Annotated in this window: 50 protein-coding genes, 2 tRNA genes and 1 pseudogene (2 of these 53 cut by a window edge); 12 read left to right on the forward strand and 41 right to left on the reverse strand. The window is 71.6% G+C overall.

Going from position 1 to position 57232, the window contains the following annotated elements; all coding sequences use genetic code 11:
- Both AB0F04_RS04615 and AB0F04_RS04620 read left to right on the forward strand, forming a co-directional pair.
- Positions 1-279: the end of an ammonium transporter gene (locus AB0F04_RS04615; protein ID WP_362037735.1), read on the forward strand. 1032 nt of this gene lie to the left of the window's left edge; 279 of the gene's 1311 nt are visible here — the last part of the coding sequence; its start codon lies beyond the left edge, outside the window; its stop codon occupies positions 277-279.
- Positions 276-614 (forward strand): P-II family nitrogen regulator, encoded by a 339-nt coding sequence (locus tag AB0F04_RS04620; RefSeq protein ID WP_362037737.1) that lies wholly within the window; start codon positions 276-278, stop codon positions 612-614. Before AB0F04_RS04615 ends, AB0F04_RS04620 begins: the two co-directional genes overlap by 4 nt.
- A gap of 25 nt (positions 615-639) precedes the next feature.
- Here AB0F04_RS04620 and AB0F04_RS04625 read toward each other — a convergent pair whose 3' ends face one another.
- The 3 genes from AB0F04_RS04625 to AB0F04_RS04635 all read right to left on the reverse strand — a co-directional run bounded on the left by AB0F04_RS04625 (position 640) and on the right by AB0F04_RS04635 (position 2506).
- Positions 640-1116 carry a hypothetical protein gene (locus AB0F04_RS04625; RefSeq protein ID WP_362037738.1) on the reverse strand — a complete coding sequence of 159 codons (477 nt, stop codon included), beginning with the start codon at positions 1114-1116 and terminating at the stop codon, positions 640-642.
- A 183-nt stretch (positions 1117-1299) separates the two neighbouring features.
- Positions 1300-1653: a cytidine deaminase gene (locus AB0F04_RS04630; protein ID WP_362037740.1), complete on the reverse strand. Its 354-nt coding sequence runs from the start codon at positions 1651-1653 to the stop codon at positions 1300-1302.
- A 28-nt stretch (positions 1654-1681) separates the two neighbouring features.
- Positions 1682-2506, reverse strand: a complete 825-nt coding sequence (locus AB0F04_RS04635) for a helix-turn-helix transcriptional regulator (RefSeq protein WP_362038662.1) — start codon at positions 2504-2506, stop codon at positions 1682-1684.
- A 142-nt stretch (positions 2507-2648) separates the two neighbouring features.
- Here AB0F04_RS04635 and AB0F04_RS04640 point away from each other — a divergent pair, with 142 nt between their 5' ends.
- Positions 2649-4100, forward strand: a complete 1452-nt coding sequence (locus tag AB0F04_RS04640; protein ID WP_362037742.1) for an MFS transporter — start codon at positions 2649-2651, stop codon at positions 4098-4100.
- On the opposite strand, the gene AB0F04_RS04645 is transcribed toward AB0F04_RS04640, so the two are convergent.
- The 7 genes and pseudogenes from AB0F04_RS04645 to AB0F04_RS04675 form a co-directional block, all read right to left on the reverse strand.
- Positions 4062-4421 carry an MmcQ/YjbR family DNA-binding protein gene (locus AB0F04_RS04645; protein ID WP_362037744.1) on the reverse strand — a complete coding sequence of 120 codons (360 nt, stop codon included), beginning with the start codon at positions 4419-4421 and terminating at the stop codon, positions 4062-4064. The genes AB0F04_RS04640 and AB0F04_RS04645 overlap by 39 nt on opposite strands.
- Positions 4418-5725, reverse strand: a complete 1308-nt coding sequence (locus AB0F04_RS04650) for a hemolysin family protein (protein ID WP_362037746.1) — start codon at positions 5723-5725, stop codon at positions 4418-4420. The genes AB0F04_RS04645 and AB0F04_RS04650 overlap by 4 nt, the downstream gene beginning before the upstream one ends.
- Before the next feature lie 9 nt (positions 5726-5734).
- The gene (gene ybeY, locus AB0F04_RS04655; protein WP_033306334.1) at positions 5735-6232 is read right to left on the reverse strand and encodes an rRNA maturation RNase YbeY; all 498 of its coding nucleotides are present in this window, start codon (positions 6230-6232) and stop codon (positions 5735-5737) included.
- 14 nt (positions 6233-6246) lie between these two features.
- Positions 6247-6699 (reverse strand): PhoH family protein, encoded by a 453-nt coding sequence (locus AB0F04_RS04660; RefSeq protein ID WP_362038663.1) that lies wholly within the window; start codon positions 6697-6699, stop codon positions 6247-6249.
- A 153-nt stretch (positions 6700-6852) separates the two neighbouring features.
- Positions 6853-8394, reverse strand: a pseudogene (locus tag AB0F04_RS04665) (PhoH family protein); the annotation flags it as partial.
- Positions 8395-8582: 188 nt separating this feature from the next.
- Positions 8583-9719, reverse strand: a complete 1137-nt coding sequence (locus AB0F04_RS04670) for a PfkB family carbohydrate kinase (protein WP_362037748.1) — start codon at positions 9717-9719, stop codon at positions 8583-8585.
- Positions 9720-9858: 139 nt separating this feature from the next.
- On the reverse strand, positions 9859-11148 hold the full coding sequence (locus tag AB0F04_RS04675; protein ID WP_362037750.1) for a glucarate dehydratase family protein: 1290 nt from the start codon (positions 11146-11148) through the stop codon (positions 9859-9861).
- A gap of 399 nt (positions 11149-11547) precedes the next feature.
- Here AB0F04_RS04675 and AB0F04_RS04680 point away from each other — a divergent pair, with 399 nt between their 5' ends.
- Complete coding sequence (locus AB0F04_RS04680) at positions 11548-12861, forward strand: MFS transporter (protein WP_362037752.1); 1314 nt, start codon at positions 11548-11550, stop codon at positions 12859-12861.
- Between the two features lie 20 nt (positions 12862-12881).
- Here AB0F04_RS04680 and AB0F04_RS04685 read toward each other — a convergent pair whose 3' ends face one another.
- From AB0F04_RS04685 to hrcA, 10 genes are all read right to left on the reverse strand, one after another.
- The gene (locus AB0F04_RS04685) at positions 12882-13874 is read right to left on the reverse strand and encodes an adenosine deaminase (RefSeq protein ID WP_362037754.1); all 993 of its coding nucleotides are present in this window, start codon (positions 13872-13874) and stop codon (positions 12882-12884) included.
- A gap of 20 nt (positions 13875-13894) precedes the next feature.
- Positions 13895-14800, reverse strand: coding sequence for a ribonuclease Z (locus tag AB0F04_RS04690; RefSeq protein WP_362037755.1), 906 nt, complete (start codon positions 14798-14800; stop codon positions 13895-13897).
- Between the two features lie 6 nt (positions 14801-14806).
- A complete protein-coding gene (locus tag AB0F04_RS04695) occupies positions 14807-15160 on the reverse strand; it encodes a histidine triad nucleotide-binding protein (RefSeq protein ID WP_352095882.1) in 354 nt (117 codons plus the stop codon).
- A gap of 123 nt (positions 15161-15283) precedes the next feature.
- Positions 15284-18472: a S41 family peptidase gene (locus AB0F04_RS04700; RefSeq protein WP_362037757.1), complete on the reverse strand. Its 3189-nt coding sequence runs from the start codon at positions 18470-18472 to the stop codon at positions 15284-15286.
- 45 nt (positions 18473-18517) lie between these two features.
- A complete protein-coding gene (locus AB0F04_RS04705; protein WP_362037759.1) occupies positions 18518-19063 on the reverse strand; it encodes a hypothetical protein in 546 nt (181 codons plus the stop codon).
- 49 nt (positions 19064-19112) lie between these two features.
- Positions 19113-19505, reverse strand: coding sequence for a VOC family protein (locus AB0F04_RS04710; RefSeq protein WP_362037762.1), 393 nt, complete (start codon positions 19503-19505; stop codon positions 19113-19115).
- 16 nt (positions 19506-19521) lie between these two features.
- Positions 19522-20262 carry a 16S rRNA (uracil(1498)-N(3))-methyltransferase gene (locus AB0F04_RS04715; protein WP_362037764.1) on the reverse strand — a complete coding sequence of 247 codons (741 nt, stop codon included), beginning with the start codon at positions 20260-20262 and terminating at the stop codon, positions 19522-19524.
- Positions 20259-21332: a nitronate monooxygenase gene (locus AB0F04_RS04720; RefSeq protein WP_362037766.1), complete on the reverse strand. Its 1074-nt coding sequence runs from the start codon at positions 21330-21332 to the stop codon at positions 20259-20261. Before AB0F04_RS04720 ends, AB0F04_RS04715 begins: the two co-directional genes overlap by 4 nt.
- Before the next feature lie 191 nt (positions 21333-21523).
- Entirely contained in the window at positions 21524-22660 is a 1137-nt protein-coding gene (dnaJ, locus tag AB0F04_RS04725) for a molecular chaperone DnaJ (protein ID WP_033306348.1), read from the reverse strand.
- Positions 22660-23676 carry a heat-inducible transcriptional repressor HrcA gene (gene hrcA / locus AB0F04_RS04730; RefSeq protein ID WP_033306349.1) on the reverse strand — a complete coding sequence of 339 codons (1017 nt, stop codon included), beginning with the start codon at positions 23674-23676 and terminating at the stop codon, positions 22660-22662. The genes dnaJ and hrcA overlap by 1 nt, the downstream gene beginning before the upstream one ends.
- Before the next feature lie 171 nt (positions 23677-23847).
- Here hrcA and AB0F04_RS04735 point away from each other — a divergent pair, with 171 nt between their 5' ends.
- Both AB0F04_RS04735 and AB0F04_RS04740 read left to right on the forward strand, forming a co-directional pair.
- On the forward strand, positions 23848-24579 hold the full coding sequence (locus tag AB0F04_RS04735; RefSeq protein WP_362037768.1) for an MBL fold metallo-hydrolase: 732 nt from the start codon (positions 23848-23850) through the stop codon (positions 24577-24579).
- A gap of 31 nt (positions 24580-24610) precedes the next feature.
- Positions 24611-25411 carry a DUF3097 domain-containing protein gene (locus tag AB0F04_RS04740; RefSeq protein WP_362037770.1) on the forward strand — a complete coding sequence of 267 codons (801 nt, stop codon included), beginning with the start codon at positions 24611-24613 and terminating at the stop codon, positions 25409-25411.
- A gap of 140 nt (positions 25412-25551) precedes the next feature.
- Here the strand turns inward: AB0F04_RS04740 and hemW are convergent, their stop codons facing one another.
- Positions 25552-26784 carry a radical SAM family heme chaperone HemW gene (gene hemW, locus AB0F04_RS04745; RefSeq protein WP_362037772.1) on the reverse strand — a complete coding sequence of 411 codons (1233 nt, stop codon included), beginning with the start codon at positions 26782-26784 and terminating at the stop codon, positions 25552-25554.
- 27 nt (positions 26785-26811) lie between these two features.
- Positions 26812-29199, reverse strand: coding sequence for a SpoIIE family protein phosphatase (locus AB0F04_RS04750; protein WP_362037774.1), 2388 nt, complete (start codon positions 29197-29199; stop codon positions 26812-26814).
- Positions 29200-29301: 102 nt separating this feature from the next.
- Here AB0F04_RS04750 and AB0F04_RS04755 point away from each other — a divergent pair, with 102 nt between their 5' ends.
- Both AB0F04_RS04755 and AB0F04_RS04760 read left to right on the forward strand, forming a co-directional pair.
- Positions 29302-33381 (forward strand): HAMP domain-containing protein, encoded by a 4080-nt coding sequence (locus AB0F04_RS04755; protein ID WP_362037776.1) that lies wholly within the window; start codon positions 29302-29304, stop codon positions 33379-33381.
- On the forward strand, positions 33378-33848 hold the full coding sequence (locus AB0F04_RS04760) for a response regulator (RefSeq protein WP_362037778.1): 471 nt from the start codon (positions 33378-33380) through the stop codon (positions 33846-33848). Before AB0F04_RS04755 ends, AB0F04_RS04760 begins: the two co-directional genes overlap by 4 nt.
- 90 nt (positions 33849-33938) lie before the next feature.
- Here AB0F04_RS04760 and AB0F04_RS04765 read toward each other — a convergent pair whose 3' ends face one another.
- Together AB0F04_RS04765 and lepA are read right to left on the reverse strand one after the other, a co-directional pair.
- A complete protein-coding gene (locus AB0F04_RS04765) occupies positions 33939-35810 on the reverse strand; it encodes an AMP-dependent synthetase/ligase (protein WP_362037780.1) in 1872 nt (623 codons plus the stop codon).
- Positions 35811-36057: 247 nt separating this feature from the next.
- On the reverse strand, positions 36058-37926 hold the full coding sequence (lepA, locus tag AB0F04_RS04770) for a translation elongation factor 4 (protein ID WP_362037782.1): 1869 nt from the start codon (positions 37924-37926) through the stop codon (positions 36058-36060).
- A gap of 239 nt (positions 37927-38165) precedes the next feature.
- On the opposite strand from lepA, the gene rpsT reads away from it, so the two are divergent.
- Positions 38166-38432 carry a 30S ribosomal protein S20 gene (rpsT, locus tag AB0F04_RS04775; protein ID WP_053669127.1) on the forward strand — a complete coding sequence of 89 codons (267 nt, stop codon included), beginning with the start codon at positions 38166-38168 and terminating at the stop codon, positions 38430-38432.
- 173 nt (positions 38433-38605) lie between these two features.
- Here rpsT and AB0F04_RS04780 read toward each other — a convergent pair whose 3' ends face one another.
- Entirely contained in the window at positions 38606-39001 is a 396-nt protein-coding gene (locus tag AB0F04_RS04780) for a nuclear transport factor 2 family protein (RefSeq protein WP_362037783.1), read from the reverse strand.
- Positions 39002-39101: 100 nt separating this feature from the next.
- On the opposite strand from AB0F04_RS04780, the gene AB0F04_RS04785 reads away from it, so the two are divergent.
- Positions 39102-39527: a VOC family protein gene (locus AB0F04_RS04785; protein WP_362037785.1), complete on the forward strand. Its 426-nt coding sequence runs from the start codon at positions 39102-39104 to the stop codon at positions 39525-39527.
- A 22-nt stretch (positions 39528-39549) separates the two neighbouring features.
- Here the strand turns inward: AB0F04_RS04785 and holA are convergent, their stop codons facing one another.
- The 9 genes from holA to leuS all read right to left on the reverse strand — a co-directional run bounded on the left by holA (position 39550) and on the right by leuS (position 51360).
- Positions 39550-40539, reverse strand: coding sequence for a DNA polymerase III subunit delta (gene holA, locus AB0F04_RS04790; RefSeq protein WP_362037786.1), 990 nt, complete (start codon positions 40537-40539; stop codon positions 39550-39552).
- Positions 40540-40610: 71 nt separating this feature from the next.
- A complete protein-coding gene (locus AB0F04_RS04795) occupies positions 40611-40856 on the reverse strand; it encodes a hypothetical protein (RefSeq protein ID WP_248500542.1) in 246 nt (81 codons plus the stop codon).
- A 38-nt stretch (positions 40857-40894) separates the two neighbouring features.
- The gene (locus AB0F04_RS04800; protein WP_362037788.1) at positions 40895-41776 is read right to left on the reverse strand and encodes a YceI family protein; all 882 of its coding nucleotides are present in this window, start codon (positions 41774-41776) and stop codon (positions 40895-40897) included.
- 174 nt (positions 41777-41950) lie between these two features.
- Complete coding sequence (locus tag AB0F04_RS04805; protein ID WP_362037790.1) at positions 41951-42781, reverse strand: arylamine N-acetyltransferase; 831 nt, start codon at positions 42779-42781, stop codon at positions 41951-41953.
- A 4-nt stretch (positions 42782-42785) separates the two neighbouring features.
- Positions 42786-45392 (reverse strand): ComEC/Rec2 family competence protein, encoded by a 2607-nt coding sequence (locus AB0F04_RS04810; RefSeq protein WP_362037791.1) that lies wholly within the window; start codon positions 45390-45392, stop codon positions 42786-42788.
- Positions 45389-46534 (reverse strand): ComEA family DNA-binding protein, encoded by a 1146-nt coding sequence (locus AB0F04_RS04815; protein WP_362037793.1) that lies wholly within the window; start codon positions 46532-46534, stop codon positions 45389-45391. Before AB0F04_RS04815 ends, AB0F04_RS04810 begins: the two co-directional genes overlap by 4 nt.
- Before the next feature lie 119 nt (positions 46535-46653).
- Entirely contained in the window at positions 46654-47499 is an 846-nt protein-coding gene (locus AB0F04_RS04820; protein ID WP_362037795.1) for a DegV family protein, read from the reverse strand.
- Positions 47500-47571: 72 nt separating this feature from the next.
- Entirely contained in the window at positions 47572-48342 is a 771-nt protein-coding gene (locus AB0F04_RS04825) for a hypothetical protein (protein ID WP_362037797.1), read from the reverse strand.
- A 138-nt stretch (positions 48343-48480) separates the two neighbouring features.
- Positions 48481-51360: a leucine--tRNA ligase gene (leuS, locus tag AB0F04_RS04830; protein WP_362037798.1), complete on the reverse strand. Its 2880-nt coding sequence runs from the start codon at positions 51358-51360 to the stop codon at positions 48481-48483.
- Positions 51361-51829: 469 nt separating this feature from the next.
- Between leuS and AB0F04_RS04835 the strand changes: the two genes are divergently transcribed.
- A complete protein-coding gene (locus AB0F04_RS04835; protein WP_362037800.1) occupies positions 51830-53092 on the forward strand; it encodes a ferric reductase-like transmembrane domain-containing protein in 1263 nt (420 codons plus the stop codon).
- Positions 53089-54699: an NADH-ubiquinone oxidoreductase-F iron-sulfur binding region domain-containing protein gene (locus AB0F04_RS04840; RefSeq protein ID WP_362037802.1), complete on the forward strand. Its 1611-nt coding sequence runs from the start codon at positions 53089-53091 to the stop codon at positions 54697-54699. The genes AB0F04_RS04835 and AB0F04_RS04840 overlap by 4 nt, the downstream gene beginning before the upstream one ends.
- Before the next feature lie 120 nt (positions 54700-54819).
- Here AB0F04_RS04840 and AB0F04_RS04845 read toward each other — a convergent pair.
- The 7 genes from AB0F04_RS04845 to AB0F04_RS04875 all read right to left on the reverse strand — a co-directional run.
- Positions 54820-54892 (reverse strand) — tRNA-Ala (locus tag AB0F04_RS04845).
- A 122-nt stretch (positions 54893-55014) separates the two neighbouring features.
- A complete protein-coding gene (locus AB0F04_RS04850; protein WP_019523121.1) occupies positions 55015-55248 on the reverse strand; it encodes a hypothetical protein in 234 nt (77 codons plus the stop codon).
- A 3-nt stretch (positions 55249-55251) separates the two neighbouring features.
- Entirely contained in the window at positions 55252-55425 is a 174-nt protein-coding gene (locus tag AB0F04_RS04855) for a hypothetical protein (protein ID WP_104780615.1), read from the reverse strand.
- 200 nt (positions 55426-55625) lie between these two features.
- Positions 55626-55698: transfer RNA gene (locus AB0F04_RS04860), tRNA-Ala, on the reverse strand.
- Between the two features lie 73 nt (positions 55699-55771).
- Positions 55772-56440 carry a histidine phosphatase family protein gene (locus AB0F04_RS04865; protein WP_362037805.1) on the reverse strand — a complete coding sequence of 223 codons (669 nt, stop codon included), beginning with the start codon at positions 56438-56440 and terminating at the stop codon, positions 55772-55774.
- On the reverse strand, positions 56437-56883 hold the full coding sequence (gene rsfS, locus AB0F04_RS04870) for a ribosome silencing factor (protein WP_053669099.1): 447 nt from the start codon (positions 56881-56883) through the stop codon (positions 56437-56439). The genes AB0F04_RS04865 and rsfS overlap by 4 nt, the downstream gene beginning before the upstream one ends.
- A 104-nt stretch (positions 56884-56987) precedes the next feature.
- Positions 56988-57232 carry the 3' end of a LytR C-terminal domain-containing protein gene (locus AB0F04_RS04875; RefSeq protein ID WP_362037807.1) on the reverse strand. It continues 1480 nt past the right edge of the window, so only the last 245 of its 1725 coding nucleotides appear in the window; its start codon lies off the right edge, out of view; its stop codon occupies positions 56988-56990.

A 57232-nucleotide genomic window follows, 5' to 3' on the forward strand; every position in this document is an offset into this window, starting at 1 on the left:
GGCGCCGAGGGACTGCTGTACGGCGGCGGGCTCGGTCAGCTCGGCAAGCAGCTCGTGGCCGTGGTCGTGGTGGCGCTGTACGCGTTCGGCGTGACGTACGGCATCGGGCGGCTGATCGACGTCACGATGGGCTTCCGTGCGAGCGAGGAGCAGGAGCAGACCGGCCTGGACCTTACGGTGCACGCCGAGACGGCCTACGATCACGGGGTCCTGGGCCACGGCGCCCCGGTCTCCTCCTCCGTCGTCTCCCCCGCCCAGAAGGTCACCCCCCAGGCATGAAGCTCATCACCGCGATCGTCAAGCCGTACCGTCTCGACGAGGTCAAGAACGCCCTGCAGGAACTCGGCGTGCACGGTCTGACCGTGAGCGAGGCCAGCGGCTACGGCCGGCAGCGCGGCCACACCGAGGTGTACCGCGGTGCCGAGTACCAGGTCGACCTGGTGCCCAAGGTCCGGATCGAGGTCGTCGTCGGGGACGCGGACGCCGAGGCGGTCATCGACGCGGTCGTGAAGGCCGCGCACACCGGCAAGATCGGCGACGGCAAGGTGTGGGCGCTGCCCGTCGACACCGTCGTGCGGGTGCGGACGGGCGAGCGCGGCCCCGACGCGCTCTGACACCGGGGCCGCGCCGCCCTCGTTCTCAGTCGAACACGAACGGGCCCGGTGACTGCGGCCCGGCCGCCGTGCAGGTGATGGTGATACCGAAGACGGTCATCTTCAGTGAGCCGCCGAAGGCCTCCAGACTGTCGCCTGAGGCCACGGTTCCGCTGAGGGGACCGACCTCGACCGGGGCCCCGGCCGCGATCGCCGGGTTCTCCGTGCCGGTGAAGTCGACGCTCCCGCCGCCGCTCTTCACCAGGGTGAGGGTGGACGAGATCGAGTCCTCTCCCAGCGCGATGGGCGCCGTGATCGCGGAGGACTTGACCGTCAGGGTGGCGGCGGTGCCGTCCTGCGTGGCCGTGAGCGTGGCCTCGCCACTGCCGAAGGCACCGCAGTCCGCGCTGATCGTCGCCGTCTGGGGGGTGACGGCGAGGGCCGTGGGGGCGACGGCGAGCCCGGTGACCGCGAGGGCCCCGGCCGCCAGTGCCGCACCTGCTCCGATTCGCTTGCATCTCATGGGATTCCGGCTCCCTTTCCATGTGGGGGGACCGCTCGGCAGGTGAGTGCGGGCACGCTGCGCGAGAGCCGAACCTGACGGTCCGTCGGAACTTACGGTTCCATTGATGCGCGTGGGGCAGGGCGCGGCAAGGTTGAAAACTGGCCTAATTACCGGCGGTTACAGCGAACTTCGGCCAACACGTCAGCCAGCGGTCACGGTGGCCCTGACCGTCCCGTCGGGCCCGGCCACCAGCACCGGCGTCCTGTCACTGCCCAGATCCCGTACCGCCGCCCGGTCCTCCGCGGTCGCGGTCTCCGCCTCGGTCACCACGGCCGCCGCCTCCAGGGACGTCGCGCCCGAGGCCACCGCCATCGCCACCGCCGTCTGCAGGGCACTGAGCTTCAGGGAGTCGAGGGCCACGGTGCCCGCGACATAGGTCCGTCCGGTCTCGTCCCGCACGGCCGCCCCCTCGGGCACACCGTTGCGGGCCCGCGCGGAACGGGCCAGGGTGACGATCTTGCGGTCCTCGGGGTCGAGCGCGCTGGTGTCGGTCATGCCCTGAGCATACGAACAAGGCCCGCCGCTAGCCCGCCACGGGGTACATCGTCCCGCGCCGTCCCTCGGGCGAGGCCAGCCACTCCAGCTTGGCCGCGGTGTCCGCCTCGTCCAGCGGCGTGTGCAGCACGACCGCCAGGTCGGGCCGCGCCGGCAGCTTCATCACGCTGGACTCGAAGCACAGCAGCCCCACCACCGGGTGGTCCATCTCCTTGCGGATCTGCCCGGCCTCCTCGATGTCCCGCCGCTCCCACAGCTCGGCGAAATCCGCGCTCGCGGCCTTCAGTTCGGCCACCACCGCCTGGAACCCCTCGTCGTCCGGGCTGGCCAGGCAGGCGGCCCGGAACTGCGCGACGACCGTGCGCGCGTTCCGCTCCCAACTCAGCGCACGGGAGCGGTACATCGGGTCGGTGAAGAAGTCGACGATGCAGTTCTGCGTGATGCCGGGCCGCATCCCGAGGACGGCCGCGGCCGCGTCGTTGTACAGCACGCAGTTGTAGTACGAGTCCATGATGTGCGCCGGGTACGGCATCCACGCGTCGATCAGCCGCCGCAGCCCTGCGCACATGTCCCGCTGCTTGTCCGGCTCGACCTCGGGCACGGGCGGGTTCATGCCGGCGAGGACGTAGAGGTGGCGGCGCTCGGCGTTGTTCAGCCGCAGCACCCGGGCGACGGAGTCGAGGACCTGGGGGGAGACCGAGATGTCCCGGCCCTGTTCCAGCCACTGGTACCAGGAGGCGCCGACGCCGGCGAGCACCGCGACCTCCTCGCGGCGCAGCCCCGGGGTACGGCGGCGGGCGCCACCGTCCGGGAGTCCGGCTTCGGCCGGGCTGACCCGGGCCCTCCGGCTCATCAGGAACTCGCGCAGCTCACTTCGCCGCCGGGCCTTGAGCGCGTCCACGGGCACGGACCGGTCCCCCTCGTGTCTGGTGGTGTGACCACCAGGACAACCTGCCGCTACCCAGGGCTATTCCGCCGGCCGCAGGCTCTTGCCCATGGCGATCGACACCACATCCGCATCCTCACCGCTCGGCAGTCCACGGCTGTCGACGCGCGACAGACTCGTCCTGTTCGTCCTGTGCGCCGCCCAGTTCATGGTGGCCCTCGACTTCTCCGTGCTGAACGTGGCACTGCCGGTCCTCGGCGCCGACCTCGGCATGAGCCAGTCGGCGTTGCAGTGGGCGGTCACCGCCTTCGCGCTGCCGTCCGGCGGCTTCCTGCTCCTCTTCGGCCGCGTCGGTGACCTGTACGGCCGCCGACGGCTGTTCCTGACCGGACTCGCCCTGTTCGGGGCGGCCTCGCTGCTGGCCACCTTCGCCTGGGACCCGGCGTCGTTCCTGACCGGGCGGGCCCTGCAGGGGGTCGGCGCGGCGGCCATCGTGCCGACGGGGATGTCCCTGCTCACCACGACGTTCGCGGAGGGGCCGGCCCGCGACCGCGCCCTCGGCATCTCGGGCACGCTGCTCTCGCTCGGCTTCACCGTCGGCATGGTGGCCGGCGGTGTCCTGACCGACGTCCTGGGCTGGCGCTCCACCATGGGCGTGCTCGCCCTCTTCGCGCTGATCGTCCTGCCCTTGGCCCCCGGTCTGCTGCCGGAGTCCCGCACCCCTGAGCGCCGTCGCCTGGACGTGCCCGGTGCGGTCACCGTCACCGGTGGTCTGCTCGCCGTGATCTACGCCCTGTCGACGGCCGCCGACCGCGGTTTCGGCCATGCCGACGTCATCGCGACCCTGGCCGCGGGTTCGGCACTGCTCATCGCGTTCGTGCTCGTCGAGTCCCGTACCGAGGCACCTCTGGTCTCCCTGCCGATGCTGCGTCGGCGCACCGTGGCGTGGGGCAACCTGGGCGGCCTGGTCACCTTCTCGATGATGTCGACGGTGGTGTTCGTGCTGACCCTGTACCTGCAGGAGACCCTGCGCCTGTCCGCGTTCGAGACCGGGCTGGTCTTCGGTGTGCAGGGCGTGCTGTCGGCGGTCGCCGGGACCTTGGCCGCCAGGGTCATCGGGCGTTTCGGCGCCCGCCGTACGCTCGTCGGCTCGCTCGCCGGGCAGGGTGTGCTGACCGCCGCGATGCTGGGGCTGGGCACCCACGTCTGGTCGGTGTGGCTCGCCACGGCCGCCGTGTCGCTGGCGAGCATGTGCCACCTCGGCGCGATCGTCTCCTACGGTTTGACGGTCACGTCCGGTGTGCCCGACGCGGAGCAGGGCCTGGCGACCGGTCTGGTCACCTCCACCCAGCAGGTCGGCATCACCATCGGCATTCCGTTGCTGGGCGTCCTCGCCACGACCTCGCCGGACCTGCTGACGGGCCTCCACACGGTCCTCGCGGTGGACACGGCGATCGTGCTGGCGGCGGCCGTCCTCGTCGCCCTCGGCCTGCGGGGCCGAAGGGCGGCTGCGGAGACCGCCTCAGGAGCGGTCGAGCCGGAGGCGCTCGGCGCGCGGTAGTCCGGCCACGACAAGGTCGTACGAGTCCTCGATGAGCTCCCGGACCAGCTGGTCCGGGAGTCCGCCGTCCACCGTGACGGTGTTCCAGTGGCGCTTGTTCATGTGCCAGCCGGGGACGATGAGGCCCTCGTACTCGCCGCGGAGGCGGACCGCTTCCTCCGGGTCGCACTTGAGATTGGCCTTCAGGGGCCGCGCGTCCAGGTACGACAGGGCGAAGAGCTTCCCCCGCACCTTGAAGACCGAGATCTCCGGGCTGAACGGGAAGTCCTCCACCGCCGCGTTGAAGGAGAGACAGAAGGCGCGCAGCTCCTGCGGGGTCATTCCGGCTTCTCCTCCTCCGCGGGCGGTTCCGCCGGGCCCAGCGGCTCCGCCAGCACCGTCACGATCTTGTTCCGGCGCCCGGCCGCGGCCTCCGCGGTCAGGCGCAGCTCCCGGCCGTCGGGCAGGTCGACGACGGACGAGGCACCCGCGATGGGCACCCGGCCCAGTGCCTTGGCCAGCAGCCCGCCGACCGTCTCGACGTCCTCGTCGTCGAACTCCTCCAGGCCGTACAGCTCGCCCAGGTCGCTGATGTCGAGGCGGGCCGTGACGCGGAAGCGGTCGTCGCCGAGCTCCTCGACGGGCGGCAGTTCACGGTCGTACTCGTCGGTGATCTCGCCGACGATCTCCTCGAGGATGTCCTCGATCGTGACGATGCCGGCCGTGCCGCCGTACTCGTCGATGACGACCGCGACGTGGTTGCGTTCCTTCTGCATCTCGCGCAGCAGGTCGCCGGCGTTCTTGGTGTCGGGCACGAAGAACGCCGGGCGCATCGCCGTGGACACCTGCTCGGACTCGGCGTCGCGGCTGATGTGCGTCTTGCGGACCAGGTCCTTGAGGTACACGATGCCGACGATGTCGTCCTCGCTCTCCCCGGTGACCGGGATGCGCGAGAAGCCGGAGCGCAGGGCGAGGGTGAGGGCCTGGCGGATGGTCTTGAAGCGCTCGATCACCACCAGGTCCGTGCGCGGGACCATGACCTCGCGGACGAGGGTGTCGCCCAGCTCGAAGACGGAGTGCACCATGCGGCGCTCCTCGTCCTCGATGAGGGACTCCTTCTCGGCGAGGTCGACCAGGGCGCGCAGCTCCGCCTCGGAGGCGAAGGGGCCGCGGCGGAAGCCCTTGCCGGGGGTGAGCGCGTTGCCGATGAGGATCAGCAGCGACGGGACCGGGCCCATGATCCTGGCCAAAGGCACCAGGACGTACGCGGAGACCGTCGCGGTGTTCAGCGGGTGCTGGCGGCCGATGGTGCGCGGGGAGACCCCGACGGCGACGTACGACACGAGGACCATGACCGCGATGGCGACCAGCAGCGCCTCGGTCGTGCCGTCGAACTCCTTCAGGCAGCCGTAGGTGATCAGCGCGGCGGCGGCCATCTCGCAGGCGACGCGGACCAGCAGGGCCACGTTGAGGTAGCGGGTCGGGTCGGCGGCGACCTGGGAGAGCTTGGCGCTGCCGCGGCGGCCGGAGCGCACGGCCTCCTCGGCGCGGAAGCTGGAGACGCGCGCGAGGCCCGCCTCCGCACAGGCGGCGAGCCAGGCCACGACGACCAGGGCGATGGCGCCCAGGGCGAGTTGAGGACTCATCGGCGGGCGTTACGAGACCGTCGGCGCCGGGGACGGGCCGGTCAGGCCCCGCTCCGCGCGCCAGCCGTCCACGATGGCCGCCTGGAGGCCGAACATCTCGGCCTTCTCGTCCGGCTCCTCGTGGTCGTAGCCCAGCAGGTGCAGCACGCCGTGCACGGTGAGCAGTTGGAGCTCCTCGTCCATGGAGTGCTGCGTCTCCGCTTCCTTGCCCTGCTTCAGCGCGACCTCGGGACACAGCACGATGTCGCCGAGGAGCCCCTGCGGGGGCTCGTCGTCGTCCTTGGAGGGCGGGCGCAGCTCGTCCATGGGAAAGGACATGACATCCGTCGGACCGGGCAGGTCCATCCACTGGATGTGGAGCTGCTCCATGGCGTCGGCGTCCACGACGATCACCGAGAGCTCGGAGAGCGGGTGGATGCGCATCCGAGCGAGCGCGTAGCGGGCGATGTCGAGGATCGCCTGCTCGTCGACCTCGGTGCCGGACTCGTTGTTGACGTCGATCGACATGGTGCTGTGTGTGTCTACTTCCCCTTGTGCCCGGACTTGCCGCGGCTCTTGTGCGTGCCGTTCTGGGTGCCGTGCGTGGTGTCGTACTTCTCGTACGCGTCGACGATACGGCCCACCAGCTTGTGCCGGACCACGTCCTGCGACGACAGCCGGGAGAAGTGGACGTCGTCCACACCGTCCAGGATGTCCTGCACCTGCCGCAGTCCGCTCTTCGTGCCGTCCGGCAGGTCGACCTGCGTCACGTCACCCGTGATCACGATCTTCGAGTCGAAGCCGAGGCGGGTGAGGAACATCTTCATCTGCTCGGGGCTCGTGTTCTGGGCCTCGTCCAGGATGATGAAGGCGTCGTTGAGCGTGTTGTGCGTCAGCAGGTGGTCCTGCGTGACGTACAGCGAGTCCTCGGCCGCCACCTGGATGCAGACAGTCTCCTCACTGCCCGCGGGCTCGATGCTGTCGATGAAACGCATCGGACGTCCGCCGCCTCCGGCAGCGAGGTACTTGTCGCGCTTGCGGGGGAGGCGGAAGGGTTCGATGCCTTCGGGGAGGCGGATGTCGAGGACATGAGCGTCGTACCGGTATCCGACCTCCCGCCCCTTCGCGAGGCCGGGCCTGCGTCCCTCGGCGGCCCTGCGGCGGGTGTACGCCACACCGCCCAGCGACTGCACCAGGGCGACGACGTCGTCGCGGAGCAGGGTCGACGTCGTCGTGTACTGGATCCGGCAGGTGCGGTCCTTCTGCGTCACCGGGCCGCCGTCGGAGTCCAGCAGGCCTTGGAGGACCGCCAGCCGTACCTCAGCCGAGTTGTACAGGTAGTCGTCCGGGACGAACTTGGAGTGCGAGCGAGTACGCAGCAGGTCCAGTTCACGCAGGACACGCGTGACGGGGTTCTCCAGGGTGATCACGTCGCCCGGGGACTTGATCCGGTTGAGGACGTAGTCCGGTCCGCTCTTGTGCCGCACGGCGACTCCGGGCAGCGAGGCCTCCAGAGCCTCGGCCAGTTCCGGATCCTCGGTCGCGAAGGAGGGGGTAGTGGAACCGGTGAGGCAGCCGTCACCGAGCAGCAGTCCCAGCGCGTACGGGTCCATGGGAACGTCTCGCTCCGGCAGCTGGACCGGCGCCGTGAGCAGCGGCAGCTCGTACCGGCGGGCGTGCGCTGCCCGCAAGTTGCCAATCATCTCCTGGGTCTCCAGGACCCGCCACGGCTTGTTGCGACGCTTGTCCGAGGCTGTCCGAACCGTCCACAGGTGCTCGCCGCAGCACAGCGTCCAGGAGCCGTCCTGGGCTGTGACACGGTAGATGTCCCGCTCGCCCTGTGGGTAGACGCCCAGGACCGGGGTCGGCTCACCGTTCGAGCCGATGACCAGGTCACCGACTTGGAGGTCGCCGATGGGGCGCCAGCCGTCCGGAGTCAGGACCTTCGTGAAGAGCGGCTGGCTTCGCCCCCTCATGTAAGCCAGCGGCGCCACCTCAATAGTCCCCGCGGCCATCAGTCGAGGAATCGAGTCCGGGTCGAGCATGTCGTGCAGCGCGTCGTAGAGCGGGCGCAGGTACGGGTCGATCTTCTCGTAGAGCGTGCCCGGGAGGAAGCCGAGCCGCTCGCCGGCCTCGACCGCCGGGCGCGTCAGGATGATGCGGTTGACCTGCTTGGACTGCAGGGCCTGCACGGCCTTGGCCATGGCCAGGTACGTCTTGCCGGTGCCCGCCGGGCCGATGCCGAAGACGATCGTGTGCTTGTCGATGGCGTCGACGTAGCGCTTCTGGTTGAGCGTCTTGGGGCGGATCGTGCGGCCACGCGAGGACAGGATGTTCTGCGTGAGCACCTCGGCAGGGGTCTCCTTGCCGTCGCTCTCGCCGTTGTCGCTCGCCTTGAGCATGGCGATCGAGCGTTCCACTGCGTCCTCCGTCATCGGCTGCCCGGTGCGGAGCACCAGCATCATCTCGTCGAACACGCGCGAAATGAGGGCGACGTCCTTCGGGTCGCCGACCGCGCTGATCTCGTTGCCCCGGACGTGGATGTCGGCCGCCGGGAAGGCCTTCTCGATCACGCGCAGGAGGGAGTCGCCGGACCCCAGAACGGTCACCATGGGGTGCTGGGCGGGGACGGCGAGCTGTGCTCTCGCCTGCTCCTGCGCGGGGGTGTGAGCTGTCGGTGATTGAGTCATGGGCCGGCGCTTAAGGCCTGCGGTTCCTCCTCGTCACGGCCGCGCAGCTGAGGGCGGCCTCGCGATTCCCAGGGTACGACGGGGGAGTGACAACGCCGTAGGGGTTTTGGGGGCGAGGCCGGAAAGGAAGCCGACGGCGGCTCTCGGCCGACCGCTTCACAGCCGACGGCGGCTCTCTGCCGGGAGGGTCAGGCCGAGCGCCGGAAACCGATCGTGGGGACGGCACGCCGCAACGGCCAGGGCCGCACCAGTTCCTCCGACACCAGCCCCGCCAGGAACCCGTACCTCTCCAGCGCCGCGGGTGACTGCTCCTCGACCGACTGCACCCTCCGCCACCACGCCGCGATCTCCGACCATCCCGGCGCCGACAGCGACCCTCCGAACTCCTGCACCGACAGTGCCGCCGTCAGCCCGGCGAAGGCCAGCCGGTCGGCGAGCGGCCAGTCGGCCAGGGTGCCGGCCACGAACCCGGCGACGAAGACGTCTCCGGCACCGGTGGGATCGAGCGCCTCGACCGCGATGGCCGGCACCTCCGCCGTCTCCCCCGTGCGCCGGTCCACCGCGTACGCCCCGTCGGCGCCGAGGGTGACCACGACGAGCGGCACGTACTCGGTCAGGGCGTGGGCGGCGTCCCGGGGGCAGTCCGCACCCGTGTACCGCATCGCCTCCTCCGCGTTCGGCAGGAACGCCTCGCAGTGCCGCAGGTCCGGCAGGCCCGCCAGGTCCCACGCCCCGGTGTCGTCCCAGCCGACGTCGCCGAACACCCGGGTGCCGTTGCTCGCGGCCTGAGCGATCCAGGGCGCGCTCACGCCGGGTGCGAGGGAGGCGACGGCGGCACGCGCGCGGGGCGGGCACGTGGGGGCGGTCTCCTCGGGGGGTGGCTCGTGGCCGTGCGAGACCATCGTGCGCTCCCCCTCGTAGGCCATGGAGACGGTCACCGGGGAGTGCCAGCCGGGGACCCTGCGCGACGGGGAGAGGTCGATGCCCTCGCCGTGCTCCAGGGCGTCCCAGCAGTAGTCGCCGTAGTGGTCGTCGCCGAAGGCCGCCGCGAGGGACGTGCGCAGACCGAGGCGGGCCAGGGCCGTCGCCATGTTGGCGACGCCGCCGGGGCTCGATCCCATCCCGCGCGCCCAGGACTCCGTCCCGCGCACGGGGGCGGAGTCGAGGCCGGTGAAGATGATGTCCAGGAAGACGGTGCCGGTGAGGTAGACGTCCCAGGACGGATCGTCCGGTGTGCGCAGGGGGGCGAGGGGGTCGACCTGGCTCTGGCGGTGCGGTGCCTTTCCGGCCGGGCCTTTTCCGGCCGGGGCGGTGGACGCGGTCACGATGCGCTCCCTGACGTGGTGCGGATCAGGCCAGTCTGCACCACATCACCGACGGCGTGACGCCGATCACGCCGGACCCACCCGTCCCGCAGGCTCGCGCCGGGCGCTCCCGCGCCCCCGCGACGGCACCAGAGGGGCCCTACCAGCGGGGCATCGCGGGGGTCACCCAGTCCGGGTCGGCGATCCGCATCGCCGCCGCGTCGTCGCGGTCCCGCAGGGCGCCGTCGTCGTCCAGCCACCGCTGGTGCAGTGCGGTCAGCCGCTCCCGGTCGAGCTCCACGCCGAGGCCGGGGGCGTCGGACACGGCGACCCTGCCTCCCTCGAAGGCGAGCCGCTCGGTGAGGACGTCCTCGGACTGCCAGGGGTAGTGGGAGTCGCAGGCGTGGTGCAGGTTCGGGACGGTGGCCGCCACATGGGTCATCGCGGCGAGCGAGATGCCGAGGTGGGTGTTGGAGTGCATCGACACGCCGACCCCGAAGGTGCGGCAGACGGCGGCGAGCTGCTGGGTGTTGCGCAGGCCGCCCCAGTAGTGGTGGTCGGAGAGGACCACCTGGACGGCACCCCGGGTGAAGGCCTCCTCGATCTCGGCGAACGTCGTCACGCACATGTTGGTGGCGAGCGGCACCCCGGTGCGCTCGGCGACCTCGGCCATGGCAGGGGTGCCGAGCGCCGGGTCCTCCAGGTACTCCAGGACGTCCCCGAGCTCCCGGGCCACCTTCACGGACGTCTCGACGGACCAGGCGCCGTTCGGGTCGAGCCGCAGCGGACGCCCGGGGAAGGCATCGGCGAGGGCCCTGATCGCTGCGATCTCCGCGTCGGGCGGGAAGACACCGCCCTTGAGCTTGAAGGAGGTGAAGCCGTAGCGCTCCGTGAAGCGCCGGGCCTGCTCGACCACGCCCGCCGGGTCGAGGGCGGCACCCCAGTCGTCCTTCTCGGCCGGCACGCCCTCGGGGTGACCGCCCCACTTGTAGAACAGGTAGGCGCTGTACTCGACGGAGTCGCGCACCTTGCCGCCGAGCAGCGCGTGCACGGGCAGTCCGAGCGCCTTGCCGAGGGCGTCCAGACAGGCGACCTCGAAGCCGGAGACGACGGACAGCCGCAGCTTGTCGGCGGTCTGGACCCCGCGCAGCCCGCCGACGTCGACGGCGTTGTCGACGCGGGAGGCGTCCACCGTGACTTGGTCCACGACTGTGAACAGACCGTTCAGGTCGCTGACCTGGCGTCCCTTCAGCCGCTCGGCGAAGGGCCGGGCCGGCTCCAGGTACGTGGCGTCGCCATAGGTCTCCCCCACGCCGGTGATCCCGTCGGCGGTGACGACCTCGACGATCAGCCGGGGCGTGTACGGCTGGTGCACGCCCTGGGTGTTCAGCAGGGGCGGGTCGGCGACCAGGATCGGCGTGAGCCGTACGTCGGTGATGGTGAGGTCCACGGAGGCGTCTCCTCATGTAGATGTCATCCACGTATGAGAATGCGAGTCGCGCAGGAGGACGTCAACCGCCCGGGCGGCCCGTGGGAGCCCCTGGCGCAGGAAAGGCCGAGAAGACCGTTCCGGCGGGTCCCGGAGCGATGCACCGGCGTCAGCCGAAGCCGTGCACCGGCGCCTGCCGAAGCGCCCACGAGCGTCACTGAAGCACGCTCGACGCCTGACAAAAGGCGCTCGTTTACCCGGGCTTCACCACCCCAAACGCATCGTGCTCCAGATCACACACCCCGGGCTCCCGTGGGTGACTATGTGCTTGATACAAATTGCTCGCGCGTTCCTGTCCGTCGACGGTCGTCGCCCAATCCCCCCTTTTTCCCGCTCCTTTCGCATGCCCTGGGAACGCCCGTGTTCGCCCCCCGCACCACTCCGTGGCCCCTCGTCGCCCTTTTCACGGCCGGGTACCTCGCTCCGTATCTGCTCCCCACCACCGTCGGCAGGCTCGACTCGTCCCTTCCGCTCTCCGCCACCCAGGCCGGTGCCGTCGGCAGCGCCCTGCTGCTGAGTTCGGCCGCCGCCGGATTCGTCCTGGCCTCCCGGGTCGAGCGGGTCGGAGCCCGCACCCTCGCCCGGCTCGGCCTCGCCCTGGCCCTGTTCGGCTACGGCACCGCCGCCCTGACCACCGCGGTCCCCGCCGTCGTCATCGGCGCGATCGTCGGCGGGTTCGGCTCCGGCACGGCCACCACCGTCGCGGCCACCCTCATCGCCGGTGAGCGCGATCCGCACCGGGCCTCCACGGCCGGGCTGCTCAGCGTCTCCGCCCTCGCGGGCGCCGTGTATCTGACGGTGCCGCACCTCGGACCGGGCCACGGTCTGCCGCTGGCCGCGATCGCCCTCACCGCCCTGGCGGTCTGGCCGCTCACCGGCCGGCTGCCCGTCGGCACGCCCGTCGCGCCCACCCGGCACGACAACGCGCGGCTGCCGCACGCCCGTTCCGGGCTGCTGCTGGCCGCCGCGATGGTGTGCTGGTCGTTGGCCCAGAACTCGTTGTGGGGAGTCAGCGGCCGGATCGGCCTCGAGCAGGTGCACCTCGGCGAGGCCACCGTCGGCGTCGTCTTCGCGCTCGGTCTCGGCGCCGGCCTGGCCGGGGTCCTCGCAGCCGGCGCACTCGGCGCCCGTCTCGGCCGCGCGATACCCATCGGCGGCGGCACCGTCCTCATCGCCGCCTGCATCGCGCTCAGCGCCTCCGCGACCGACCTGGGGAGCTTCGCGGCCGGCGAGATCGCCTGGAACACGCTCTACCCGGTGGTGCTGTCGTACCTGATCGGGCTCGCCGCCTCGCTCGATCCGCGCGGCCGCTGGGCTGTGCTGGTCGGCTCGGCGTCCTCGCTGGGCACCGCCGCCGGGCCGCTGACCGGCAGTGTGCTGTCGGCGCAGGCCGGGTTCCCGGTCATGGGCGCGGTCCTGGGCGCGGGACTGCTGGTGATCGCCCTGCCGATGACCGCCGTCGCCCTGCACACCGGCGGACGTCCGCTGCTGCCCGGCGCGATCCGCCGCCGCGGCGGGCACCCGGCCGCCCTGGTCGCCGCCGCCCCGGGTGCGCCCACCGGCGCTGTTCCGGAGATCGGCGCCCCGGAGCAGCCGGTGGTGGAGATCGAGGTGGAGACCCCGGCCGTCCCCGCCCAGCGTGCCTACGACAAGGCGGGTTCGGAGGTCTTCTGAGACCCGCCCGGAGCCAGGGCCTAACCGAAGGTGTAGGCCTCCACCTCGGCGAGATACCGCGCCCGCAGCTCCTCGTCGTCCTCCAGGAAGGAGGCGAGGAAGGAGTTGCGGGCCAGCTCGCGCAGCCGCTCCTCGGTGAGGCCGAGGGTGGCGCGCACGGCGTCGAAGTTGTCACCGGCGTAGCCGCCGAAGTAGGCCGGGTCGTCGGAGTTGACCGTGCACATGAGGCCGGCGTCGAGCATGGCGGGCAGCGGGTGGTCGGCGAGGGTGTCGACCGTCCGCAGCCGGACGTTCGACAGCGGGCACAGCGTCAGCGGCACCCGGTCGCGCACCAGCCGCTCCACCAGCGCCGGGTCCTCCACACAGCGCAGCCCGTGGTCGACACGCTCCACGCCGAGGATGTCCAGCGCCTCGGTGATGTACTCCGGCGGGCCCTCCTCACCGGCGTGCGCGACCCGCCGCAGTCCGAGCGCGGCGGCGGCCTCGTAGACCTCGCGGAACTTCACCGGCGGGTGCCCGACCTCGGCGGAGTCGAGGCCGACGCCGGTGATCCGGTCCAGGTAGGGCTTGGCGGCGTCCAGCGTGGCCAGGGCCGAATCGGCGGACTCGTCGCGCAGGAAGCACAGGATCAGCCGGGTCGAGACGCCGTGGCGGGCCTCGCTGTTCCCGAGCGCCCGCCACAGCCCCTCGACGACCGTGCCGATGTCCAGCCCGCGGCTGGTGTGGGCCTGCGGGTCGAAGAAGATCTCCGCGTGCCGCACGCCCTGCGCGGCGGCCCGGGCGAGATAGGCGTTCGCCAGGTCCTCGAAGTCCCGCTCGGTGCGCAGGACGGCCATGAGCTCGTAGTACAGGTTCAGGAAGGACTGCAGGTCCTCGAACCGGTAGGCCTCGCGCAGCTCGTCCGTGTCGGCGTAGGGCAGCGTGACGCCGTTGCGCGCGGCGAGCTCGAAGGCGAGTTCCGGTTCCAGGGTGCCTTCGATGTGAAGGTGCAGTTCGGCTTTGGGGAGGGACATCAACTCATCGTACGGCGGTTTCACCGACGCTTCGGAACCGGCACTCTGAGTAGGTCGTGGGCCACGGTCAGCTCACCGTCGTACCCGGCGGCCCGGGCCTGCCGCTCGAACTCGTCGGGATCCGTATAGCGCTGGCTGAAGTGGGTCAGCACGAGGTGCCGCACTCCGCCCTCCCGGGCCACCCGCGCCGCCTGACCCGCTGTCAGGTGACCGTGCTCGACGGCGAGTTCCTCGTCCTCGTCGAGGAACGTCGACTCGATGACGAGCATGTCGCAGCCTTCGGCCAGCGCGTGCACGCCGTCGCACAGCCGGGTGTCCATGACGAACGCGAACCGCTGCCCGCGCCGCACCTCGCTGACGTCCTCCAGCGAGACCCCGCCGAGCGCTCCCTCGCGCTGGATCCGGCCCACGTCCGGGCCCTTGACGCCGTGCGCGGCGAGCCGCTCGGGCAGCATGCGGCGGCCGTCGGGCTCGACGATCCGGTAGCCGTAGGACTCCACCGGGTGCGACAGCTTCCGTGCCTGAAGCGTGTAGCCGCCCGTGCGGGCGAGGGTGCCGTCCGCGGCGACCGGGGCCTCGGTGATGCCGACGGTCTCGCGGTAGGCGGTGGCGTACCGGAGCCGGTCGAAGAAGCGCTGCCCGGAGCGGGGGTAGTGGGCGGTGATCTCGTGCGGGACCTTGTCGAGGTTGATGCGCTGGATCACACCGGCGAGGCCGAGGGAGTGGTCGCCGTGGAAGTGCGTGACGCAGATCCGGTTCAGGTCGTGCGCGGCGACTCCGGCACGCAGCATCTGACGCTGTGTGCCCTCGCCGGGGTCGAACAGGATGCCCTCGCCGTCCCAGCGCAGCAGATAGCCGTTGTGGTTGCGGTGCCGGGTCGGGACCTGGCTGGCGGTGCCGAGGACCACGAGTTCACGTACGGACAAGGCGGACTACCCGGGGGGCCATTCGAGGCCGCGGCCGCCGAGTACGTGGCCGTGCACGTGCCAGACCGTCTGGCCGGCGCCACTGCCCGTGTTGAAGACGAGGCGGTAGCTGTCGAGCTTCTCCTCGTCGGCGACGGCCTGGGCCTCGCGGAGCACGTCGGCGGTGAGGGCCGGGTCGGCGGCGGCGAGGGCGGCGGCGTTCTCGTGGTGCGCCTTGGGGATGATCAGAACGTGGGTGGGGGCCTGGGGGTTGATGTCACGGAACGCGATGGTCGTCTCCGTCTGGCGGACGATCGTCGCGGGGATGGTGCCTGCGACGATCTTGCAGAACAGGCAGTCTTCCTGCGGTTCCCCGGCCATTCGGTTACCTCCGAAGTTCTGGCGTGGCGGTGCTGACGGCATCGTATCGTCGTCGGGTGCGGGTGGTTCGTGGCTGGTCGCGCCCACGCGGCGGAGCCGCACATCGACACAGCCCCGCGCCCCTTAAGTTGGCAGACCTGGGGGCGTTTTGGCAGGTGCTGTCTGCAGGCTCTCCAGTGCCAGTCGGATGGCCTCGTCCAGTTGGGTGTCTCGGTCCGCCGCGTAGTCCTGGGGGCGCTGCACGACCTCCACATCCGGGTCGACCCCGTGGTTCTCCACCCCCCACTCGTACCCCTCCAGCCAGAACGCGTACTTGGGCTGGGTGACCAGGGTGCCGTCGACCAGGCGGTAGCGGCTGTCGATGCCGATGACGCCGCCCCAGGTGCGGGTGCCGACGACCGGGCCCAGGCCCAGGGCCTTGATCGCCGCGTTGACGATGTCGCCGTCGGAGCCGGAGAACTCGTTGGCGACGGCCACGACCGGGCCGCGCGGGGCGTCCTCGGGGTAGCTGTAGGGGCGCATGCCCCGCGGGACGGCCCAGCCGACGATGCGGCGGGCCAGCTTCTCGACGACCAGCTGGGAGGTGTGGCCGCCGCGGTTCTCCCGGACGTCGACGACCAGGCCTTCACGGGCGACCTCGACGCGCAGGTCGCGGTGGATCTGGGCCCAGCCGGGGGCCTGCATGTCGGGGACGTGCAGATAGCCGAGGCGGCCGCCGGACTTCTCGTGGACGTAGGCGCGGCGGTCGGCGACCCAGGCGTGGTAGCGCAGGGGTTCCTCGTCGGCGACCGGGACGACGACGGCGTGCCGGGGGTCGCCGCCGCCCGACGGGGAGATGGTCAGCTCCACCGGCTTGTTCGCCGTGCCGATCAGCAGCGGGCCGGGGCCGAGAACGGGGTCGACCGGCTGTCCCGCGACCGCCACGACGGCGTCCCCGGGGCGTACGGCGACGCCCGGCGCGGCCAGCGGGCTGCGGGCGTCCGGGTCGGAGGTCTCGGAGGGCAGGATGCGGTCGACCCGCCAACTGCCGTCCGCGTGGCGGGAGATGTCGGCACCGAGCAGGCCGAGGCGGGGTCCGCTGTGTCCGCCGCGCGGGGTGACATAGGCGTGCGAGGTGCCGAGCTCGCCCTGGACCTCCCACAGCAGGTCGACCAGGTCGTCGTGGGTGGCGAGCCGCTCCACGACCGGGCGGTAGCGGTCGAGGACGCCGTCCCAGTCGACGCCGCTCATGTCCGGCCGCCAGAAGTGGTCCCGCATGATGCGGCCGTTCTCGTCGAACATCTGGCGCCACTCGGCCGCCGGGTCGACGAACTGGCGCACCCGGCCCAGGTCGACGGTGATGTTGGAGTCGCTGTCGTCGTCGCCGGAGGCGCGCCGGTCGCTGGGGACGACCTTCAGCCGTCCGTCCGTCCACAGCAGCACCCGCTTGCCGTCGCCGCTGACCGCGAAGTGGTCGGCGTCCACGGCGAGATGTTCCAGGCGCTGCTGGGCGAGGTCGTAGCGCTCCAGCTCGGACTTGGGGTCGGGGTCGTCCGGGGTGGCCCGGGACGCGCCGAGCACCCCGGCGACCGGATGGCGCAGCCACAGGACGCCGTCCTTGGCGGCCCGCAGATCGGTGTAGCGGGCCGCCTCGACCGGGAAGGGCACGATGCGGTCGGCGAGGCCGTCGAGGTCGATGCGGGTCGTGGGGGTGCCCTCGCTGTCGGGAGTCTCCTCCCGGTCGGGCGTCTCGAAGGACCGGCCGTGCCGCTGCGGTCCGAACGGGGAGGGCGTGGTGGCCGCGAGGGTGATCAGGTGCGGCCGGGCACCCACCACGAAGGCCAGGTCGAAGACGTGCTCGTCGTAGACCGGGTCGAAGGAGCGGGTCGACAGGAACGCGAGGTGCTTGCCGTCCATCGTGAACGCGGGCGCGTAGTCCTGGAAGCGCAGCGGGGTGGCCTCGGTGACCGACAGATCGGTGGTGTTGGCGAGTTTCAGCTGGCACAGCGGCCGGGGGCCGGGGTGGGACCAGGCGAGCCACGACGAGTCGGGCGAGAAGACCAGACCCGACACGTCACCGTCCTCGCTGCGGTCGACCTCCCGCACCTCGCCCGTCTCCCGCTCCACCAGCAGCAGGCGCCCGTCGTGGCAGGACACGGCGGCACGGCTGCCGTCGGGCGCCATGGCGAGGTCCAGCACCCGGCCCAGCTGCCCGGCGGCGATCCGGCGGGGTGTCGCGCCCGGGGCGAGTCCGGTGGCGGGCGCGAACTCCAGGGCGTCGTCGCCCTCCGCGTCCGTCACCCACACCACCCACTGCTCGCCGTCCGCGCGGAACGAGCGCGGCAGCCGGGCCCGTACACCCGGGGTCGCGGCCAGCGCGCGGGCCGGGCCGGAGCGGTGGGTGACCCAGTGCACGGAGCCGCGTACGGCGACGGCGCTGCCGCGTGCGGTGTGGTCCGGGGACGCCGAGCCGAACCACCGGGAGGCGTTCACCGGGAACGGCTGGAGATCGGCGCGCTGTCCGCCCAGCCGCACGTCCAGCCGCCGCGGCTCGGTGCCCTCCAGGTCGTCCAGCACCCACAGTTCACCGGCGCTGGAGTAGACGACCCGGGTGCCGTCGCTCGCCGCGTGCCGGGCGTAGAAGCCGTCGAGCGGTGTGTGCCGGCGCAGGTCGGAGCCGTCGGCGAGGGAGGAGTAGAGCGCTCCGGTGCCCTCGTGGTCGGAGAGGAAGGCGATCCGGTCCCCCACCCACAGCGGGTACTCGATGTTGCCGTCGAGGTCCTCGTGCAGCCGCACGAACTCCCCGTCGTCCTCGGGGTCGATCCACAGCTTGCCCGCCGTGCCGCCGCGGTACCGCTTCCACCAGGCCGCCTCACGCCCCATGGGCGCGGACAGCAGCACCGTGTGCGGGCCGTGCGCGACGTCGCCGACGGGCCCGTACGGCAGGGTGGTCGCCGGGCCGCCGTCCAGCGGGACGGCACGCGCCCAGGTGCGGCGCAGGCTCGCCTCCCCATGGGCGCTGATCGCCAGGACCTCGCCGTCCGGGGTCCAGCCGCGCACCTGCGTCTTGAGACTGCCCCAGTACGTCAGCCGCTTGGCCGGACCGCCGTCGACCGGGGCGATGAAGACCTCGGGGGCGCCGTCACGGGTGGAGGTCCAGGCGACGGTGGTGCCGTCGGGTGAGATCCGGGGCTGGGTCACCGGCACGTTGTCGGCGCTGACCCGCCAGGCCCGGCCGCCGTCGAACGGAGCGAGCCACACGTCGTCCTCGGCGGTGAAGGCGACCAGGTCGCCGTGCACATGGGGGAACCGGAGGTAAGCAGGCGATGTCACCCGATCACCCTATGCAGGGACGACGCCGCGCGGACAGGGTTCGGATCACTTGCCCTCGACAGGGCGGCAGTCCGGGTACCGCTCGCACCAGATGGTCTGGGTGACGGTCACGGTGACCGTCGGCCCGGGCTGTCCGTCCGGGGGGCCGCCGACGGGCGGCGGGCTGCTGGAGTCGCAGTCGCCGAGGCCGTCGACCTCGAACCACACCTTGCCGTCCACCTTGGCGGTGATGTTCCCGCGTACGCAGGCGCCGTTCACCGCGTGGGTGACCTTGCCGTCGACGGTGATGTCCTTGCCGTCGTCGGTCTCGCCCTCGCAGTCGACGGTCGCGACGGTCCGCTCACGCGCCGAGGGTGACGACGTCCCGCCGTTCTCCCCGTAGGAGGCGGTGCACGTGAGCCACCGCACGTCCGCCTTCTGCCGCTCGAGCTCTTTGGTCACCGTCTGGTCGGTGGTGTACGCGACGGACGCGGCGCTGACGCTGCCGGGCTCGCAGGCGACGGCGCCGCCCACGGCCACGACGGCGAACACCGCCGCCACCGCGACGCGCCGGCCGCGCGGCCCCGTCCGCATCCTCCTCAAAGCCCCCATGGAGGGGAGCCTGCCACTGTCGGGGGCCGCGCGGTAGGGCGCAAAGGCGTCAGCCGCGCAGCAGCAGCCACTCCTGAAGCTCCACCAAGTTGCCCTCGGGGTCCTTGAGATGAGCCACCCGCATGCGGTCCGTCATGGGCGCCGGGCCGTGCAGCACCGTGGCGCCGCGCATCGTGATCTCCTCGCAGTACGCGTCCAGTCCGTCCACCCGCAGCACGACCAGGGAGCGGTGGCCCTCGGCCGCGTCCCCCAGCTCGTCGAGCACCTCGGCCATCATCGACCGGTCCTGCAGGGCGATCCCCGCGGAACCGACCGCGGGGCTGAACTTCTCGTACGGCCCGTCCACCGCCCCCGACTGCGGTTTCAGGCCGAGGACCTCGCCGTAGAAGCGGTGACAGGCGGAGAAGTCGGTCACGAGCAGACGGACCTGTGCGAGTTCCACGGTGCCTCCACGGGGGTCAGGACCAGCGTCCGGTGCGTGTCAGGAGTACGGCCGCGGCGGCCGTCCCGGCGGTCGATGTGCGCAGCACACTGCGCCCGAGGCGGTACGCCCGCGCCCCCGCCTCCTCGAACAGCGCCAGTTCCTCCGGCGCCACGCCCCCCTCGGGCCCCACGACCAGGACGATCTCGCCGGTGGCCGGCAGATCGGCCGTGGCCAGCGGTGTGTCCCCGCTCTCGTGCAGCACGGCGGCGAAGTCCGCTCCGGCCAGCAGGGAGGCGACCTGCTTGGTCGTCGCCGCCTCCGCGACCTCGGGGAAGCGCACCCGGCGGGACTGCTTGCCGGCCTCCCGGGCCGTGGCCCGCCACTTGCCCAGGGCCTTCTGCCCGCGTTCGCCCTTCCACTGCGTGATGCAGCGCGACGCCGCCCAGGGCACGATCGCGTCGACGCCGGTCTCGGTCATCGTCTCGACGGCGAGCTCCCCCCGGTCGCCCTTGGGCAACGCCTGGACGACGGTGACCCGGGGCTGCTCCGCGGGCTCCTCGTGCACCGAGTCCAGCTGGAGGATCAGCCGGTCCTTGCCCTCGCTGCCGAGCACGACGCAGTCCGCCCAGCGGCCGGCCCCGTCCGTGAGGACGACGTCCTCACCGGCGCGCAGCCGTTTCACGGAGACGGCGTGCCGTCCCTCCGGCCCGTCGAGGACGTACCGGCCGCCACCGCCCACTTCGACGTGCTCGACGACGAACACCGGCGCGGTCACAGCACGCCCCCACCGGTCAACGAGGCGCGGGCGACGGCCAGTTCACCGGCCAGTACCTCCACCAGCTGGCCGGCGGGCAGCTCCCGCGCCATCCGGTGCCCCTGCCCGGCCCACAGCGCCATGCCCTGTGCGTCCCCGGCCTTGGCGGCGGCCTTGCGCAGCGGCGAGGTGAGGTGGTGGATCTCGGGGTAGGCGGCGGGCGCGTACGGGCCGTGCTCGCGCAGGAACCGGTTGACGAGGCCGCGTGCCGGACGGCCGGAGAAGGCCCGGGTCAACTCCGTGCGTACGAAGAGGGGGTTGGTCAGCGCCTGCTTGTGCAGGGCGTTCGCCCCCGACTCGTGCGTGGCCAGGAAGGCGGTGCCCAGCTGGGCGGCGCTCGCGCCCGCGGCGAGGACACCGGCGATCTGGCCGCCGCGCATGATGCCGCCGGCGGCGATGATCGGGATGCTCACGGCCTCGCGGACCTGGGCGATCAGTGACAGCAGGCCGATGCCGGAACGGTCGGTCTCAGGCAGGTCCCGGTGGGTGCCCTGGTGGCCGCCGGCCTCGACGCCCTGGGCTATGACCCCGTCCGCGCCCGCCCGTTCGACGGCCCGGGCCTCGTCGGGGGTGGTCGCGGCGGCCAGGACGAAGGTGCCGACGCGGTGCAGGGCGTCGACGATCTCGCGGTCCGGGACGCCGAAGTGGAAGGACACCACCGGCACGGGGTTGTCGCGCAGCACCACGAGCTTGGCCTCGAAGCCGTCGTCGCGTCCGCTGTCCGGGTCGCCGAGCTCGGCCTCGTACCAGGTGGCCTCGCCGGCCAGCTGGTGGGCGTAGACGTCGACGGCGGCGGGGTCGGCGTACTCCGGCTGCGGCATGAAGACGTTGACGCCGAAGGGCCTGCCGGTGAGGCTCCGGAGCTGCTTGATCTCCTGGTACATCCCGTCGGCGGTCTTGTACCCGGCGGCGAGGAATCCGAGCCCGCCCGCCTCGCACACGGCGGCGGCGAGCTGCGGCACGGAGACGCCGCCCGCCATGGGGGCCTGCACGATCGGGTGGGGGAAGAGATCGGTCAGTGCGGAGGACATGACCGCATGTTGTCACGTCCCCCGCACCACTCCGAAACCGGCCTGCCGAGTGGCATAGACCAGAAGCACACCCGGCGTCACCGCCCGTTGAACGCGTCCTTCAACCGCGAGAACAACCCCTGCTGCCCCGGCTGACTGTGCCCACCCGGGGGACGACCCCCGGACCCCCGGCAGCGGCCGGACCGCTCGCGTCAGCGCCCGTTGAACGCGTCCTTCAACCGCGAGAACAACCCCTGCTGCCCGGGCTGGAACTGCCCCGTGGGGCGTTCCTCGCCGCGGAGTTTGGAGAGCTCGCGCAGGAGGCGTTCCTGTTCGGGGTCGAGCTTGGTCGGGGTCTGGACCTCGACGTGGACGATGAGGTCGCCGCGTCCGCCGCCGCGCAGGTGCGTGACACCCCGGCCGTGCAGCGGGATCGACTGGCCGGACTGGGTGCCCGGGCGGATGTCGACCTCCTCCATGCCGTCGAGCGTCTCCAGCGGCACCTTCGTGCCGAGGGCCGCCGCCGTCATGGGGATCGTCACCGTGCAGTGCAGGTCGTCGCCGCGCCGCTGGAACGTGCTGTGCGGCAGCTCGTGGATCTCGACGTAGAGGTCACCGGCCGGACCGCCGCCGGGGCCGACCTCGCCCTCGCCGGCGAGCTGGATCCGCGTGCCGTTGTCGACACCGGCCGGGATCTTGACCGTGAGCGTACGGCGGGACCGGACGCGGCCGTCACCGGCGCACTCCGGGCACGGGGTCGGCACGACCGTGCCGAAGCCCTGGCACTGCGGGCACGGGCGGGACGTCATGACCTGGCCCAGGAAGGACCGGGTCACCTGCGAGACCTCGCCGCGGCCGCGGCACATGTCACACGTCTGGGCGGAGGTGCCCGGGGCCGCGCCCTCACCGCTGCACGTGTTGCAGACGACGGCCGTGTCGACCTGGATGTCCTTCGTCGTACCGAAGGCCGCCTCGTCCAGCTCGACCTCGATACGGATCATCGCGTCCTGGCCGCGGCGGGTGCGCGAGCGCGGTCCGCGCTGCGACGCCGTGCCGAAGAACGCGTCCATGATGTCCGAGAAGTTCCCGAAGCCGCCGGCTCCGAAGCCGCCCGCACCACCGCCGCCGGCCTGCGAGAGCGGGTCGCCGCCGAGGTCGTAGACCTGCTTCTTCTGCGGGTCCGACAGCACCTCGTAAGCGGCGTTGATCTCCTTGAACCGCTCCTGGGTCTTCGGATCGGGGTTGACGTCCGGGTGCAGCTCGCGGGCGAGCCGCCGGAAGGCCTTCTTGATCTCTTCCTGCGACGCGTCGCGGCGCACGCCGAGTACGGCGTAGTAGTCCGTGGCCACTACGACTCCGCCAGGATCTGTCCGACGTACCGTGCCACTGCGCGTACCGCTCCCATCGTTCCCGGGTAGTCCATGCGGGTCGGTCCGACCACGCCGAGCTTGGCGACTGCCTCGCCGCCCGAACCGTAGCCGACCGACACGACGGACGTGGAGTTGAGTCCTTCGTGGGCGTTCTCGTGACCGATCCGTACGGTCACGCCCGGATCCTTGGCCTCGCCGAGCAGCTTGAGGAGCACGACCTGCTCCTCCAGCGCCTCCAGCACCGGCCGGATCGTGAGAGGGAAGTCATGCCCGAAGCGGGTCAGATTGGCGGTGCCGCCGATCATCAGCCGCTCCTCGTTCTCCTCGACGAGCGTCTCCAGAAGTGTGGAGAGCACCGTAGAGACCGTACCCCGGTCCTCGTGCTCGAACGCCTCGGGGAGATCCTCCACCAGACTCGGCACATCCGCGAAACGCCGGTTCGCCACACGGCTGTTGAGCCGCGCGCGCAGATCCGCGAGCGAGGCGTCGCCGAAGGGCGCCGGGCAGTCGACCACCCGCTGCTCGACCCGCCCGGTGTCCGTGATCAGCACGAGCATCACGCGCGCGGGCGCCAGGGAGAGCAACTCCACGTGCCGCACGGTCGAACGGGTCAGCGAGGGGTACTGCACGACGGCGACCTGACGCGTGAGCTGCGCGAGCAGCCGTACCGTACGCGCCACGACGTCGTCGAGGTCGACGGCACCCTCGAGGAAGTTCTGGATCGCACGCCGCTCGGGCGCGGTCATCGGCTTGACGCCGGCGAGCTTGTCGACGAACAGCCGGTAGCCCTTGTCGGTGGGGATGCGCCCGGCACTGGTGTGCGGCTGGGCGATGTACCCCTCGTCCTCGAGGGCCGCCATGTCGTTGCGGACGGTCGCCGGGGAGACGCCGAGGCTGTGCCGCTCGGTGAGGGCCTTGGAGCCCACCGGCTCCTCGGTGCCGACGTAGTCCTGGACGATGGCGCGCAGCACCTGAAGCCTGCGTTCACTGAGCATCGCGCACACCTCCAGAAGTCTCCGCCTGCTTGCCCTGCCGGTCCGGCCTGGCACTCTGCGCGTGCGAGTGCCAGCATTCCCCGGCCCAGTGTACGGCGGTGGGGTACACCCCCGGCAAGGCTGGTCGTGCGGCGCCGTGCTCCGAGCGGGGCGCACCGCTAGCGTCGCCGTATGACGGTGACTTGGGAAGACCTCGGATGGGAACGGGTGGCCGCCGGTGTGGGGCGGTGCCGGCTGCCGGTGTGGGACTGCACGATCGGGCTGGTCGCCGGCGAGGGGGCGGTCCTCATGATCGACGCGGGGTCGAGCCTCGCCGAGGGAGCGAAACTGGGCGCGCAGGCGCGGGCGCTCACCGGTCACCGTGTGACACATCTCGCGCTGACCCACCCGCACTTCGACCATGTCTTCGGCGCCGCGGCGCTCCCGGACACCGAGGTGTTCGGCGCGGTGGGCGTGGACGCGCTGCTGACACGGGTGCGGGACCGGGAGGAACTGCGCGAGGACGGGGTGCGCCAGGGCCTGGCGGCGACCACGGCCCAGGAGGCGGCGGAGCGGCTGGTCGCGCCCGGCCACCTGGTCTCCGGCGAGTGGACGCTCGATCTGGGCGGCGACCGGCAGGTGCTGCTGGCGAACGTCGGCCCGGGGCACACCGCGCACGACCTGGCGGTGCTGGTGCCCGGTGATCCTGAGGTGGTGTTCTGCGGGGACCTGGTCGAGGAGTCCGGCGAGCCGCAGGCGGGCCCGGACGCGGTGCCGGCGCAGTGGCCTGCCGCCCTCGACCGGCTGCTGGACCTGGGCGGCGAGGACGCGGTGTACGTGCCCGGTCACGGAGCGGTGGTGGACGCGGCGTTCGTGCGGGCGCAACGGGACGCGCTGGCGGCGCGTTTCGGCGTGTCGCGGTGATCGCCGTCGGCCTTCTCCTATCGTCATTCGAATGCGCCAGTACTCCGCCGATCTGACCCCGCCGTGGAAGAAGCCGAAGCCGGTGCCCGAGGTGGCGGCGGAGCCGGGCCTGGTGGTGGAGGAGCCGGGGACCGGTTTCTGCGGCGCGGTGATCCGCTGCGAGGCGGGCACGGTGACGCTGGAGGACCGCTTCGGCAAGCACCGGGTGTTCCCGATGGAGCCGCGCGGCTTCCTGCTGGAGGGCAGGGTGGTGACCCTCGTCCGCCCCGCGCCCGGCGGCCCGGCGCGTCCCGCCCGCACGGCCTCGGGGTCGGTCGCCGTGCCCGGCGCACGCGCCCGCGTGGCCCGCGCCGGCCGCATCTACGTCGAGGGCCGCCACGACGCCGAACTGGTCGAGAAGGTGTGGGGCGACGACCTGCGCATCGAGGGCGTGGTCGTGGAGTACCTGGAGGGCGTCGACGACCTGCCGTCGATCGTCTCCGGGTTCGCCCCCGGGCCGGACGCGCGGCTGGGCGTCCTGGTGGACCACCTGGTTCCGGGCAGCAAGGAGTGGCGCATCGCACAGGCGGTGACGAGCGAGCACGCGCTGGTCGTGGGCCACCCCTACATCGACATCTGGGAGGCGGTGAAGCCGTCGTCGCTGGGCATCACCGCCTGGCCCCGGGTCCCGCGCGGCCAGGACTGGAAGACGGGTGTGTGCCGGGCCCTGGGCTGGCCGGAGAACACGGGCGCGGCTTGGCAGCGGATCCTGTCGGGCGTCCACTCGTACAAGGACCTGGAGCCGGAACTGCTGGGCAGAGTGGAAGAACTGATCGACTTCGTCACTGCGTAGCGGCTAGTGGCCCAACCGCCTGACAGCGGGCCTGCACGCCGCCCTGGCTGCGGTCCTGCGCACCGCCCAGCTGCGGGCATGCGCACCGCCCCAGCTGCGGGCATGCGTGCCGCCAGGGGCGATGGGCCGACCCGAGCACCTCAGTCCACGAGGTCCCGGACAACCCCGTCCGCCAGCAACCGCCCGCGCAAGGTCAGCACAGCCCGACCCTCCGCATACGGCTCTTCCTGGAGCAGCCCTTCGGACAAGGCCCGCCGGGACGCCGCAAGCCCCTCCTGCCGCAGCAGCGACAACGGCACCCCCTCCCGCAGCCGCAGCTCCAGCAGAATCCGCTCGACCCGCCGGTCCTCCCCCGACAGCACCTCACGCCCGGCCCCCGGCGACCTCCCCGAAGCCAGCGCGGCCGCGTACGCCCCCGGGTGCTTCACGTTCCACCACCTCACCCCGCCCACATGGCTGTGCGCACCGGGCCCGGCCCCCCACCAGTCGGCTCCCCGCCAGTACAGCTCGTTGTGCAGACACCGCCCGGCCTCCGAGGTCGCCCAGTTCGACACCTCGTACCACTCGAAGCCCGCGCCGGAGAGCACCTCGTCCGCGATCAGGTACCGGTCGGCGTGGACGTCGTCGTCGGTCATCGGCACCTCGCCCCGGCGGATCCGGCGGGCCAGCTGCGTGCCCTCCTCGACGATCAGGGCGTACGCGCTGACATGGTCCGGCCCGGCGCCCAGCACCGCGTCCAGCGAGGCCCGCCAGTCGTCGTCGGACTCCCCGGGGGTGCCGTAGATCAGGTCGAGGTTGACGTGCTCGAACCCGGCCGCCCGCGCCTCCGCCACACAGGCCTCGGGCCGCCCCGGGGTGTGCGTGCGGTCCAGCACCTTCAGCACGTGCTGCCGCGCACTCTGCATCCCGAAGGAGATCCGGTTGAAGCCCCCCTCGCGCAGGGCGGCCAGGTACGCGGGATCGACCGACTCCGGGTTCGCCTCGGTCGTGACCTCGGCGTCCTCCGCCAGCCCGAACTCGTCCCGCACGGCCTTCAGCATCCGTACGAGGTCACCGGCGTCCAGCAGCGTGGGGGTGCCGCCGCCCACGAACACCGTCCGCACCGGCCGCGGATCGTCCCCCAGCACCTTGCGCGCCAGCCGGATCTCGTCGGCCAGCGTCTCGTCGTAGTTGTCGCGGGACGCCAGCACGCCGCCGGTGCCGCGCAGCTCGGTCGCGGTGTACGTGTTGAAGTCGCAGTAGCCGCAGCGGGTCGCGCAGTACGGGACGTGCAGGTAGAACCCGAGCGGACGATCGGCGGCCCCGGCGAGGGCGGACGCGGGCAGCGTGCCGTCGTCGGGGACGGGCTCGCCGTCGGGGAGTGCGGAAGGCATGCCTTCCATTGTCCAGCACCCGGGCGGTCAGTCCGCCTGGAGCACCAGCAGCGCCAGATCGTCCGCCGGGGGCCGGGCCCCGAACTCGTGCACCAGCCGTTTGATCCGCTCGGCTATCAGCTCCGCGTCCAGGCCCGCGCACCCGGCCAGCGCCGCCGCGAGCCCGTCCCCGTCGTCGAACTGGCGGGAGCCCGAGCGGCGCTCGGTCACCCCGTCGGTGACGCACAGCAGCGTGTCGCCGGACCGCAGCTCGAAGGTGTCGCTGGTGTAGGTGGCGTCCTCGACGACGCCGAGGAGGGTCTGGGGCTGCGCGACCGTGTGCACCTCACCGCCCGCCCCCAGCAGCAGGGGCAGCGGGTGCCCGGCGGAGGCGATGGTGCAGCGGACACCACCGTCGAAGGGGACGAGCTCGCCGTAGAGCAGGGACAGGAAGCGGGTCTGGGGACCGTCGCCGGGCGGGGTCGGCCGCGCGCCCGCGGCGACCAGCGCCCGGGCGGCCGCGTCGGCGGCCTCCGTGGCGTCGTCGAGCAGGAGCTGGTTGAGGCGGTCCAGGACGTCGGCGACCCGGTAGCCCTCGCGGGCCAGCAGCCGCAGCCAGGGCCGGGCCAGCCCGATCACGACGGCCGCTTCGGGGCCCTTGCCCTGGACGTCGCCGACGGCGAAGCACCAGCGGCCGTCGCCGGCCGGGAACAGGTCGTAGAAGTCGCCGCTGGGACCGCCCTTGTCGCACGGTTCGTAGACGAGGGCGCTGCGCACGCCGGGGATCTCGGCGACGGCGCCGGGCAGCAGCCCGCGCTGGAGCACGGCGCTGATGGTGGCCTGCCGGGCGTACTGGCGGGCGGCGCCGATGGCGAGGGCCACCCGGCGGCTGAGGTCCTCGACGAGGCCGGTGATCTCGTCGGGGAAGCCGGCCGGTCCGGAGCGTCCGATGACCAGGGTGCCCAGCGGGCGTCCCCCGGCGACCAGACGGTACGCGAGGGCCGAACCGGGCTCGCCGTCCCCGAGCGCCTCGCCGGGCCAGGGGCAGTCGACGGGCCCGGACCCGCCCTGGTCCCGGCCGCGCTCGAACGGGGACGCGCCCATCGGGTCGAACGGCTGCGGAGGGTCCTTCTCCAGGACGCGGCGCAGCTCCTCGATGCGGTTCTCGCTGCCGTGCCAGACCCGGGCGAGGCGCGGTCCGCCCAGGCCGGCTCCGCCGCTCCAGCCGCCGGCGGTGGCCTCGTCCTCCAGCCACACCGCGCACCAGTCGGCCAGCCGGGGCACGATCAGCTGTCCGGCGAGGGCCGCGACGAGGTCCTCGTCGAGCTGTCCGGCGAGAAGGTCGGAGGCCTCGGCGAGGAAGGACAGGGCGCCGCGGCCGAGCCAGGCGCCGTCGGGGCCGTGCAGTCCGTCGCGGTTCTCGTGCCGGTCCCGCCAGTCCCGCAGGTCGTTCCAGTCGCGCAGGTCGCGGGACTCCCGTGAGCCGGGCCGGGGCTGCGCCTCGTCGTCGGGGTCCGGGCCCTGCCCGTCCCGGCGCGCGTCCCACCACTCTTCGCCGTCGCCCCGTGAGTCCCATGTGTATCGGGCGCCCCTCGGGCGCCCCCACGGCTCTCGGCCCGCACGCGGGTGGTTCCACAGGTCTCCGCCGCCCCTGAGCCGCGGGGCCTCCTCCGCCTCCTCGTCCGGGCGTGGTGCGGGTGCCAGGATCTCCGCCACGCCCAGGCCGCGCGCGGGCGCCTGCTCCCCGGCGTACGCCCCGGTCTGCTCGCCCGCGGCGCAGCCACCGGCGGGCAGCCGGGCCCACACGGTCTTGCGGCCCGTGCGGTACGTGACGCCCCACGCCTCGCAGAGCGCGCCGACGAGCCGCAGACCGCGCCCGTACTCGGGGGTGTCGTGCGGGGTCTCCGGCTCGCCGCCGCGCGGGGCACGGGAGGGGTGGTGGTCGGAGACCTCGACGACCACCACGGTCGTGTCCGGGGCACCGCCCACGGCGCCTTCCAGCCGGAACTCCGTCTCGACGCCGGTGCCGGCGTGCACGACGGCGTTGGTGACGAGTTCGCTGACGACGAGGGTGGCGTCGTCGGCGAGACGGTCGGTGAGGTGCTCGGCGCCGGGCACTCCGAGCCCGGTCCACTCGGCGAGAGCCTCGCGCACGAGGGCGCGGGCGGCGCCCGGGGCGAGCGACGTGCCGGGCAGGGTCGCGTGCGCCCGCGCGCGCTCCGGTACGGGCGCCTCGGCGGCGGACGCGGGCGCCGTGCAGGCGGGCGCGCGTGTACCGGAGGCGAGCGTCCCGGCGGACGGTGTCCTCACCTCCGCGGCCGGCGCGGGCTCCGCGGGAACGGGCCCTTCCTGGACGGGCACGGGCGTCTCCCAAGCGGATACAGGCGCTTCTGAGGCACGGGAGGCGGTCTCCCGTTGCGTCGGAATGGCCCCCATGGACAGCTCCCCGGGCAGTTCGTACGAATACGCCACAGTCGATGCCGACAGAGTGACAGACTGGCCCCGCCCATAAGCGCCGAGTTACCGAAGTGGGCCGCCATGAGTGAGAACCGTGCTACTCCTGTGGTCGAAGACCGGTACGAAGACGGTCAGATTCGTGCATCCGATCTGCGCCCGCTGCTCGCCGCCATGACCGCGGCACGCGACGGCGACTTCGGCAAGGTGCCGGAATCGGGCCACGGGATGGTGGCCGAACTGACCGCCGTCTACAACCAGATCATGGACCGCAGCGTCCACTTCACCTCCGAGGTGCGGCGCGTCCGACGGGAACTGGTGCGGCACGGACGGCTCGACGAGCGGCTCTCGGCCAGCCCGGGCCAGGGCCTGTGGACGTCCCGGGTCGACGACGTGAACCAGTTGCTCGACGCCCTGGTCGCCCCGGCGGCGAACGCCACGCGCGTGCTGGACGCGGTGGCCGGCGGCGATCTGACCCAGCGGGTCGATCTGCACGACGGGACACGGCAGTTGCGCGGCGATCTGCGGCGCCTGGGCCGGGCCGTGAACACGATGGTGGACCAGCTGTCCCTGTTCACCGGCGAGGTGACACGGGTGGCCCGCGAGGTGGGCACCGAGGGGCGGCTCGGCGGGCGGGCCAAGGTGCAGGGCCTGTCGGGCAGCTGGCGGGACGTGACGGAGGCCGTCAACACGATGGCGTCCCGGCTGACGGCCCAGGTCCGGGACATCGCGGCGGTGACGACCGCGGTGGCCCGCGGCGACCTGACCCGCACGGTGACCGTGGAGGCGACCGGCGAGCTGCTGGAGCTCAAGCTGACCGTCAACACGATGGTCGACCAGCTGTCCGCCTTCGCCGACGAGGTCACCCGCGTCGCCCGCGAGGTCGGCACCGAGGGCCGGCTGGGCGGCCGGGCGCAGGTGCGGGGCGTGTCCGGGGTGTGGAAGGACCTCACCGACAACGTCAACTTCATGGCGTCGAACCTGACGTCCCAGGTCCGCAACATCGCCCAGGTGACCACGGCCGTCGCCAACGGCGACCTGTCCCAGAAGATCACGGTCGACGCGCAGGGCGAGATCCTGGAGCTGAAGTCGACCATCAACACGATGGTCGACCAGCTCTCCGCCTTCGCCGACGAGGTCACCCGCGTCGCCCGCGAGGTCGGCACCGAGGGCAACCTCGGCGGCCGGGCCCAGGTGCGGGGCGTGTCCGGCGTCTGGAAGGACCTCACCGACAACGTCAACTTCATGGCGGACAACCTCACCTCGCAGGTCCGCAACATCGCCCTGGTCTCCACCGCCGTCGCGCAGGGCGATCTCGGCAAGAAGATCACGGTGGAGGCCAAGGGCGAGATCCTGGAGCTGAAGTCCACGATCAACACGATGGTCGACCAGCTCTCCGCCTTCGCCGACGAAGTGACCCGGGTGGCCCGCGAGGTCGGCACGGAGGGCAACCTCGGCGGCCAGGCCCAGGTGCGGGGCGTCTCCGGCGTCTGGAAGGACCTCACCGACAACGTCAACTTCATGGCGCTGAACCTGACGTCGCAGGTCCGCAACATCGCCCAGGTGACGACAGCCGTCGCCAACGGCGACCTGTCGAAGAAGATCACGGTCGACGCGCGCGGCGAGATCCTGGAGCTGAAGGACACCGTCAACACGATGGTGGAGCAACTGCGCGCCTTCGCCGACGAGGTGACACGGGTGGCCCGCGAGGTCGGCACCGACGGACGGCTCGGCGGACGGGCCCAGGTGCTGGGCGTCTCCGGCGTCTGGCGGGACCTGACGGACAACGTCAACTACATGGCCGACAACCTCACCTCCCAGGTGCGCAACATCGCCCAGGTCGCGACGGCCGTGGCGCAGGGCGACCTGTCCCGGAAGATCGACGTGGACGCGCGCGGCGAGATCCTGGAGCTGAAGACCACCATCAACACGATGGTCGACACGCTGTCCTCCTTCTCCTCGGAGGTCACGCGGGTCGCCCGCGAGGTGGGCTCGGAGGGACGGCTCGGCGGCCAGGCCCGGGTCGAAGGCGTCTACGGCACCTGGAAGCGCCTGACGACGAACGTCAACGAACTCGCCTCCAACCTCACCACCCAGGTCCGCGCGATCGCCGAGGTCGCCTCCGCGGTGGCCCAGGGCGACATGTCCCGCTCGATCACCGTGGAGACGCAGGGCGAGGTCGCCGAGCTCAAGGACAACATCAACCTGATGGTGGCCAACCTGCGCGAGACGACCCGCGCGAAGGACTGGCTGGAGTCCAACCTGGCCCGGCTCGCCGCCCTGATGCAGGGCCACCGGGACCTGATGGAGGTCGCCGACCTGATACTCCGCGAGCTGACCCCGCTGGTGAACGCCCAGTACGGCGCGTTCTACCTGGCCGACCCGGAAGAGGCCGGAGCCACGACCCCCACCAAGGGGCTCGCCTTCATCGCCGGGTACGGCGCCGCCCAGGACGCGACCGTCGAGACCGGCGGCCTGCCGGTGCACGGCCTGGTCGCGCAGGCGGCCCGGGAGAAGAAGCGCATCCTGGTGGAGGGCGCCCCACCCGACTACATCAAGATCAACAGTGGTCTGGGCGAGGCGGCCCCGACCACCATCGTCATCATCCCGATCCTCTTCGAGGACAAGCTCCTCGGCGTCATCGAGCTCGCCTCGTTCTCCCGCTTCTCCGACGTCCACCTGGCGTTCTTCGACCAGTTCGTCAACACCATCGGCGTCGCCATCAACACGATCATCGCCAACTCCCGCACGGAGTCGCTGCTCGGCGAGTCCCAGCGCCTGGCCATGCAGCTCCAGGAGCGCTCGGACGAACTCCAGAAACAGCAGGGCGAACTCCAGCGCTCCAACGCCGAACTGGAGGAGAAGGCGGCCCTGCTGGCCACGTCCTCGCAGTACAAGTCGGAGTTCCTGGCCAACATGTCGCACGAGCTGCGCACCCCGCTGAACTCGCTGCTCATCCTGGCCCGGCTGCTCTCCGACAACCCGGACGGCCATCTCTCCGACCAGGAGGTGCAGTTCGCCACGACCATCCACCGCTCGGGCTCGGACCTCCTGCAGCTGATCAACGACATCCTGGACCTGTCGAAGATCGAGGCCGGCCGCATGGACGTACGCCCCAAGCGGCTCCCGCTCATCAAGCTGCTCGACTACGTCCACGCCACTTTCCGGCCGCTCACCCTCGACCGGGGGCTCGCCTTCGAGGTCGCGGTCGGCGAGGACGTACCGCGCGAGATGTACTCGGACGAACAGCGCCTGCAGCAGATCCTGCGCAACCTCCTCTCCAACGCGATCAAGTTCACCGCGTCCGGCAAGGTCGAGCTGCGGGTGGACCGGGTGCAGGACGCCGAGCACCGCTACGTCCGGGAAACGGACGACGTCATCGCGTTCTCGGTGTCCGACACCGGCATCGGGATCGCGCCCGAGAAACTCCCGGTGATCTTCGAGGCGTTCGCGCAGGCCGACGGCACCACCAACCGCAAGTACGGCGGGACCGGCCTCGGCCTGTCCATCAGCCGGGAGATCGCGGGCCTGCTCGGCGGCCGGATCGTCGCCGAGAGCGAACCCGGAAAGGGCTCCACGTTCACCCTGTACGTGCCGGTCGTCAGCCCCGGTCACACCGCGCCCGCACCCGTTCCGGAGGACCGCGCCGACCCTCCGCTCCCCCTCAAGCCCGCCGCCGGGACCGTCCCGGTCGCGCACGACACGGACGACGCCTGGCCGTCGCCGACGAAGCTGGAGGCGTGGACGTCCGGCCGGCCGGGCCGGATCCTCGCCGGACGGCGGGTGCTGATCGTCGACGACGACATCCGCAACGTCTTCGCCCTCACCCATGTCCTGGGCCGGGTCGGCATGACCGTGCTCTACGCGGAGAACGGCCGCGAGGGCATCGAGACGCTGGAGCGCAGCGCCGACGTCGAACTGGTGCTGATGGACATCATGATGCCGGAGATGGACGGCTACGAGACCATCTCCGCCATCCGCCGCACACCCCGCTGGTCGGGCCTGCCGATCGTGGCCCTGACCGCCAAGGCGATGCCCGGCGACCGGGAGAAGTCCATCGCCCGCGGCGCCAACGACTACGTCCCCAAGCCGGTGGACATCGACGGCCTGCTGACGGTCGTGTGCGCACTCCTGGACCCCGAGGGCACGGAAGAAGAAGCATGAGCGGCACGGCCACCCACCCCGACCGCGCGGCAATCCTCCTCGTCGACGACATGGAGGACAACCTGACCGCCCTGGAGGCCGTCCTCGCCTCCCTCAACGAGCCGCTGGTACGCGCCCGTTCCGGTGAGGAGGCGATGAAGGCCCTGCTGCGGCAGCCGATCGCCCTGGTCCTGCTCGACATCCGCATGCCCGGCATGGACGGCTTCGAGACGGCCGCCCACATCAAACGCCTCGACCAGACCCGGGACGTCCCGATCATCTTCCTCACCGGCGCGGACGACGACGCGGGCTACGCCTTCCGCGGCTACGCGACCGGCGCCGCCGACTACGTGACCAAGCCCTTCGACCCGTGGGTCCTCAGGGCCAAGGTCAGCGTCTTCCTGGACCTCTACCGCAAGGGAAGAGAGGTGGAACGCCTCAAGACGGAGATCCAGGACTTGAAACGCCGCGTGGGGGAAGTCACCTAGGGGCGCGGGGCTGTGTCGATGTGCGGCTCCGCCGCGTGGGCGCGGACAACCCCGACGAACCCGAGGCCGCCCCACAGCCCCCACCACCCCCTACGCCTCGCGAGACCCGTCGTACATCTCCTCGATCAGATGCTTGTACTCCCGCTCCACCACGGGCCGCTTCAGCTTCAGACTCGGCGTGATCTCACCGTGCTCGACATCGAGATCCCGCGGCAGCAGCCGGAACTTCTTGATGGTCTGCCACCGCTGCAGCCCCTCGTTGAGCTGCTTCACATACCCGTCGACCATCTCGACGGTCACCGGCGCGGCGACGATCTCCGCGTACGACTTCCCCTCCAGGCCGTTGTCCTTGGCCCAGTCGGTGATGGCGACCTCGTCGAGCGCGATGAGCGCCGTGCAGAAGTTCCGGTCGGCCCCGTGCACCAGGATGTTGGACACGTACGGGCACACCGCCTTGAACTGCCCCTCGACCTCCGCCGGGGCGATGTACTTGCCGCCCGAGGTTTTGATGAGGTCCTTCTTGCGGTCGGTGATCCGCAGGTACCCGTCGGCCGACAGCTCCCCGATGTCGCCGGTGTGGAACCAGCCGTCCGGCTCCAGCACCTCGGCGGTCTTCTCGGGCAGCTTGTGGTAGCCCTCCATGATGCCCGGACCGCGCAGCAGGATCTCCCCGTCGTCGGCGATCCGCACCTCCGTGCCGGGCAGCGGCTTGCCGACCGTGCCGGTGCGGTAGGCCTCGCCCGGGTTCACGAAGGACGCCGCCGAGGACTCGGTCAGACCGTAGCCCTCCAGGATGTGGATGCCGGCGCCCGAGAAGAAGTAGCCGATCTCCGGCGCGAGGGCGGCGGAACCCGAGACGCAGGCCCGCAGGTTCCCGCCGAAGGCCTCGCGGATCTTGGCGAACACCAGCGCGTCGGCGACCTTGTGCTTCGCGCCCAGCCCGAACGGCACGGACGCGGTGCCGGTCCGCCGGAAGTTGTCCTGGGCCACCTTGGCGTACTCGCGGGCCACCTCGGCCGCCCACTGGAAGATCTTGTACTTGGCGCCGCCGCCCGCGCGGGCCTTCGCGGCCACGCCGTTGTAGACCTTCTCGAAGATGCGCGGCACGGCCGCCATGTACGTCGGCTGCACCACCGGCAGGTTCTCGATGATCTTGTCGACCCGGCCGTCCACGGCGGTGACGTGCCCGACCTCGATCTGCCCGGAGGTCAGCACCTTGCCGAAGACGTGCGCGAGGGGCAGCCACAGGTACTGCACGTCCTCGCCGCTGACCAGCCCGGTCGCGGCGATCGCCTTGGCCATGTACGACCAGTTGTCGTGCGGCAGACGCACACCCTTGGGGCGTCCGGTGGTGCCGGAGGTGTAGATGAGGGTGGCCAGCTGGTCCTTGGTGATCGCGCCGACCCGCTCCTTGATCAGGTCGGGGTCCTTCTCCAGCCGGGCCGCGCCGCGCTTCTCCAGCTCGTCCAGGGTGAGGATCCAGTCGGCGGTCTCGACACCGGCCCCGTCGATGACCACGACATGGGTCAGCTCGGGCAGCTCGGCGCGCTTCTCCTGCGCCTTGGCCAGCTGCTCGGCGTTCTCCGCGATGAGCACCCGGCTCTCGGAGTCCGACAGGATGTACGCGGACTCGTCGGCGTTGGTCTGCGGGTACACCGTGGTCGTGGCCGCTCCGGCGCACATGATGCCGAGGTCGGCGAGGATCCACTCGATCCGGGTGCCGGCGGCGAGGGCCACCCGCTGCTCGGGCTGCACGCCCAGCTCGATGAGGCCCGCCGCGATGGCGTAGACCCGCTCGGCGGACTGCGCCCAGGTCAGTGACTTCCAGTCGTCCGGTCCCTGGCCCGCGGACGGGACCGGATACCGATAGGCCTCGGCGTCCGGCGTGGCCGCCACGCGCTCCAGGAAGAGGCCCGCCACGGACGGCGGACGGTTCTCGATCAGGGTCTGTGTGTCGCTCACGACATCCTCCGGGCCCGCGACGTGCGGCTGGCTCAGGTGCGGCTGGGTTCGCTCGCGAGCCCTTGTTTAACTCGCGAGTAACTATCGAGCAGGGATCAGAGTAAAGGGCGACCGGCCCCCGCGTAAGGGTCCGCGGCCTGTCACTTCGTACAGAGGGCTACCCCGCGAACGCACAGGGCCCGCCGCACTTTCGCACGGCGAGCCCCTGTTCAACCCGGATTGCGGTGTAACCCGCGGTAATCCGTGATTACTTCTTGCCCTTGCCCGACCCCGCGCTGTCATCACTCGACAGGACGGCGATGAAGGCCTCCTGCGGAACCTCCACGCTACCCACCATCTTCATCCGCTTCTTGCCCTCCTTCTGCTTCTCCAGCAGCTTCCGCTTGCGGGAGATGTCACCGCCGTAGCACTTGGCGAGGACGTCCTTGCGGATGGCGCGGATGGTCTCGCGGGCGATGACCCGGGAGCCGATGGCCGCCTGGATGGGCACCTCGAAGGCCTGCCGCGGGATGAGCTCGCGCAGCTTGGCGACGAGCCGCACACCGTACGCGTACGCCGCGTCCTTGTGGGTGATCGCCGAGAAGGCGTCGACCTTGTCGCCGTGCAGCAGGATGTCGACCTTGACCAGGCTGGAGGTCTGCTCGCCGGTGGGCTCGTAGTCGAGCGAGGCGTAACCGCGGGTCTTGGACTTCAGCTGGTCGAAGAAGTCGAAGACGATCTCCGCGAGCGGCAGCGTGTAGCGGATCTCGACCCGGTCCTCGGAGAGGTAGTCCATGCCGAGCAGGGTGCCGCGCCGGGTCTGGCACAGCTCCATGATCGAGCCGATGAACTCGCTGGGCGCGAGGATGGTGGCCCGGACGACCGGCTCGTAGACCTCCGAGATCTTACCCTCGGGGAACTCGCTGGGGTTGGTCACGGTGTGCTCGGTGCCGTCCTCCATGAGGACGCGGTAGACCACGTTCGGCGCGGTGGCGATCAGGTCGAGGCCGAACTCGCGCTCCAGCCGCTCCCGGATCACGTCCAGGTGCAGCAGGCCGAGGAAACCGACGCGGAAACCGAAGCCGAGGGCGGCGGAGGTCTCCGGCTCGTAGACCAGCGCGGCGTCGTTGAGCTGGAGCTTGTCCAGTGCCTCGCGCAGCTCGGGGTAGTCCGAGCCGTCCAGCGGATACAGCCCGGAGAAGACCATGGGCTTGGGGTCCTTGTAGCCCCCGAGCGCCTCCGTGGCCCCCTTCTGCTGGCTGGTGACGGTGTCACCGACCTTGGACTGGCGGACGTCCTTCACACCGGTGATGAGGTAGCCCACCTCGCCCACGCCGAGGCCGTCGGCCGACAGCATCTCCGGCGAGTTCGTGCCGATCTCCAGCAGCTCGTGCGTGGCGTTGGTGGACATCATCCGGATCCGCTCGCGCTTGTTGAGCTGACCGTCGATGACACGGACGTACGTCACGACACCGCGGTAGGAGTCGTAGACCGAGTCGAAGATCATCGCGCGGGCGGGGGCGTCCGCGACGCCGACCGGCGGGGGGATCTCCGCGACGACCTTGTCGAGCAGCGCCTCGACGCCCAGACCCGTCTTGGCGGACACCTTGAGGACGTCCTCCGGGTCACACCCGACCAGGTTGGCGAGCTCCTCGGAGAACTTCTCGGGCTGCGCGGCCGGCAGGTCGATCTTGTTCAGCACCGGGATGATCGTGAGGTCGTTCTCCATCGCCAGGTACAGGTTGGCGAGGGTCTGCGCCTCGATGCCCTGGGCGGCGTCGACCAGGAGGATGGTCCCCTCGCACGCGGCGAGCGACCGGGAGACCTCGTAGGTGAAGTCGACGTGCCCGGGGGTGTCGATCATGTTGAGGATGTGCGTGTCGTTCTTGTCGTGGGTGGGAGCCCACGGCAGACGCACCGCCTGTGACTTGATCGTGATGCCACGCTCGCGCTCGATGTCCATGCGGTCGAGGTACTGGGCGCGCATCTGCCGCTGCTCGACCACTCCGGTGAGCTGGAGCATCCGGTCGGCGAGCGTGGACTTGCCGTGGTCGATGTGCGCGATGATGCAGAAGTTGCGGATCAGAGCCGGGTCGGTACGGCTCGGCTCGGGCACGTGGCTGGGGATCGCGGGCACGCAGGGTCCTGATTCTTGAGGCGTCCGCAGTGTCTGCGGTCTCGGGTCGGATCGATACGTAGCCTCCATGGTCCCACGGGTGGGGACCACGGACGGGTTTGGGCCGTGGAAGGGGCCGCTGGTAGCCTGGGTGGCTGTGCCTCATGCCCTCTCGCAGGAGGCACGACCCAAGAAATCACCCGGTACGGGATCGTGCGGTGTCCGTGCGGCCTCGTGCCAGAACCTGAGAAGGCTCATTCGTGGCGAACATCAAGTCCCAGATCAAGCGGATCAAGACCAACGAGAAGGCGCGGCTGCGCAACAAGGCCGTCAAGTCCTCCCTCAAGACCGCGATCCGCAAGGCCCGTGAGGCTGCTGCCGCGGGTGACGTCGAGAAGGCCACCGAGTACCAGCGCGTCGCCGCGCGTCAGCTCGACAAGGCCGTCTCGAAGGGCGTCATCCACAAGAACCAGGCCGCCAACAAGAAGTCGGCGCTTGCTTCGAAGGTCGACGCGCTCAAGGGCTGACATCTGATGTGACGCCGGAGGGAACCGAGCGGGCCCTCTCTCATCCGCTCCCGTCCGGCACCCCGGATCCGCGCGCGGCCTGCGTTCGCCACGCGGGCGCGGATCCAGCAGCTCGTACCGAAGGCCCCGCCTTCCGCCCTTCCCCAGGGCGGCCGGCGGGGCCTTCGGCCTGTTCAGGACCAGAATTCGTTGTTCTTGTCGATGTCCTCGACGCATTCGTCGAAGTCGGTGACCTTGTCGCCGACGATCCGGAAGACGATGCAGCCGGTGTCGTCGAGGCTCTTTCCGTTGCGCTCGGCCGTGAAGCGGGTCATGCCGACCGCGTGACCGCGGCCGTCGACGGCGATGCCGATCAGTTCGGCGCGCATGGTCCCGTTCGTCTCAGCGCCGAGCCGTTCGTACATGTCGATGATCGAGTCCACCCCCTTGAAGTCACCCGACAACGGGTGATCTCCGGGCACGTGGTGGGTGGCGTCCCCGGCGATCAATCCGCGCAGAGTGTCCATGTCACCGCGTGAGAACGCCTCGAATCCCTTGCGGACCAGCGCTGCGTGCGGGTGTTCAGCCATGACTCTCGCCACCTCTCCGTCACTCGGCGACGTACGGCTGATACCCCCGATTCTCCTCTTCGGCAGGAAGAGGGCGACTCGATCACGGCACAGTGGAGAGATGGACGCACACGACACCGAGGCACCGGTCCTGGTCCGCGCGGCGACCAGGCTCCCCGCCCAGGACCTGGAGCGGGCGCGGCACTTCTACGCGGAGAAACTGGGCCTGGATCCCGTGGACGAACGCCCCGGCGGGCTGCTCTACCGGTGCGGCGGCGCGGAGTTCGTCCTGTTCCGCTCGACGGGGGCCTCTCCCGGCACCTTCACTCAGATGGCGCTGGAGGTCCAGGACCTCGATGCGGCGGTCGCGGTGCTGAAACGCCGCGGGGTGGTCTTCGAGGAGGTCGACACCCCCGGCTTCCGCACGCGGGACGGCATCGCCGAGATCGAGGGCAACTACCCGAGCAAGGGAGCACGGGGCGAACGCGGCGCCTGGTTCCACGACAGCGAGGGCAATCTGCTGGGGATGGGGGAACCGGTGTTCTGAGCGACGCGACGCGCGGCAGGCCCTATGCCCGCCCCCTGGAGCGGGCCGCGCGGGCGATGGTGACGACGGCCTTCTCCAGGGCGTACTCGGGGTCGTCGCCCCCGCCCTTCACCCCCGCGTCCGCCTCGGCCACGGCCCGCAGCGCGACCGACACCCCGTCCGGAGTCCAGCCCCGCATCTGCTGCCGCACCCGGTCGATCTTCCACGGCGGCATGCCCAGCTCCCGTGCGAGATCCGCCGGCCGCCCCCCGCGCGCGGAGGACAGCTTGCCGATCGCCCGGACGCCCTGCGCGAGCGCGCTCGTGATGAGCACGGGCGCGACCCCCGTCGCCAGCGACCAGCGCAACGCCTCCAGGGCCTCAGCGGCCCGCCCCTCGACCGCCCGGTCGGCGACCGTGAAGCTCGACGCCTCGGCCCGCCCGGTGTAGTACCGCCCGACGACCGCCTCGTCGATCGTCCCCTCGACGTCCGCGACCAGCTGCGACACCGCCGAGGCCAGCTCCCGCAGATCGCTGCCGATCGCGTCGACGAGCGCCTGGCACGCCTCCGGTGTGGCGGACCTCCCCGCCGTCCTGAACTCGCCCCGCACGAACGCCAGCCGGTCCGCCGGCTTCGTCATCTTCGGGCAGGCCACCTCGCGGGCCCCCGCCTTGCGCGCCGCGTCGAGCAGCCCCTTGCCCTTCGCCCCGCCGGCATGCAGCAGCACGAGGGTGATCTCCTCGGCCGGTGCCCCGAGGTACGCCTTCACGTCCTTGATCGTGTCGGCCGACAGATCCTGCGCGCTGCGTACGGCCACGACCTTGCGCTCCGCGAAGAGCGACGGGCTCGTCAGCTCGGCGAGCGTGCCGGGCTGCAGCTGGTCCGGGGTCAGGTCCCGTACGTCCGTGTCGGCGTCGGCTGCCTTCGCCGCGGCCACCACTTCCTGGACGGCACGGTCGAGGAGCAGCTCTTCCTGGCCCACGGCGAGCGTCACCGGGGCGAGGGGGTCGTCATTCGCAGTCTTCCTGGCCATCGCCCCAAGCATCCCACGCGCCACTGACAGCGGACCCCGACGGACCGGGCCGTGCGCCCTCGGAGGACCGCCTACGGTTCCTCCCGCCAGCCCTCCCACTCGCCGGCCAGCCGGTCCAGCTCCCCGGGATCCAGCCGCTCGTCCTCGTCCCGCAGGACGACCAGCCACTGCGCGTCCTCGGCGTCGTCCTCCCCGGCCAGGGCGTCCCGCACCAGTTGCGGCTCCTCCACGACCCCGAACCGCTCCCGCAGCGCCTCCACCACCTCTTCCGCGGCATCACGGTCGGGCAGCACCAGCACATGTCGCACATCACTCACGCCGGACATTGTCCGACACCGCCACGAGGCCGGGTCACTCAGCCCTTGCGGACGATCTGCACATCGAGGTCGACCCTGATGCTCGGCCCCACCACCGCGATGCCGCGCGCCAGCATCGTCTGCCAGCTCACCGTGAAATCGTCCCGGTGCAGTTCGGTCGTGGCCCGGCAGGCCGCCCGCACCTCGCCCTCCATGCCGTTGCCAAGCCCCAGGTACTCCGTGTCCAGCGTGACCGTCCGCGTCACGCCGTGCAGCGACAGCGCCCCGGTCACGGCCCACCGGTTCCCGCCCTTGTGCACGAACCGGTCGCTGTAGAACTCCAGCGTCGGGAACCTCTCGACGTCCAGGAAGTCCGCCGAGCGCAGGTGGTCGTCCCGCATCCTCATGTTGGTGTCGATGGAGGCCGCGTCGATCACCACGTGCATCGCCGACCGCTCCACCGGATCGGCGACCCGTATCACCCCCGCGAACGACTTGAACCGTCCGTGGATGCGGGCCAGTCCGATGTGCCGCGCGGTGAAGCCGATCGAGGAGTGCGCCGACTCGACCTCCCAGTCACCGGTGTCGGGGAGCTCCGGCGGCCGGGCCACCTGGAGCGTCACGTCCCCGAGTGACGCGAGCGCGTTCTCGGCGACCTGCGTCGTCGCCCGGTAGGGCGTGTACCCCTCCGCCGACACCGCGAGCCGGTACTCCCCCGCCGGCACCGTCGTCACGAACGATCCGTACGGATCCGCTCCGCCGCTGACGACCGGCCGCCCCACGGCGTCCGTCACCGCGAACTCCGCGTGCCGGACCGGTTCGTTCACCGGGTCCAGCACCCGGCAGGCCAGCACCCCCGCGCTCGGCGGTGTCGGCACCGCCGCCAGGGGACTCGTCCGGTGCACCCGGTCGGTGCGGCTTGCCCGCCAGCGGCCGATCATCCACGGCTCCTCTGAGTGACTCGAAATCGCCTGTTGATCACTGTTGATCACACGTGCCGAAGACGCATTCGACCACCCATGAGGCTTTCGAGGCAACACGGGACCACATCACGGGAATCCAGCAGATGTGCTGGTACTACGCCTGAGTAGCCCCCTGGGGCCGCAATTGACTCCCTAAGCGGGATTTCGCGACACCGGCACCCTGTCGAGCTCGATCCCGAACCGCTCCCGGTACACCCCGAGCACCTCCTCGTCCGTCCCCAGCTCCCTCTCCTCCCGCGAGCCGTCGGCCGCCGTCACCGTGAACCGGCGCCCGCTGAGCGTGATCCGTCCTCCGTCCTCCGTCACCCGCGAACACACCAGCGACCGCGTGAAGTGCGACACCGGCGACGTGCTGTGCCACCACGCCCCGGCCACGAAGTCGCCGAGCGCCCGCGGCCGCACCTCCAGGCGGTACTGCGCCCTGCCGTCGCGGAACACGTCCAGGTCCGCCGCCTCCACCGTGCCGTGCCCCCCGCGCACTCCGGCCGCGTCCGGCCCCGCCTCGACGATCCGGAACGTGCCGGCCGGATCCTGCTGCTCCCCCCGGTCCCCGAACGCCAGCGGAAGGTGACTGTGCGCCCCGAACCCGACATCGGCCAGCCAGTCACCCCCGTCCACCGTCCGTACTCTCAGCGCGAGATGGTCGTACGGGATCCCGAGCCGCCCCTCGTCTCCGTACACCCGCGCCGCCAGCAGCGCCACGTCGTACCCCAGTGCCGTGAGCAACGCCCCGAAGCAGCCGTTGAGTTCGTAGCAGAACCCGCCCCGCCGCGCGCCCACCACCTTGTCCAGCAACCGCTTCTCCTCCAGCACGATCTCCTCGCCCCGATGGATCGAGAGGTTCTCGAACGGCACGGCCTGCAGGTGCCGCAGGTGCAGTTCGCGCAGCGCGTCGACGGTGGGCCACGCCGGGTGTCCGACTCCCAGTCGGCGGAGATACGCATCAACCTGGCTTGAGTTCATGCCTTCAGTCTCGCGCCACCGCCAGCTCGCCGCCGCCCTCTCCCGTGACCGCGAGCGCGCCGTCCCGGTCCGTCCGCAGCACCGTCGCACCCCCGGCGCTCAGCGCCGCCACCGTGCCCGGTGCCGGATGCCCGTACGAGTTGTCCTCACCGCAGGAGATGAGGGCCAGGCGCGGGGCCGCCCGGCGTATGAGGCCCGGGTCCTGGTAGGCCGAGCCGTGGTGGGCGACCTTCAGCACGTCCACACCCTCCAGCGCCTCGGCCGCCGGCGAGCGCGCCAGAGCCCTCTGTGCCGGGGGCTCCAGATCCCCGAGGAGGAGCAGGCGCAGTCCGGCCGAGCGGACCAGCAGGGCGACGCTGGCGTCGTTCGGCCCCTCCGGCACCGGGTGGGCCGGACGCACCCCCGCAAGCACCCCTGGCTGCGCGCCCGGCGGTGGGCTGTCCGGCGGTGGGCTCGGGGGTGGCCAGACCACCTGCCAGGACAACTCCCCCGTGCGCCGCCGCTCCCCGACCGCCGCCCGTGTCACGGGAATCCGCCGCGCCGCCGCCAGCCTCCGCACCAACGCGGCCTGGTCCGCGGGCTCCTCCAGCCCCGTCGTCTCGATCGCGCCCACCGCCCGTCCACGCAGCACCCCGGGAAGGCCCGCCACGTGATCGGCGTGGAAGTGGGTGAGCACGACCAGCGGGATCCGGCTGATCCCCAGTGAGCGCAGACACTGGTCGACGAGCCGCGGGTCGGGCCCCGCGTCCACCACCACTCCGGCACCCTCGCCCGCCGCGAGCACCAGGGCGTCGCCCTGCCCCACGTCACACATCACCAGCCGCCAGCCGGGCGGCGGCCAGCCCGTCACCACCCGGGTCAGCGGTGGCGGCTGCACCACCACCAGGAGCAGCAGCACTCCGCAGACCCCGCACCACCAGGGATGCCCGAGCAGCCGCCGTCCGACGAACACCAGGGCGAGGGTCACGGCCAGCAGCAGCGCCGCGCCCGCCCAACTGCCCGGCCAGTCCACTCCCCCGCCCGGCAGCGCCGCCCCGGTCCGGGCGATCCCCGCGATCCACTCGGCGGGCCAGTGCGCGCACCAGGCCAGGGCCTTGGCCACCGGCATCGCCACCGGCGCCGTCGCCAGTGCCGCGAACCCCAGCACGGTAGCCGGTGCGATCGCGAACTCCGCGAGCAGATTGCACGGCACCGCCACCACACTCACCCGCGCCGACAGCACGGCGACGACGGGCGCGCACAGGGCCTGCGCGGCTGCGGCGGCGCCCAGGGCCTCGGCCCACCTCGGTGGCACCCCGCGCCGCCGCAGCCCGGCACTCCAGCGCGGCGCGAGCGTGAGCAGGGCACCGGTCGCGACGACGGACAGCAGGAACCCGTAACTCCGCGCCAGCCACGGGTCGTACAGCACCAGCAGCAGGACCGCCGTCGCCAGCGCCGGGATCATCGACCTCCGGCGACCGGTCGCCAGGGCGAGCAGGGCCACGGCTCCGCAGGCCGCCGCCCGCACCACGCTCGGATCCGGTCTGCACACCACGACGAACCCGAGCGAGAGCACACCGCCGAGTACGGCCGTGCCGCGCAGCGAGACACCGAGCCGGGGCGCGAGCCCCCGCCGCTCGGCGTGCTGCGCCAGGCCGGGCGGACCGAGCAGCAGCGCGAGGAGAATCGTGAAGTTGGCTCCGCTGACGGCCAGGGTGTGCGTGAGGTCGGTCTCCTTGAACGCCTCCTCCAGCTCGGGTGTGATGCGCGAGGTATCCCCGACCACCAGGCCGGGCAGCAGCGCCCGGGCGTCCGCGGGCAGCCCGTCGGTCGCCTCCCGCAGCCCGGCACGCAACCGCCCGGCGAGCCGCTGCGGCCCCGAGGGCCCTCCCACCACGTCCGGTGCGCCCTGGTCCCGCACGCGCAGCACTGCCGCGACCCGGTCGCCGCCCGTCATCGCGGGCGCCAGCCGCGCATCGACCCGCAGCCGCGTCGACGGCAGCAGCCCGAGCCATGGCGACCGCCCCCTCCCTCCGGCCGCCCGGTCCCGTGCACCCCCGTCCACGATCATCAGCACTGGTGTCCGTGTGGTCACCGCCGCGCCGCCCGCCTCGTGGACGCGCAGCACGTCGGCGTCGATCAGCACGGCCGTCGGAGCCACGTGATCGCCGCTCACCCGGGGCCGGGTGAGCCGGGGGTCGGACGTGAGCTCGACCTCGGCGGTCGCCGTCGCGTACTCCCGCGCCAGGCCGGGCACGGGTCCCCGGCGCAGATCCGCCCCGTGCAGCCCGGCCGAGGCGGCAGCCCCGGCGACACACAGCAGCAGGGCGGCGAGCGTGGCGCGCGGCCATGACGCGGCCCGAGGTCCCCGGGCCAGTGACATCAGGCCGGCGGCCGCCAGGCATCCGAGCACGATGCCGAGCGCCCAGCGGGGCGAGGCGTGCAGCACCAGCGCCGTCGTGCCCCAGGCCGCGAGGGCGGGCGGCACGAGCCGCAGGTCCGTCGGCCCCTCCTGGCGTGGACGGGCCGTGCCGAGACGCGTGCCGGAGGCCGCGTGCACGGACGACCGGGCGGGGCGGAGCCCGGGCGCGGCCTCGTCCTGCCGTGCCGGGGGGCCGGGGAGGCTCCTCATGGCCGTACGAGGTCGCGCAGGTCGGCGAAGCGGCGGTCGCCGATGCCGTTCACCTCGCGCAGCTCGTCCACGGAACGGAAACCACCGTGCTGCGTGCGGTAGTCGATGATGTGCTGTGCCAGCACCGGGCCGACACCCGGCAGAGTGTCGAGCTGGTCCACGGTGGCCGTGTTGAGGGAGACCGGGGCCGCGGGTCCCGCCGCCCCACCCGTCACCACCCCGGCCGGACCGCCCGGAGCCGCACCGCTCACCCCCGCTCCGCCCGCGGGAGCCGGTCCCCCGACGATCACCTGTTCGCCGTCCACGAGGAACCGGGCGCGGTTGAGCCCGTCGGTGTTGGTGCCCGGCTTCACCCCACCCGCCGCCTGCAGCGCGTCCGCCACCCGGGAGCCGGGCGGCAGCCGGTGGATCCCCGGCTCGCGGACCTTTCCGCCGACGTCCACGACGATCTCGCCCGCCCCCGCCTTCAGCGACCCGGACGGAGCCTCGGAGGACGCACCGGAGGAGGCTCCGACGGCATCAGGGCCCCGCTCGTGTCCGCCCGGCCCGCTCTCCTGCCGCTCGCCGAACGGCACCGCCGCCCGCACCACCTCCGGCGCCCGCACGGACTGCGTCCGTCCCGTCCAGAAGTGCTGCGCGGCGAATGCCGCCGCGACGACGAGCACCACGGTCAGGGCCAGCACGCTCCGCCGCTCCAGACCGCACCTGGACTGCACCCACAGCGGCATGCGCTCGCGCAGCGCCAGGCCGGCCCGCTCCCGCCAGGCTCCCTCCACGGCGCCGCCGTGCCCACCGGCCGGCGAGAGGGGGACGCCCTCGGACTGCCTGAGGGTCTCCTGACCCCCGGGCCACCGCCCGTTCTGATCCTCATCGGCCGGGCCCGGTGGCCCCTGCCCCGACTCCCGGTGCCCCGGGGGCCGTTCGGCCGGCTCGGCCCGCCCCGGATGCCCCACCGGCCCGGTGCGGTCACCGAACAGCATCCCCGCGCGCCGCCGGAGTTCCTCCGCCGAGGCATGACGCTGTCCGGCCCGCCCGCGCGCGGCCGGCGGGCGTCGGTGAGGACGGACGCGCCCGTCGGACCCCGGCCCACGGCCGGGCCCACTGGTCGCGGTCGCCGTGCGTGAACGTGATCGAAGTGCCATGCGACGAGGATCGGCCACCTCGCCCCACCCGCGATGATCATGGTCGATTCCCGGGGACAGAGCCCCGGTTGTGGACAACTCCGTCACTCACACGGGCGACCGGAGTCCCACAGCAACGTTCACCGGGGCGAAACCACGACTCCCAGCAGCCCGGGCCCCGTATGCGCCCCGATCACCGCCCCGACCTCGCTGACATGCAGATCGGCCAGCCCGGACACCCGTGTCCGCAACCGGTCGGCGAGGGCCGAGGCCCGGTCGGGGGCGGCGAGATGGTGGACGGCGACATCCACCGGGGCGCTGCCCGCTCGGTCGGCGGCGATCTCCTCGAGGCGGGCGATCGCCTTGGACGCGGTCCGCACCTTCTCCAGCGGTTCGATACGGCCGTCGGCCAGTTGCAGCAGCGGCTTCACCGCGAGCGCCGAACCCAGCAGCGCCTGAGCGGCACCGATACGGCCGCCGCGCCGCAGGTAGTCGAGGGTGTCGACGTAGAAGTAGGCGGAGCTGCCCGCGGCCCTCTTCTCCGCTGCTGCGACGGCCTCGTCGACCGTCCCGCCCGACTCGGCGGCCTGCGCAGCGGAGAGAGCGCAGAAGCCGAGCGCCATCGCGATCATGCCGGTGTCCACCACCCGCACCGGCACCGGCGCCTGCCGAGCGGCCACGACGGCCGCGTCGTACGTGCCGGACAGCTCGGCGGAGAGGTGGAGGGAGACGATGCCGGTGGCGCCGGACTCGGCGACCTTGCGATAGGTCTCCTCGAAGACCGCGGGAGCGGGCCGCGAGGTCGTCACGGAGCGCCGCTTCTGCAAAGCCTGGGCGAGGGCCCGGGTCGAGATCTCGGTGCCCTCCTCCAGCGCCCGGTCACCGAGGACCACGGTCAGCGGTACCGCTGTGATGCCGTGACGCTCCATCGTCCGGGTCGGCAGGTAGGCCGTTGAATCGGTGACGATCGCGACATGGCGGGACATGAGCTGGAGGTTACCTGCCGTAGCGCTCGTGTGGCAGCCCGGGCCCTGCGCCCTGCGGTGCGAGTGGCCGGTTCAAGTGGTGCTCTCGGGACGGGGCTTCTTCTGCCAGGGGTGCGTCAGGCGCGGTCCCGGCGGCGTGATGGCGGGCCGTGCCGGTTCCCGCGCCGGGCCCGGCTGCGCACTGTCCGGCCAGGTCTGCCCGGCCGTCCCGGCATCGGCGGGGGGTGCCTCGGGCCACGGCGGCGAGCCGGGCTGCCGCGCGGACGCGGACTGCTGTGCGGACCCGGACTGCGGCTCCGGCCCCGTCCAGTGCCGCAGCGCGCCGGACTCCAGGTCGATCTGGGCGCTGAGCGTGTCCAGGTCGTCCTCGGCGAAGCGGCGGGCCCGGTCGCGGGCCGCCCAGCGCAGGGAGTCCGCCGAGTGCGTGATGCGTTCGGTGCGCTCGCGCAGCCCGGGCAGCCGCTCGGTGAGCGCGGCACGGTCCGGCTCGGACTCCAGGCGCTTGAGCTCGTCGTCCAGCTCGTGTCCGTGCGCGCTGAGCCGTTCGAAGAGGCCGACGGACTCCTTCAGGGACGCGTCCTCGGCGACGGCCGCGTGCAAGGCCTCCTGGGTGGCGCGCAGCGAGGTGCGCAGCTTCAGCCGGAGCTGGGCCAGTTCGCCCGCGGCTCCGGGCTGGGCGAAGGACTTGGCACGCAGTGTGTGGTCCTCGACCGTGCGGCGGGCCTGCGTGATGCCGCGGTCCACGCCGCGCTTGGCGGCGCCGACCGCCTTCACGGTGGCGTACGCCCCGAGGCCCAGAAAGAGCACGAAGAGCAGGGCGAAGACTGCGATCACTGCTTCCACAAGGGCTCCTCCTCAGGACGTCACGGCGCCTCGCGTCGCTCTTCCACGGTAAACGCAACGGGCAGGTCCGGAGTTCCAGAAAAACCCCGAACCTGCCCGTAGGGGGCCACCCCGAGAGGGACCCTCACGCCCTGCCGGCTACGCCGGAACGATGTTCACCAGCTTCGGCGCGCGCACGATCACCTTCCGGATCCCGGCGCCGCCCAGCGCTGCGACGACCTTCTCGTCGGCCAGCGCGGCCTTCTCCAGCTCCTCGTCGGAGATCGACGGCGCGACCTCCAGCCGCGCCTTGACCTTGCCCTTGATCTGCACGACGCAGGTCACGGTCTCGTCGACCACGTAGGCCGGGTCGGCCACCGGGAAGTCCCGGTGCACCACCGAGTCCGTGTGCCCCAGCCTGCGCCACAGTTCCTCGGCGATGTGCGGGGCCAGCGGCGCGACCATCAGCACCAGCGGCTCGGCGACCGAGCGCGGCACGGCGCCGCCCGCCTTGGTCAGGTGGTTGTTCAGCTCGGTGACCTTGGCGATGGCGGTGTTGAACCGCATGCCCTCCAGGTCTCCGCGGACCCCGTCGATCGCCTTGTGCAGGGCGCGCAGCGTCTCCTCGTCGGGCTCGGCGTCGACGACGGTGACCTCGCCGGTCGCCTCGTCGACGATGTTGCGCCACAGCCGCTGCAGCAGCCGGAACTGGCCGACCACCGCGCGCGTGTCCCAGGGACGGGAGACGTCCAGCGGGCCCATGGCCATCTCGTACAGGCGCAGCGTGTCGGCTCCGTACTCGGCGCAGATCTCGTCCGGAGTGACCGCGTTCTTCAGGGACTTGCCCATCTTGCCCAGCAGCCGGGAGACCTGCTCGCCCTGGTACCAGTAGGCGCCGTCGCGCTCCTCGACCTCGGCGGCCGGCACGGCGATGCCGCGGCTGTCGCGGTAGACGTAGGCCTGGATCATGCCCTGGTTGAACAGCTTGTGGAACGGCTCGGCGGAGGAGACGTGTCCCAGGTCGTACAGGACCTTGGACCAGAAGCGCGCGTACAGCAGGTGCAGCACGGCGTGCTCGGCGCCGCCGACGTACAGGTCGACACCGCCGTGCGGCATGCCCTCGCGCGGGCCCATCCAGTACTGCTCGATCTCGGGGTCGACCAGCTTGTCGGAGTTGTGCGGGTCCAGGTAGCGCAGCTCGTACCAGCAGGAACCGGCCCAGTTGGGCATGGTGTTGGTCTCGCGCCGGTACGGGCGCGGGCCACGTCCGTCACCCAGGTCCAGCGTGACGTTCACCCAGTCCTCGTTGCGCGACAGCGGCGTCTCGGGCTGGGTGTCGGCGTCGTCCGGGTCGAAGGTGCGGGGGCTGTAGTCCTCGACCTCGGGCAGCTCCAGGGGCAGCATCGACTCGGGCAGCGCGTGGGCGATGCCGTCCTCGTCGTAGACGATCGGGAAGGGCTCGCCCCAGTAGCGCTGGCGGCTGAACAGCCAGTCGCGCAGCCGGAAGTTGACGGTGCCCTCGCCGACGCCCTCGGCTTCCAGCCACTCGGTGATGCGGGTCTTGGCCTCGACCACGCCCAGGCCGTCCAGGGAGACACCGGTGCCGGAGGAGTTCACGATCTTCGCGTCGTAGGAGGCGAAGGCGTCGTCCCACGTGGCCGGGTCGGTGCCGCGCTCGTCGGTCGGCTCGACCACGCAGCGGATCGGCAGCTCGAAGGCGCGGGCGAACGCGAAGTCGCGCGGGTCGTGAGCCGGCACGGCCATGATCGCGCCGGTGCCGTACCCCATCAGCACGTAGTCGGCGATGAAGACCGGGACCTGCTCGCCGTTGACCGGGTTGGTCGCGTACGCGCCGATGAAGACGCCCGTCTTGTCCTTGGCCTCGGCCTGGCGCTCCACGTCGGACTTGGACGCGGCCTGGGCGCGGTAGGCGGCGACGGCCTCGGCGGGGGTGGCGTGGCCACCGGTCCACACCTCGTGGGTGCCCTCCGGCCAGGCGGCCGGGGTGAACTTCTCGACCAGCGGGTGCTCGGGCGCCAGCACCATGTAGGTGGCGCCGAACAGGGTGTCGGGGCGGGTGGTGAAGACGGTGATGCGCTCGCCGTCGATGGGGAAGTCGACGCGGGCGCCCTCGGAGCGGCCGATCCAGTTGCGCTGCTGCAGCTTGATGGCCTCGGGCCAGTCCAGCGCGTCCAGGTCCTCCAGCAGCCGGTCGGCGTAGGCCGTGATGCGCATGTTCCACTGGCGCAGCTTGGCCTTGAAGACCGGGAAGTTGCCGCGCTCGGAGCGGCCTTCGGCGGTGACCTCCTCGTTGGCCAGCACGGTGCCCAGCCCGGGGCACCAGTTGACCGGCGCGTCGGAGGCGTAGGCCAGGCGGAACTCGCCCAGGACGTCGGCCTTCTCGGAGGCGCTCAGCTCGCTCCACGCGCGCGTGTGCCCGGGTACGGGCCGCTCACCGGACTCGAACGCGGCGACCAGCTCGGCGATCGGGCGGGCCCGGCGGGCGTCGTGGTCGTACCAGGAGTTGAAGATCTGCAGGAAGATCCACTGGGTCCACTTGTAGTAGTCCGGGTCGATCGTCGCGAACGAGCGGCGCTTGTCGTGGCCCAGGCCCAGCCGGCGCAGCTGGGACTTCATGTTCTCCATGTTGGCCTCGGTGGACACGCGCGGGTGCGTGCCGGTCTGCACCGCGTACTGCTCGGCGGGCAGGCCGAAGGCGTCGAAGCCCAGGGTGTGCAGGACGTTGTGGCCGGTCATCCGCTGGAAGCGCGCGAAGACGTCCGTGGCGATGTAGCCCAGGGGGTGGCCGACGTGCAGGCCCGCACCGGAGGGGTACGGGAACATGTCCATGATGAACTTCTTGGGGCGGGCGGCGGTCTCCGTGTCACCGGCCAGGTCGCCCGTGGGGTTGGGCGCGGCGTAGGTGCCGTCGGCGTCCCAGAAGTCCTGCCAGCGTGCCTCGATGTCGGCAGCCATGGCGGCCGTGTAGCGGTGCGGCGCCGCCACCTCGGAGGCGGCGGCGGGGTTCGTCTCGCTCATGATCCTCAAAGCTCCATCGATCGTCTCTGCCTGCGGCTGTCTGGTTCGAGAAACGAAAAATCCCCTCACACAGGAGGGGACGCCGCGCCGATGCCGGCCACTCGACTTCTCCGGTGGCCGGGACTGATCAGCGCGGCCCGCTAAGCAGAAGGCGTACGGCACGCATGGCGCTAGGGTACCGCAGGCTCTCAGCGCGCCGCGACGCGCTTTGGGGGGGCGGTCCGGTGCCTGAGAAGCTGAACCATGGTCAATAGTTACTTCGCGTAACAGCTGCTAAGGGACATCGCCACAGCCATATTGTCCTTTGATAACAACGCAATAACTCAAACCTCGTACTGATCGGTATGACTCCGCTTAGAGTTCGGCAGCGGGACCGCTGCTTTCCCGAACCGCTCGGAGTTGCCCCCATGAACCCTCATCGCAGTAACACCTCCCTACACCCGGCCGCCGGGACGTGGGGAGGCTTGTCGTGAACCCCTACGACTCCACGGCAGACGACTCGTTCGCCGAGTTCCTCAACTTCGGTGCGGGCGTGCTGTCCCTCGTGTCCCTGACGTGCTCGGTGATCTGGGGGCTGATCGCCCAGGACCGAGTGCTCCTCGACGCCCGCCGCCGCATCCTGGCGCAGGCCGTGCACCGGACCACGGCCGTCGCCTCGATCGCCTTCCTGCTGGTGCACATCGGGGTGAAGCTGGCCCTCTCGCACACCTCGTGGGTCGCCGCGGTGATCCCCTTCGGGCTGCTGTTCACCGACGACGAACTGGTCGCGGGCAGGTCCTTCCTGATCGGCCTGGGCACCCTGGCCGGCATGCTGATGATCTTCGTGGGCATCACCGGCGTGCTGCGCAACCGCTTCGCCTCCCCCGCGCCCGTCGCGGCCCGCTGGCGGGCCATGCACATGCTGGCCTACCCGGCCTGGTGCGCCGCCCTGGTCCACGGGCTCTACGCGGGTCGCGCGGCCAAGCCGGTCTTCCTCATCCTCTACTGCCTGACCCTGGCCGGCGTGGCCGGAGCGCTCGCCCTGCGCGCTGCTCCGCGCCAGGTCAAGCGCCGGGTCGCCGACAAGATCGCTTCGATGATCGGACCCGGCGAGGGTCTGGGCCGCAGGGACCTGGAGGAGAGCCGGGCCCGGGCAGCCGGCGGCTTCGGGTTCGGCGACCAGGAGGGCCGGGGAGCTTCCGCGCGCGCCGCGGCGTCCCCGTCGGGGCCGCTGTACGAGAAGGCGGAACGCCCAGCGGCCAAGGAGCCCGCGAACGGCTTCGCCGCCGCCTACCGGGCCGTCTCGGGCCCTCCGCAGGGCCAGGCCTTCGCGCCCGGGCCGACCACCAGCATGCAGCTGCCGCTGGACCTGCAGCCCACCGAGACCATCCCGACCGTGGACGGCCCCTCCAGCACCTCGGGCAACTGGCCGATCCCCTCTCCGCCGCCGGTCGGCGAGGCGCCGCCGTCCGCCTACGACCCGCTCCAGGACACGGGCTTCAACATCCCGCCCTACGACCCCCTGCAGGACACCGGACAAAGCATCCCGGCCTATGGCAATCCAGGCACCGCCGGTTACGGATCGAGTGACGTGTACGACACGGGTGAGACGAACGCCGCCTTCGACACGTACTACCCGAACGACACGTACAACAGCGGTCCCGCCACTGACACACGTCCCGGTGCGTCCTACGACTTCGACGCACCGGGATCGGGCGAACCTTGGAACACGCCTTCCGGAGGCTTTAAGTGAACGAGGCCCTGCCCGACGTACCCGAAGTCCGCGTAGTCGGTCTTCCCCAGCTCACGTCGGGTTTCGACCTTGTCGACCGGCTCGATCTGCCCATGCACCTCAAGGTGCACGGGCCGCTCGAGCCGATGGGCGGTGAGCAGCTCGCGCAGCTCGCCGAACGCATCAACCTCAAGGGCCGCGGCGGCGCGGGCTTCCCCTTCCACAAGAAGCTGCGCTCGGTCGCCGAAGCGGCGATCAAGCGCGGCGTCCGGCCGGTCGTCGTCGTGAACGGCAGCGAGGACGAGCCGGCCTGCCGCAAGGACACGGTGCTGATCAACCGTGCCCCGCACCTCATCCTGGACGGCGCCCTGCTGTGCGCCGAGGCCCTGGGTGCCCGCACGCTCGTGGTGGGGGTCACCCGTGAGTCGACCCAGCGCTCCATGGAGGCCGCGCTCGCCGAACGCGGCCTCAGCAACGGCCGCCGGTCGGCGCTGCGCGCGCGGGTCCAGCGCAATCCGGTCCGCATGGTCACCGGTGCCGCCGCGTCGCTGATCCGTTCGATCGACGGCGGCCCGGCCATTCCGCCCGGCCGCAAGGTCAGCGCTTCGCAGAACGGCGTCGGCGGCGCACCCACCCTGCTCTCCAACGCCGAGACCTTCGCCCAGCTGGCGATCGCCGCCCGCATCGGCCCCGAGCGCTACGGCAACACCGGCCTGTACGACGAGCCGGGCACCGTCATGCTCACGGTCTCCGGCGCGGTCGCCCGCCCCATGGTGATCGAGGTCCCGACGGGCGTGCCGCTGCGCTACGTCCTGCAGCTCGCCGGCGCGCCGCCGGTGCCGCAGGGCGTGCTCACCGGCGGCTACCACGGCAAGTGGATCGACGCGGCGACGGTCAACGAGGCGATCGTCTCCCGCAACTCGCTGGACGCGGTGGGCGGCGCGCTCGGCGCCGGCGCGATTCTGCCGATCACTCAGGACACCTGCCCGCTGGGCGAGTCGCTGCGGGTGGCGCAGTGGCTGGCCGAGGAGAGCGCGGGCCAGTGCGGGCCCTGCTACCTCGGTCTGCCGGCCGCCGCGCGCGGCCTGGAGGACATCCTCAACGGCGGTGGCCCCGCCGCCCTGGAGGCGCTCAAGCAGGTCGCCAAGAACGTGAAGCGGCGCGGCGCGTGCTCGCACCCGGACGGCTCCGCGATGTTCATCGAGTCGACCATCAAGGCCTTCACGGACGACCTCGCCGCCCATGTCCTCGGCAACGGCTGCGGACGGCCCGTGGAGGGCGTTCTGCCGCTCTTCGAGGGCGGCAGGGCCCCTACGGGCATCCCGGGCGGCGGCGAGTCCGAGGAGAACGGACCGAGCCGTCAGAAGATCTACGTCGACTGGACGCTGTGCCGGGGCCACGGCCTGTGCGCGGACATCCTCCCGGAGGTGTTCCAGCTGGGCGCGGACGGCTTCCCGACCGTGGCGCAGGCTCAGGTACCGCGGTACGCCGAGGCCAAGGCTCTACGCGCGGTGCGCCGCTGCCCGGCACTGGCCCTGCGCATCGAGGAGTCGGGCGGAGCGGGCGCGCCGTCGCGCAATCTCCCGGTCCTCTCCCAGGGCCGCGGCCGCCGCGCTCTCGGCCGCTGAGCGGACGCAACGGCGGGCTTCCCTTCAGGGGGGCCCGCCGTTCGCATACGCACGACGGGCACGGCGCGCACGACAAGAAGGCGGGCCATCCGATCGGATGGCCCGCCTTCTCATCTGCTGTGGAGCTAAGGAGAATTGAACTCCTGACCTCCTGCATGCCATGCAGGCGCTCTACCAACTGAGCTATAGCCCCTCGCTGCGTTCCGCCCGGTTTCCCCGGCGGCGACGCCAACATTACTGGTCCTGAGGGCCCAACACCAAATCGGTTTCACCTTGCCCGATATGGCCGTTATGTCGGTTCCGAGGCGTCGGGCGTCAGGCCGTGACGAACGAATAGAACCGCTTGAGCGTGCAGTGCTCCTCCAGGAGCCGGCCGTAGATCGGCTCGCCCTCCAACTCGCGGTACGTCTCGATCGGGTCGCCTTTTATGATCAGCGCCCGCGCGCATTCCTCGCACCAGTACTGGTAGTCGGGATTGAGCGGTTCCATGTCGCGGACGATCGGAGTCCCGCTGCCGCACCAGTCGCACTTCCGCCTGTGTGCACCCATCGATCAGCTCCAGCTGTGGCCGCAGGCCGTGCACACGTAGGAGATCCCGCCGTTGTCGCCGAGCATCTGGGCCACGTGCGCGGAACCGCAGGAAGGGCAGCTGAGTCGGGTGGACATGTCCCGTGTGAACGCTGCTTCGAGGAGGTGGTCGACCTCCTCGAGGATGCTCGCAGGCATCGCTACTCCTCCCGTCGGGCCGCGCCCCCTTCCGGCCGTTTGATTCTGCCACGGCCGGGCCAATACGGTCAGCGACGCCTCAGTACCAGTCCGGACACGCCACCCGGCGGGGCCGTAGAGGTATACGCCTCAGTGTGCCCGAGTGACTCAAGCCGGAACACGAAAAATCCCGCCCCCACACCGGGAACGGGATCTTGTCGTGGAGCTAAGGAGAATTGAACTCCTGACCTCCTGCATGCCATGCAGGCGCTCTACCAACTGAGCTATAGCCCCTCTGTCCTTCCCCGCTGGCGGGGCGAACAAGAAGAACTTTAGCCTGCGACCTGCCGGAAAGTGAAATCCGGGGTCAGTCGTCGTCGCCGAGCACCGGTTCGGGCAGGGTGCCGGCGTTGTGCTCCATCAGGCGCCAGCCGCGGGCGCCTTCGCCGAGCACGGACCAGCAGCAGTTGGAGAGTCCGCCGAGGCTCTCCCAGTTACGGGGGTCGAGACCCAGCAGGCGGCCGATGGTGGTGCGGATCGTGCCGCCGTGGCTGACCACGACGAGCGTGCCGTCCTCGGGGAGCTTCTCGGCGTGCCGGAGCACCACCGGGGCCGCGCGGTCGGCGACCTCGGTCTCCAGTTCGCCGCCACCACGGCGCACCGGCTCGCCGCGCTTCCACGCGGCGTACTCCTCGCCGTACCGGGCGATGATCTCCTCGTGCGTCAGGCCCTGCCAGACGCCCGCGTAGGTCTCCCGCAGCCCCTCGTCGTGGGTGACGTCGAGACCGGTGAGCGCGGCGAGCTCGGCGGCCGTGGCGGCTGCGCGACGCAGGTCGGAGGCGACCACGGCGTCCGGCTTCAGGGAGACGAGCAGCCGGGCGGCGCGGCGGGCCTGGGCGACGCCGGTCTCGGTCAGCTCGACGTCCGTGCTGCCCTGGAAACGGCGCTCCACGTTCCAGGAGGTCTGGCCGTGCCGCCAGAGGATGATGCGACGGCCACGGCCCTTCCTGGCGGACGCCTCAGGCGAGGAGGTCACCGCCAGTCACCGTCCAGTTCCGCCTCCTCCTCGGCCGCCCTCAGCTTGGCGTGCTCCTCGGCCTTGCCACGGGTGGCCTTGGCCTCCTCGGGCAGGTCGAGCTCGGGGCAGTCCTTCCACAGCCGCTCCAGGGCGTAGAAGACGCGCTCCTCGCTGTGCTGGACATGGACGACGATGTCGACGTAGTCGAGCAGCACCCAGCGGGCCTCGCGGTCACCCTCCCGGCGCACCGGCTTGGCGTCGAGTTCCTTCGAGAGACGCTCCTCGATCGCGTCGACGATCGCCTTGACCTGGCGGTCGTTGGGCGCGGAGGCCAGCAGGAAGGCGTCCGTGATGGACAGCACGTCGCTGACGTCGTAGGCGACGATGTCGTGGGCCAGCTTGTCGGCGGCCGCCTGGGCGGCGGTGTTGATCAGCTCGTGAGAGCGGTCGGTCACGGTCACTGCAAGGCTTTCGGTCGGCGGACACTTGACACCAAGGGTCTCACGGACCGCCGCGGGCCCCCACGCGATAAACGGCGATCACGTGGGGAGCGCGCTCCCAGGACCTAGCCGGCGGACGGCTTGTAGTCCTGGCCGAGGACCACGGAGACGTCGGCGCTCGCGGCGATCCTGCCCTTGGTGACCGATCCCGCGGGCAGGCCCAGGGTCTTGGCGACCTCGGCGGCGTTCGCCTTGTCGGCGGCGTCGGCGTACACGACCCGGGAGGTGGCCCGGGCGGTGCCGGTGCCGCCCTCCAGGAAGGTGAAGCCGCCGTTGAGGAGCACGACGCGGGCCTTCTCGGTGTTGTCCT

The organism is Streptomyces sp. NPDC029041, from assembly GCF_040637515.1.
Lineage (GTDB): Bacteria > Actinomycetota > Actinomycetes > Streptomycetales > Streptomycetaceae > Streptomyces.

Bases quoted from the DNA above. Each gene is read 5' to 3' on its own strand.
- ybeY (WP_033306334.1), bottom strand. From the start codon at position 6,232: ATGTCGATCGACGTCAACAACGAGTCCGGCACCGAGGTCGACGAGCAG.
- AB0F04_RS04685 (WP_362037754.1), bottom strand. From the start codon at position 13,874: ATGTCCCTCCCCAAAGCCGAACTGCACCTTCACATCGAAGGCACCCTG.
- AB0F04_RS04695 (WP_352095882.1), bottom strand. From the start codon at position 15,160: ATGGCCGGGGAACCGCAGGAAGACTGCCTGTTCTGCAAGATCGTCGCA.
- AB0F04_RS04735 (WP_362037768.1), top strand. From the start codon at position 23,848: ATGACGGTGACTTGGGAAGACCTCGGATGGGAACGGGTGGCCGCCGGT.
- hrcA (WP_033306349.1), bottom strand. From the start codon at position 23,676: ATGCTCAGTGAACGCAGGCTTCAGGTGCTGCGCGCCATCGTCCAGGAC.
- AB0F04_RS04855 (WP_104780615.1), bottom strand. From the start codon at position 55,425: ATGCCTGCGAGCATCCTCGAGGAGGTCGACCACCTCCTCGAAGCAGCG.
- AB0F04_RS04720 (WP_362037766.1), bottom strand. From the start codon at position 21,332: ATGTCCTCCGCACTGACCGATCTCTTCCCCCACCCGATCGTGCAGGCC.
- AB0F04_RS04800 (WP_362037788.1), bottom strand. From the start codon at position 41,776: ATGATCGGCCGCTGGCGGGCAAGCCGCACCGACCGGGTGCACCGGACG.
- holA (WP_362037786.1), bottom strand. From the start codon at position 40,539: ATGGCCAGGAAGACTGCGAATGACGACCCCCTCGCCCCGGTGACGCTC.
- AB0F04_RS04645 (WP_362037744.1), bottom strand. From the start codon at position 4,421: ATGACCCCGCAGGAGCTGCGCGCCTTCTGTCTCTCCTTCAACGCGGCG.
- AB0F04_RS04630 (WP_362037740.1), bottom strand. From the start codon at position 1,653: ATGACCGACACCAGCGCGCTCGACCCCGAGGACCGCAAGATCGTCACC.
- AB0F04_RS04750 (WP_362037774.1), bottom strand. From the start codon at position 29,199: ATGGGGGCCATTCCGACGCAACGGGAGACCGCCTCCCGTGCCTCAGAA.
- AB0F04_RS04780 (WP_362037783.1), bottom strand. From the start codon at position 39,001: ATGGCTGAACACCCGCACGCAGCGCTGGTCCGCAAGGGATTCGAGGCG.
- AB0F04_RS04705 (WP_362037759.1), bottom strand. From the start codon at position 19,063: ATGGGGGCTTTGAGGAGGATGCGGACGGGGCCGCGCGGCCGGCGCGTC.
- AB0F04_RS04810 (WP_362037791.1), bottom strand. From the start codon at position 45,392: ATGAGGAGCCTCCCCGGCCCCCCGGCACGGCAGGACGAGGCCGCGCCC.
- AB0F04_RS04620 (WP_362037737.1), top strand. From the start codon at position 276: ATGAAGCTCATCACCGCGATCGTCAAGCCGTACCGTCTCGACGAGGTC.
- hemW (WP_362037772.1), bottom strand. From the start codon at position 26,784: ATGCCTTCCGCACTCCCCGACGGCGAGCCCGTCCCCGACGACGGCACG.
- AB0F04_RS04805 (WP_362037790.1), bottom strand. From the start codon at position 42,781: ATGAACTCAAGCCAGGTTGATGCGTATCTCCGCCGACTGGGAGTCGGA.
- AB0F04_RS04815 (WP_362037793.1), bottom strand. From the start codon at position 46,534: ATGGCACTTCGATCACGTTCACGCACGGCGACCGCGACCAGTGGGCCC.
- AB0F04_RS04650 (WP_362037746.1), bottom strand. From the start codon at position 5,725: ATGAGTCCTCAACTCGCCCTGGGCGCCATCGCCCTGGTCGTCGTGGCC.
- AB0F04_RS04850 (WP_019523121.1), bottom strand. From the start codon at position 55,248: ATGGGTGCACACAGGCGGAAGTGCGACTGGTGCGGCAGCGGGACTCCG.
- AB0F04_RS04740 (WP_362037770.1), top strand. From the start codon at position 24,611: ATGCGCCAGTACTCCGCCGATCTGACCCCGCCGTGGAAGAAGCCGAAG.
- leuS (WP_362037798.1), bottom strand. From the start codon at position 51,360: ATGAGCGAGACGAACCCCGCCGCCGCCTCCGAGGTGGCGGCGCCGCAC.
- AB0F04_RS04760 (WP_362037778.1), top strand. From the start codon at position 33,378: ATGAGCGGCACGGCCACCCACCCCGACCGCGCGGCAATCCTCCTCGTC.
- AB0F04_RS04785 (WP_362037785.1), top strand. From the start codon at position 39,102: ATGGACGCACACGACACCGAGGCACCGGTCCTGGTCCGCGCGGCGACC.
- AB0F04_RS04640 (WP_362037742.1), top strand. From the start codon at position 2,649: ATGGCGATCGACACCACATCCGCATCCTCACCGCTCGGCAGTCCACGG.
- AB0F04_RS04625 (WP_362037738.1), bottom strand. From the start codon at position 1,116: ATGAGATGCAAGCGAATCGGAGCAGGTGCGGCACTGGCGGCCGGGGCC.
- AB0F04_RS04635 (WP_362038662.1), bottom strand. From the start codon at position 2,506: ATGAGCCGGAGGGCCCGGGTCAGCCCGGCCGAAGCCGGACTCCCGGAC.
- AB0F04_RS04755 (WP_362037776.1), top strand. From the start codon at position 29,302: ATGAGTGAGAACCGTGCTACTCCTGTGGTCGAAGACCGGTACGAAGAC.
- AB0F04_RS04660 (WP_362038663.1), bottom strand. From the start codon at position 6,699: ATGCGTTTCATCGACAGCATCGAGCCCGCGGGCAGTGAGGAGACTGTC.
- AB0F04_RS04820 (WP_362037795.1), bottom strand. From the start codon at position 47,499: ATGTCCCGCCATGTCGCGATCGTCACCGATTCAACGGCCTACCTGCCG.